Here is a 56,740-nt window from a genome sequence, read left to right as displayed (position 1 = left end):
TGCATATGCATAAAAAAGCCGTCCAGTTTTTTCGTAATATCTACTTCAAGCGCCATGATTTATCCTCTCTACCACTGTTTCTGATTTTTCTTTCTCCGGTTGCCGAGAAGGTTCATCGCCGTCATCGTAAGGAATCCGACGAGCAGTACGACAACAGACCAGAAACCCGCCGTTTTATAATCCCCGTCCTGAATCACCATTGCAATCTTCTGGGAAACGGTACCCGTCTTTCCCGGAATATTTCCGGCCAGCATCGACGTCGCGCCGTACTCACCGAGCGCCCTTGCAAATGCCAGCACCGTACCGGAGAGCACACCGGGACCTGCCGATGGGATGACCACTTTCCAGAAAATCTTCCACTCCGACATACCAAGCGTCCGCGCCGCATAGATCAGGTTCGTATCCACCTGCTCAAATGCCGCTCTCGAATTGCGGTACATCAGCGGAAACGCGATGATCGTTGCCGCCAGAATACAGCCAAGCCATGTCTGCACTGCCTTGATACCGAAATTCTCATACAGTGCAGCACCAAACGGACGACGGAGGCTGAAAATCAGAAGCAGGAAAAAGCCTGCAACGGTCGGCGGCAGAATCATCGGAAGAGTCAGAAAGCCGTCAATCACGGCACGCGCGCCGGGACGCAGCTTCATCACCGCACGCGCGGCAAACATACCAAAGAAAAAGGACAGAATCGTCGCCACAATACCGGTCTTGATCGAAATGACAAGCGGGCTCCAGTCCAGTGACTGTAAAAAATCCAGTATTTCCTGCATAACATTTCCTTTCTATCCACGGCAGCCCTGCATACCTGCATCACGCATCCTGCCCGGATTTTCTCTGATGCAAAACCACCGTCCGCAGAAACGAAATCTTTCTTTTTCGGACGGTGATTTCAAATCCCTGCTGTTTTTTGGGGGATCTTCTTTTTATTCTACCTCTGTATCAAAGTAATAATTCCGGAAGACGGCGGCTGCCTCGTCGGAAGTCAGAAACTCTACAAAATCCTTTGCTGCTGCCTGCTCGGTCTCATCTGCCTCTTTGTTGACAACCTGTGCTGCCGGGTAGATGACATTTCCGGTCAGATCGTACGGAACGACCTGCAGAACCTTCAGGCGGTCTTCCAGACCGTAGGTATCAGAATAGTAAACCGTACCAACCTCGTTGGATCCCTCTGCAACAGCGGAAGTAACGGCTCCTACGTTTGCACACTCGTTGATTTCCACGCCGCCGAGCGCTTCGGAAACCTGCTGGGTTGTGATGGCCGATACGTCGTCTGCTTTCTCCAGAATTCCTGCATTGACCAGTGCTTCTCTTGTGTATTTTCCAACCGGAACGGAACCGTCTGCCAGTGCGATGCTGGATGCCTTGTTCAGATCCTCCAGACCCGTAACTTCTGTATTGCTTCCCTCATAGGTTACAACGCAGACCTGATTGTTTACGATGTTGTGACGGGTTCCCTCAACCAGAAGATTCTCACCCTCAAGCTGATCCATCTGTTTTGCTGCTGCGGAGAAGAATACGTCGCAGGATGCACCCTCTTCGATCTGTGTCATCAGGGTTCCTGAGCTGTCATAGCTGCCGACCAGTTTGACATTCGGCTGCGTCTTATTGTACTCGCTGATCAGCGTCTCCATTACGGAGTTCAGGCTCTTTGCGGCAAATACCGTAACGGTGGTGTCGTCAAATACTTCGCCGTCTGCTGTGCTCTTGGCGCCGGATGTGCTCTCGGCTTCCGATGAAGCGCCGGATGCAGATGTGCTCTCTGCCTTGGAGCTGCTCTTGCTGGAAGAATCTGTGGAATTGGAAGATCCGCATGCGGCAAGAGAAAGTGCCATAGCTGCCATCAGAAAAATGGATACTGTTTTCTTTTTCATGATAATTGACTCCTCATTTTGTATATTTGCACCGGGCTTCACGTATGAAGCGCCGGATGTGCACCTTTTCGTTTTCCGGTTTTTGCAGACCGGATCTGAATGAGCTGTGCGGCGATGCTGATCGCAATCTCCGCCGGTGTCTCGCTTCCGATCTCAATTCCAATCGGGGCATGGACACTGTCAAGCTGTTCTTTGGTAAAGCCCTGTGCTTCCAGTTTGTCGCGCACATATTTTGTCTTTCTGCGGCTTCCCACCACACCGATATACGATGCGTCAGTACGAAGTGCAAACGCCTCGGCATCCGCATCACACCGGTGGCCGCGCGTCACAATCACAAGATAATCATTTTTCTGGATGGAAAGGACCTCATCCAGTTTCGCAAAATCCACCAGCATCGTCTGCCCGGCATCCGGGAACAGTGCTTTATCCACATATTCCTCCCGGTCATCGAGTACGATACAGCAGAAATCCAGATGATGCAGCACCGGAACTAGTTCCTGGGCCAGATGGCCGCCGCCGAACAGATAAACCTTTCCGTCGTAGCAGAATTTCTCGGCATAATACGTTTTTTTGTCCAGTTCCAGAATCCGGCAGTGGCCCGCTTTTTCCTGTGCCGCCGGAAGCAGTTCCCACGCTTCTTTTTCCAGCACGCGGATGCCGGTTCCGTCCAGCGCAAAGAAAATCCAGTAGCTGTGGTACTGCTCCTGCGCCGCAAGTGCCTGCGACAGACTTTCTGCTTCGCCGTGCGCTCCATTCATAAAATAGAAGCACACTTTCACTCTGCCGCCGCAGACCATACCAAGTCCCTTCCCCTCTCCGGTTCCGAGATCGTATTCTCTGTATTCACTTTTCTTCTCCTGCACCAGCTCCTGCGCATGCAGAACCGCCTGATATTCCAGGTTTCCGCCGCCGATAGTTCCGAAAATCCGTCCTTCCCGGCCGACCAGCATATAGGCGCCCGTCGTGCGCGGAATGGAGCCGTCCCCTTCGGTGATAAAGGCAAGAACCGTATCCTGTCCCTCTTCCAGCTGTGCAAGCAGTTTCCGGTAAAGTTCGTCCATGTTTCCTCTCCTTGTGTCTGATCTCTGGTCTACTTTTCCGTCACCAGTTCGATGGTGTCACCCTTTTGAATCGTTCCGCCGCGCAGCACCACCGCGAAAACGCCCTCCCGCGGCATGATGCATTCACCCATGCGTTTGAAAATCTCGCAGTGGCTGTGGCACTCCTTTCCGATCTGCGTCATCTCAAGCAGCGCATCCCCGCAGGAAAACCGCGTGCCGACCGGCAGATTCCGGAAATCATATCCTTCCACGATCAGGTTTTCCCCGAAGGCGCCGAGCGGAATATCCGCCCCCTTTGCACGGAAGGCTTCTATTTTTTCATACGACAAAAGGCTCACCTGGCGGTGCCAGTGCCCGGCGTGTGCATCGCCCTCGATGCCCCAGTCTTCCACCAGCTTCGCCGTTTCCACCTCGTGCTTTGCCGTTCCCCGTTTTTCACTGATACAGATTCCTATGATTTTTCCCATTTCTTTTGTTTCCTCTTCTTTTCGAACCGCCATCATTTCATCCGCCGATGCCGGACATCAGGTGGTGCTCCGTCATATCCTTCGGCCGCTCAAAGCAGTGTTCCATCGGCTTTTTTAAGATTGCCTGTGCCATCACATCCCGCAGATCCGCCGCTGTTCCGTTCTGCAGAACATCCCGCAGATCCACGCCGTTCTCATAGCAGAGGCAGAGCTTTAAAAAGCCGCGGCTTGTCAGCCGTACGCGGTTGCAGCTTCCGCAGAACTTTCCGTGGATCGCGCTGATAAAGCCGACGGGCATCGACAGCTTTTCGTACCGCACATAAGCCGCAGGACCGTTTCCTTCTTTTTCCTGGTCCGGCGTACATGCCCCATACCACTGTTCCAGCTCTGTTTTCAGCGCCTCATTCGACGGACCCACGTACGATTTTCCGGCGCCCACCGGCATCACCTCGATGAACCGCACCGGGACTTTTTCCTGCTCTGCAAATTCAATCAGTTCCTGTGCATGCAGTTCTTTTCGATGCACCGCATTCAGCTTCACTAAAAGACCCGCCTCTTTGGCCGCGCAGATGCCCTGCTTTACCTGCTCCAGCGCATCGCGTCCGGTAAGCGCCGCAAACTCTGCCGCATCCACTGTATCCAGGCTCACATTCACGCTGTCACAGCCGGCCGCCTTCAGATCCCTCGCACACGATGCCAGGCGCACGCCATTCGTCGTGATCCCAACGGATGCGGTGCCCGGCACTGCTTTTATTTTCTGCACCAGCTCCACGCACTCTTTTCTTACCAGCGGTTCCCCTCCGGTAATCCGGTAATGCGTGATGCCAAGCCCAGCCGCGGCGTGCACAATCTTCAGCATCTCTTCGACGGTAAGCGGCGGATTCTGTTCCGCCTGCTCCAGTGCACAGCCCGCCGCACTCTCCGGCATACAGTACCGGCATCTCAAATTGCACGCGTCCGTGATGGAAATCCGCAGGTAATCGATCGTTCTGCCATACTGATCCTTCATCGTTTATCTGCCTTTTCCAAAACCGCAGTTGGGGAAGGTGCATACCTTGCAGCTCAGGCAGAGACCGCCCTCGCCAAGACCTGCCAGCTCCTCCGCTGTCACCTCATCATCTGCAATGAGACGCGGCAGGACAAGATCGAAAATCGTCCGTTTCGAATACATGACGCATCCCGGCAGGCCGACGATCGGTGTTCCGTTTTCGGCATACGCCAGAAGGAACATGGCTCCCGGCAGCACCGGCGCGCCGTAGGAAACGATGCGTGCTCCGGTATTTTTGATCGCCAGCGGCGTCTTGTCGTCCGGATCCACACTCATTCCTCCGGTGCAGAAGACAAGATCGGCACCCGCTTCCATCGCGCGGCGGCATCCGTCTGTGATCTTCGATGCATCATCATCGTAAACCTCATGAAAGATCATCTCCGCGCCGAATTCTGCCAGCTTTTCCTGGATAACCGGTGTGAAGGTGTCCTCGATCCGATGGTAATACACTTCATTTCCCGTTGTCAGAACCGCAAATTTTTTCTTGTGGAACGGCTTTAAGTTCAGGATCGGCCCGTCGGAACAGACTGCCTGTGCCGTCTCCATCTTCTCTTTTTTGATGACGAGCGGAATAATTCTCGTTCCCGCCAGTTTGTCGCCTTTTTTCACGTATGTATCACCGTGGCGCGTCGCAATCATCATCTCGCCGATGCTGTTTACTTTTTTCAGCTTCTCGCGGTCTACCTTCAAGAGACCGTCGCAGTCTGCGATCAGCTCAATTTTTCCTTCTTTGACATCGGACGGATGCATATGATCGTTTTTACACATATCGTAGAGGATCTGTGCCGCCTCATTTTCATGCAGCATCGTGTCGTCCTTTTCCCAGATGTAAATGTTGTCCTTTCCGACACTTAACAGCACCGGAATATCTTCTTCTGTAATGATGTGGCCTTTGCGGAATACCGCATCTTTTGTCACACCTTTGATAATCTGTGTAATATCGTGGCAGAGCACCTGGCCTGCCGCGTCTTCTGTTTTCATCAGTTTCATCTGAAACGCCTCACTTTTTTTTCTTTGAATCTATTCCAGTTCTCCGCAGATCACTTCCAGCACGCTTCCGGCGATGCACCGCGCCTTATCGGAAATCGTGAAGCAGTTCTGCAGTTCTTCTTTCCGCGGATCGATGTCCGCAATCTTAAATCCCTTCGTCACCGGATAGCCGTCGCGGATCAGCCCGCGCAGCAGACCGGAGAGAGATGCTTCCACAGGTACCATCCCGTTTTCTGTCTCAATCTCTGCAATCACAGCCCCGGCTTCCACGATGTCACCGATCGAAGCCGCATTCCGCAGAATACCTTCCGCCTGTGCATGCATCACACGCTCTTTTCCGTACCCGCCGATGATGCCCGGAATGCCGGTGTTCGGAACCGCGCTTCCGCTTCGGATTACGCGTCCAAGATTATGACCGCGCTTCGTCTCAATTACAACATCCACATCTTCTCCTGCCGTAAAGCCCGGTCCGAGGGCAATCACAAGCGGTGCCATCTCTTTTGTCGTCCCGAGATTTTTCTTCGCCAGAATTGCATCGACCACGACGGCCGGGCGAAGTGCTGCAATGCTTAGTCCCGCCGGATCCACGAGCACCGGAACACCATCTTTCTTCCAGATCCGTTCCATTTCCTGTTCCAGAAGTTCTTTCCGGTTCTTTTTCTCTGCGAGCTCCACGTCCATGCGCACGGCTTCCACGTCCTCTACCCTGGCACTGCCGGCATATACCGCTTCGCTCAAAGCCACCTGCCGCCGGATCGCCGCCGGATGCTCTGCTTCCAGAACCAGCAGACGAAAGCCCGCTTTTTTCAGACGGTGGATCGTACCGGTTGCAAGATCTCCTGCTCCCCGTACCACGATCAGATCTTTCTTTTTCATCTTCGCTGTCTTCCTTCTTTCGTTTCAGCAGCCGCCGTTTTCTTCCGTCTTCCGCGGTCTGCTTCGTTATTTTCGCGTGAGAATAACGCTTTTTCCATTAATAAAAATACAGGAAAGGACACGTTTTGTCAACGTGTCCCCGTAAAAAATGTTATTTTTCTTCTGTTCCAAACCACTTCTGAAACGACGCATCGGCGCCTGCGCGGACTTCTTGTTCAAACTTCCGGTACCGCTTCAGGAATTCTTTTCCCTCCGGGGTCAGTACCGTCTGGCCGCCGTTGCTTCCGCCCCGGTTTCCCTGTACCAGCGGGATGCCGAGATCCTCCTCGGCGCGCTTTAAGATTTTCCAGCCTTTCGAGTATGCCATCTGCATACACCTGCAGCCCTTCGAAAGGGAACCGGTCGCCTCCACATGCTCCATCAGCTCCGCCACGCCGGGGCCGAAGGCGTGATCTGTCCGGCTGACGCGCAGCCGCATGTCATACCGCAGCTCCTGCCGTAATACTTCTTCTTTTTCTTCCATCTCCACCTCACACCTTTACAGCAGCACGCGGTATTCCGCCTCATAGGCAAGTCCCGCCGTCTGAAGTGCCGCAAGGATCTCTTTTCCCTCTTCCGGCGCTGCTTTCCACGAAAGGCCGCAGCCCGCCGTAATTTCCCGCGGAACGGGGATCATCCTGCCCGGCAGGCCGTGCGCTCTCGCATACTGTTCCATCTGCATCGCCTGCGTTGTTCCCGCAAACGTCAGAATCCAGGTTTCTTTTCGCTGTCTCATATCGTTTCTTCCTTTTTCCAGCTTCTTTTGTATCCCGGATGCCAGATGCCGCCTCTCTCACTGCCGCATTTCTTCTTCGGCAAACTCCCGCAGAGCCTGCGCGGCAATCCGGACTTCTTCTTCCGTCAGTACATGGGAAAAGCTGAACCGCACGGCTCCCTGCTCCCGTGTCCCGAGTGCTTCGTGCATCAGCGGCGCGCAGTGTGCCCCGCTTCGGACTGCAATACCATAGTTCTCATACAGCCAGTCGCTGACATATCCCGAATCACAGGAGCCGATGTTTAATGCCGCCGTTGGTACCCGCTGCTGCAGATCGTCCGTTCCATATAAAGTAAGTCCCGGGATTCCCTGAATTTCCTCCAGAAAGAGGTGCATCAGCTCCCTCTCTCTTTTGTAAATCATTTCAATCCCCGTCTTCTCCAGATATTCCAGCGCTCCCAGAAGTCCCGCAATTCCGTGGACATTTAAAGTTCCAGCTTCCAGGTGCTCCGGCATCGCCGCAGGCTGTTCTTTTTCATAGCTTCGGATTCCGCTTCCGCCCATTTTGAGCGGCCGGATCGAAAGTTCCGGACGGACGTAGATTCCGCCGGTTCCCTGCGGCCCTAATAGTCCCTTGTGGCCTGAAAAGCAGAGCACGTCGATCCCGTTTTTCTGTACATCAATCGGCAGAATCCCCGCCGTCTGCGCCGCATCGACGATCAGAAGCAGAGAATGGCGTTCTGCGATTCTGCGCACCCGCGCAAGATCCGTGATATTTCCGGTCAGGTTGGAGGCATGCGTAACGACAAACGCTTTCGTGTTTTTCCGCACTGCCGCTTCCATCTGATCGTAATCGATCCTTCCAGATACATCCGCCGGAATCACGGAAAGCTCCAGTCCCTGTTTTTCCAGTGCATACAGCGGGCGCAGAACGGAATTATGCTCGCAGACTGTCGTGATCACATGATCCCCCGGCCCGAAGAGTCCGAAAATTGCCGTGTTCAGTGCCTCCGTATCGTTGCACGTAAATGCAATCCGCTCCGGGCTCTCCGCGTGAAACAACTCTGCCAGCCGCATTCTCGTTTCAAAAACGATACGGCCTGCGTCCAGTGTCGCATCATGGGCACCGCGGCCTGCATTTCCACAGCCGTGCAGTGCCTGGATCATGCGCTCCTCCGCTTCTTTTGGATGCCACAGCGACGTTGCCGCCGAATCGAGGTAAATCATGGCTTAATCACGCGGTCTGCGCTGCTCATGCGCTCCACGATGTCATACATGTTGGTCACACTGCCGACCTGCAGCTTTTCGGTGATGCCATAGAAGTTCAGGCACGTTCCACAGGTCAGAATTTCAACGCCGCGCGCTGCCAGATCTTTCAGATCTTCCAGGGACTCGGAACCCTCGCAGGTCAGCTTTGCGCCGCCGTTGTAGCACAGAATCGTATCCGGCAGCTCATCCTGCTGGGTCAGTGCGTAAAGGAAGCTCTTCATCAGAATTTTGCCCAGCTCCTCAGCCCCCTCTCCCATATGATCACTGGAAAGGACAACAAGTTTTGTTTTCTTTGCTGCCGGTACAAGGCATACGGTTTCCTCTTCTGTTTCATCCTGTTCCTTTTCCGATACATTGAGCTCCACATGATACTCTTTTTCCTTCTCTTCTTTTACCAGAAAGCCATATCCTTTCTGCTGTGCCATTTTTTCCAGGTTCTGCACGGCGATTTCATTATCCACCAGAACCTCCACTTTTCCGCTTCCCGCAAGTTCTGCAATCGCATTTTTTGTCTTTACCAGCGGTACCGGGCACACATCTCCCATTGCGTTTACTGTTTTTTTCTCCATCTCTGCCATTTTTATCCTCCCTGTCTTACCATTTTCTGCTCTGTGTCACATAAATTTCGGTTCCTGCCGGCTCCGTGATTTTTCCAACGATTGCTGCCGGAATCCCCTGCTCCCGCAGTTCTCTCTGCAGTTTTTCTGCAGCCATGGCATCCACGGCCATCAGAAGCCCGCCCGATGTCTGCGGGTCAAACAGCACCTCCTGCATGCCGAACGGTATATCCTTAAAGGTCACATGCTGCTCCAGATGATTCCGGTTCCGTTGGCCTGCCGCAGTGATCATAAACTCCTCCGCCGCTTCCACAGCCCCCGGGAACACCGGAATCTGATCCGCCCAGATATGGCAGGACACGCCCGACTCCATCATCTCATGCAGATGTCCTAGGAAACTAAAGCCCGTTACATCGGTACAGGCATGAATGTTATACTTCCGTGCCGTCTCCGAGGCGTACTTATTCAGCGTCATCATCGATTCCACTGCCTTTTGAAATCCCCCCGGGGTTTCATCCCCGACGCGGTGCGCCGCACAGAGAATGCCGGTTCCGAGCGGTTTCGTCAGAATGAGCAGATCACCCACGCGGCCCATATTGTTCTGCCAGATCCGGTCCGGATGCACGGTTCCTGTGACAGAAAGGCCGTATTTTACACTGTCATCCGCAATCGAATGACCGCCGGAGAGCGATCCGCCCGCCTCCTGCACCTTTTCCGCGCCGCCGCGCATGATCTCTCCGAGGATATTCAGATCCATCTGCTCTGGAAAGCAGACGATATTGAGAGCTGTCCGCACCTCGCCGCCCATCGCATAGATGTCGCTTAAGGCATTCGCCGCCGCAATTTTTCCAAACGTGTACGGATCCTCCACAACCGGCGGAAAGAAATCCAGCGTCTGGACCATCGCAAGGTCGTCCGTCAGCCGGTAGACGGATGCATCGTCTTTGCTGTCATAGCCCACCAGCAGATTCGGATCCTTTTCCCCTTTCGGCAGCTTTTCCAGAATATGTTCAAGCACGCCTGCCCCGAGCTTTGCCGTACAGCCGCCGCTCTTACAGAAAATAATTTTTTCTTCTTCCATCGTTACCTGTTCCCTCTTTTTTCAGCTTCTTCCGCACTCTCCGTCCGTTCCGCGCAGGAGTCCCAGCGCATGCGGCAGGGTATCAAGTACAAATCCAAGACTCTCTTCCACCGCTTTCGGGCTTCCCGGCAGATTGATAATCAGCGTCCGATGACGGATTGCACTCACTGCCCGGCTCAGCATCGCCCGTTTTGTGATCGCCATGCTGCCCGCACGGATCGCCTCCGCGATGCCCGGTGCCACGCGGTCGGATACCGCCAGCGTTGCCTCCGGTGTCACATCCCGCATGGAAAAACCGGTGCCGCCTGTCGTAAGGACAAGATCGCATTTTTCCAGATCGGCAAGGCGGATCAGTTCCTCTTCGATCATCGCCTGCTCATCCGGCAGAAGGCGCATCGAAACGACCTCATACTGCTCCGCAGGAAGCATCTCTCTGATCTTCGGACCGCTCCTGTCCTCGCGCTCGCCCTGGTAGCCTTTGTCACTTAACGTTACAATTCCCACCCGGAAAACCGGGAAATCTTTCTTTTCTGCCATGCTTTATTTTTCCTCTTTCTGATAGATATAATGACCGCTCTTTCCGCCGTCCTTTTCCAGAATGTGGATATCACGAATCACCATGCCGCGGTCCATCGCCTTGCACATATCGTAGATCGTGAGCAGCGCGGTGGAAACCCCGGTCAGTGCCTCCATCTCCACACCGGTCTTTCCGACACACGATGTGGTACACACGGCCGTGATCGAATGTGTGTCCTCGTCCATGGTAAACGTCACTTCACAATTCGTCAACGGCACAATGTGGCACAGCGGAATCAGCTCCGCATTCTTCTTCGCCCCCATGATGCCTGCCAGCCGTGCAACGCCGAGCACATCGCCTTTTTTCGCCGTATGGTCCCGCACGGCTGCAAATACCTCCGGGCTTACCTGTATGGTTCCCGTCGCTGATGCTGCCCGGTACGTATCCGGTTTCTCATGGACATCGACCATGACGGCGCTGCCGTCTTTCTTAAAATGGGTAAATTCCGCCATCTGTCTCCTCCGTTCTATTTCCGTTTTATTCTCCGGGTTCCCACTCTTCTTCCGCTTCACGCACAGGAAGCTCTGCTCTCCCATACCAGGGATTCGTGTTCTCACCGCTTTGTCTTCTGTTTCCTGCCGCGCATGTAACCAGAACATGCTCGATCCCCTGTCTGCGCAGCAGCTCCACAAGTTTCTCCGCGGCCTCCCGGTATTCTTTTTCCTCATACTGGTGCAGCACGGCATAAAACGTTCTGCCCTTCAGATCCTTCTGCTGTCCCTGTTCCGATGCGATCAGCCGTGCCAGATCTTCTTCCGTGATATGGTGTTCCATCGTACAGCCAAGCAGTTCCGCCGCCCGTTCTGCCCGAAAGCAGCCCTTGTCAAGCGGCTGTCCCAGTGCCGAAAGACCTGTCACACCAATCACAAGAGCTGAACAGGAAAGCAGCGCCGGTTCATGTTCCGCCGGTGCCTTACACGGCAGGTGCCTCGCGCCGTCCGCCTCGATCAGCGTCAGATCGGCCTTTTCGCGTGCCGCTTCAAATAGTTCCGTTTCCGGCATGGAAAGCTTTTCCGGATCCCGGCAGGCACTCCCGATAATCGCTGCGCGCCCTGCGCGAAATTTTCTTTCGACCGCTTCCAGACTCTGGTCATGCCATTCCTTCGGCGGACGGTAAATGTGCGTCGAAGTTGTCACCAGTACCTTCTGATCGTTTTTTACGCAAAAGCCTGCCATCTCGTACAGCAGCGTCGTCTTCCCGCCGCCGCCGATAATAGAAACTACATGGTTCTTTTCCTTTAAAAAGGAAAACGCCGTTCCCATCTCTACTGGCTCCAGCTCCTGTTTTTCTGTTTTCTGCCAGATTCGAAGCATCGCTTTCAGCTCCCTTCTGCCGTCTTTCTTTCTCACTCTACCATACTCATTTGGGGCTGTCAAATCTTCGCGGCAGGCACCAGAGTCTCGTGCAGGCACGGACTTTGGCTCGTTGCCCGAAAAAAGAACTGCCCCGACGGGTCGTACCCATCAGAGCAGTTCTTTTTTTACTGAACGTGTACGGTAAGCACCGCTGCGTTTGATCTGTTTCCATCGCTGTCCGTCACATGATATGTCAGCGTGTAATCTCCCGGCACTGCGGTATCCACATCGCCGTCAATCTCAATCTCGTTAAAGAGTGTCTCCTGACTGTCCACATCATCGATCATCTCTTTGATGTAGCTGATTTTATCCATTTCGTTTCCGGCTTTCACCGTCACCTCATACGTGTTCAGATACAATCTTGGGCTTTCCGCCGACAGTTCTTCGATCTCCTTCTGCGCATCGGCCTCGTTTTTCGCACCTGCAGCATCATTCTGCTGCGGTTCCTCCGCTGCCGGTGTCGGCTCATCTGCTGCGTCACCGTTATCCGCTTCCGGGGCCGGTTCCTCCGACATCGCACTGTTATTCTCTTCCAGGACCGGTTCATTTTCCGCCAAAGTATCTTTCACTGTAGTTTTATAATCCACACGACGTGTTACTTTGGTTACATTGTTATGACTGTCCTTGGCCGCATAAATAACTGAAGCACTGGTATAATCATCATTTGGAAAAATATTCTCAATCACAAGTGAATCGGTCACATCTCCGTCTTTATCATCCGTTGCGGTGACGCCCTCCAGTAAAACAGCTGTATCGCCGCCTTCCTCATATATCACATCCGCACCAGACGGAATTTTAATTTCCGGACCTTTTCGGTCACTTGTTACCACAACAGCCACTGTACTGGCCCCAAGTGCCAGACACAGGACAACAAGGCCTGCAACAATCCCTTTTTTCATGGCTGTTACTCGTCCTCCTCTTCGCCGTACTCTCCATAGTATTTATACTGACCGTATTTTCCGTATTTACCATACGCCTGTTTCTGCATATCAACCTTGTTCAAAACAACACCGAGCAACGGACAGTTACTTTTCTCGAGCTGGCTCTTTACTTCCTGTGCAAAACGGTAGCTGATGACACCGGACTCGATGACCATGATGGAACCATCACAGATTTCTGCAACGATTGCACTGTCGATAACACTTCCCAGCGGCGGAGTATCTACAATAACATAATCATATACTTTACGAAGTGCATTTAAAAGACCGCGGAAATTCTTTCCTCCCAAAAGTTCTGCCGGGTTCGGCGGGAACGGTCCGGAATAGATCATATAAAAGTTTTTGACATTGGTAGAGCAGATCACATCCTCCAGACTTGCCTGTCCGGTAAGGAAGTGTGCCAGTCCGCGAACAGATTTTTCTGTTTTTGTTCTTCCAAGAAGAACGGATTTACGAAGATCGGCATCGATCAGAATTACTCTTTTTCCAATCTCAGCCAAAGAAATGCCAAGCTGCATGGATACGCTGCTCTTTCCTTCGTTTGGAGTACAGCTTGTAATTGCAATTATTTTTTTATCCTCTCCGCAAAACTGAAGGTTGGTACGGAGAGACTTGTAGGCTTCCACAATCTGATAACCTGATTTTTCCTGTTTTACTACTACCTGATTCACGTTCCGTATCCTCCCTTATTTCTTTCTTCCACGGCCGTTTTTGTTTTTCTTCTTACTCTTTTTCTGTCCTTCTCTGATCGGGATCGTTCCAAGTGTGCTTACCCCCAGATAACGTTCTACATCTTCGGAGGTCTGGATTGTATCATTTGTCAGATAAACCACAATGATAATAACAATTGCGATAAATGCACCTGCTACTGCGCCAATCATTCCATTTTTCATGACATTCGGACTTACAGGCTCATCTGGGATATTTGCCTCATCTACCACATTTACAGCTTCTGTATTCATAACATTCTGGATATGATCTGCTGCTGCCACACGGATTGCATCCGCTATCTGGCTTGCCACATATGGATCCTCATCCTTTACCGTAATTGAAAGAATACGAGTATCATTCTGCGTGGTAACTGTAATTTTTTTCAGAAACTCTTCATAAGTAAGCTCCAGATTTAACTGTGCAATAACTGTTTCTGCAACCTGACGGCTCTGAATCAGCTCTGCATAGTCTTTTGTTAACAGAGAACTCGCCTGCAGATCTCCACTTGTTACGGTATTGCTGCTGTCCTGTCTTGACAACACATACATCTTCGTTGTCGATTCATACTGCGGCTTCATAAGTACCTTGCTGACAAGTACCATCAGAAGGCCAAGTGCCAATGCAGCTAAAATCACATAGCCGATCTTGCTCCAGAGCACACGGAGCAGTTCCAGTAAATCGATTTCAATTTCATCCTGATTCTGTTGATTCGTTTCCATCTTCTTCTCCTGACTGTTTTTTAGATTTCTCCGGCATCCCTTAAGATTTCCATCGGATTGTCGTGGAAAATCCTTTCTGCATATGCCTCTCCCATTTTTTTTGAAACATAGGCAGCGCCTGCTCCTATGTTGGGAACACGTGTTTTTGTGTTGTGGGAATCGCTGCCGACAAAGCTCAGCAGATCTTCCTTCATCAGTTTTCTGCAGTAGCGTTTTGCACCCCAGGTATATTTTCCGAGAATGCTTTCTACATTGACCTGCAGTCTTGCGCCCATATCCACCAGATCGCTGGAAAATCCGACGCTCTTTACGGTTGCCTGATAGCGCTCCACATGCGCGATAATCGGTTCATAGCCGCAGGACAGTACATTGTAGACCCTCTCACGGATATGCTGCGCGGAATCTCCCTCGGAAAATTCCAGCAGAACATAGGACGAACCGGCCATGGTCACATATTTCCGTTTTTCCAGGATATCCTGAAGATCCATGTTCGAGTGAAGTTCGCACCCGAGATAAAGCGACATATCCGGATATTCCTTTTTTGCCGCTTCCTGCAGTTTCAGAAACTGCTCATGTACCTTTTTTGCCGGTGTTTCAAACATCCGCCGCCGATAATGCGGTGTGATGATAATCTTTCTGACCCCGTCCTGATGCTGCATTTTCAGCATCGCCAGCGACTCTTCCAGATCAGATGCACCGTCGTCTACCCCCGGGACCATATGGCAGTGTACATCAAATAATTCCTTCATACCTCATCCCTCTTTTGTGCTTCTTTCTTTAAGTCACGCATACTTAGACATTCTATTATAGTATACATCCTTTTGTGATAACTGGCAATATAAAAAACATACTCTGTATTTGTTTTTTAACATTTTTGTCAAACTTGCCGAAGATAAGTCAGAAAAAAGAGACCTCCATTTTCATGTCAGTCTCTCCTGTTACTTTCTGCAGATGAAAACCCCTGCCTCTTTTGTGATCTCGATTCCACCATGCTTCTGAATTTTCTTTTCCAGAAATTCTTTAAATTCCCGCTGTCTCGGATACAGATACTCATTCTGATTGCCATGGCAGGAAAGAATATAGTCAAGAAGCGGTTCCGGCCGGTCAACCCATAGGCTGTCCTCGTAGATTCGTTTCTCCACGCTGCCAAAATAAGGCTTTAACTGTTTTTCTCCGTGATCCAGTCCAAAAATGGTATACAGCGCCACCTCCGAAAGATTGATCTGCGGATCAAACTCCTGTACCAGATCGGTAATCTCTTTCATATGGCCTTTTCCATACGTACTGCAATAGAACACACCGTCATCCGAAAGCACGCGGCTGATTTCCTGCAGACCGCGGGACAGATTCTGGACATAGAACAAAACATGATTTGCAATAATCCGGTCGTATTCCGCATCCGGAAACGGAAGCTTCTGGCAGTCCAGTGTCCGGAAATCAAAACAGGAGGCCTTTTCTTCTCCCAGATTTTCCGCCGCATCGCGGATCATGCCGTCCGACAGATCAGACAGACAGATATACTTTCCTTTCAGCACGGATGGCTCCGCATTTTTCCAGAGCTGTCCGTTTCCGCAGCCGATCTCCAGAATCCGGCGCGCACCTTCGAAATCCATCTGTTCGAAAAGCCACGGGAACCATCCCTTTTTATTTTTCGAATACTGCTCATGAAGGGAAATACGGATATTCAGGTTTTCCCCGTTTTTGTACTGCTCTACCAGTGTCTTTTCCATATCGGTCAGATGAATCAGGTTCAGAATGCCGGTCCAGTCGATCTGGTTCGTCTCCTCCAGAATCTGTGTCGTATTCTGCAGCGCCTTTTCCATCTGCTCAAGATTTTCCATTTTCTTGTGTACGAGTCCGATCTGCATTTTCAATGACTTCAGAATATCCGCACTCGTATCGTGGATCGTCATGTTTCCGATCTCGTTCAGCGAAAATCCAAGATATTTCAGCGATAAAATTTTCTGCAGCTTCAGAAAATCCTCATCCGAATACATCCGATAACCGGATTCGTTGATAAAGCTCGGCTTCAGCAGCCCTTTTTTGTCGTAATAGCGAATTGTCCGAATGGTCACATGGGCCATCCGGGCAAATTCACCAGTGGTATAATATTGATCCATATCCACCACTCCTTCGCAAAAGCCGCTTTTTTTGCGGCCTCTGCATTTCATTTTTCTCTCTTACAGACGGTCTTTGTACATCTCAGCAAAGTAGTTCTGATACTCACCGCTGATGATGTGTTTCCACCAGTCTTCGTTATCCAGATACCACTGAATGGTCTGTGCAATTCCGGTATCGAAATTGTATTTCGGTTTCCATCCAAGTTCAGTCTCGATCTTGGTCGGGTCGATGGCATATCTTCTGTCATGGCCCGGGCGGTCTTTTACGTATTTGATCAGAGATTCCGGTTTGTCCAGAGCTTTCAGGATGGTCTGTACTACCTGAAGGTTCGTTCTCTCGTTGTGTCCGCCAATGTTGTAAACCTCGCCTACTTTACCTTTATGGATAATCAGGTCGATTGCTTCGCAATGGTCGGATACGTGCAGCCAGTCTCTGACATTCTCACCGTTTCCGTATACCGGAAGCTCTTCGTCTGCCAGTGCGCGGCTGATCATAAGCGGAATCAGCTTCTCCGGGAAGTGATACGGGCCGTAGTTGTTGGAGCATCTGGAAACGGTAACCGGGGTACCGAAGGTTCTGTGATAAGCCAGTACAAACAGGTCTGCGCTTGCTTTGGATGCAGAGTACGGGCTGGAGGTGTGGATCGGGGTATTCTCTGTGAAGAACAGGTCCGGGCGATCCAGCGGAAGGTCTCCGTAAACCTCATCGGTAGATACCTGATGATATCTCTTTACGCCGAATTTTCTGGAAGCATCCAGCAGTACACGGGTTCCCATTACGTTGGTCTGAACAAAGATGCCCGGATCCTCGATGGAACGGTCTACATGGCTCTCTGCTGCGAAATTGACAACAACGTCAAATTTCTCTTTTTCAAACAGATCCATGATGAAAGCTTCGTCTGCGATATCACCTTTTACAAATTTGTAGTTCGGTTTGTCCTCAACCGGTTTCAGAGTCTCCAGGTTTCCTGCATAGGTCAGCAGGTCCAGGTTTACGATCTGATAATCCGGGTATTTGTTTACCATGTGATGTACGAAGTTTCCACCGATAAATCCGGCTCCGCCTGTTACTAATACTTTCATGCTTTTTCTCCTTTTTGGTGTGTTTATCGTCTCAGTTTTATGTCAATTCAACTTGTTGTACCCTCACTATAATGGGTGACGTTGCGTCATGGTCAAGAGGAGAATGAAAAAAGTTTGTGAAAATTTTGTTTTTTCCCCTCCGAGAGTACATCTATCTTAAAATCTTTACGGCGATTCTCGTAATATACTGTTCCATTTCCTGACTGGTCAGTGCATCCACCATATATTCCTCAAAAAAACGGTCATCCAGCAAAAGCTCCTGTTCCGTGGCATACCAGAACAGCTTCCGGTACGCCGCTTCAATTCCCTGCCATGGTCCTTTATAATAATAGCAAAGATACTCTCCCTCCGGCCGAACCGTGTATCGCACTTTCGCCGGCACACGATCAAAAATCAGATAGAAATCACGGTAATCCAGAAAATTCCCCGTTTCCAGTGTTTCCCGTTTCTGAACAAACCCCACATTATACGAACTTCGATTTCCGTATTGCCCGCAGTAAGCATAAAGCTCTCCGATTTTCTGATTGACTGCCAGATTATCCGCTGACTCGCTGTGGTTTGTGACAAGATACTGCAATGGCAGGATATGGATCCCCACAGGACAGAAGGGATCTTTTTCAAATGCCTCACGACATTCCGCCGATGCCTGTGCCAGAAACCGCTTCTTTTCCCCTATCCAGTGCTGCATCCTGCGGAGCCGCTGGATTTTTTCGTGCACCACCTTCTCCTCCTGTTCCAGAAGCACTCCGAATTTTTCAGGACTTCGCTGTTCCAGATAATTTCGAATTTCTGCCAGCGGCATGCCCAGCTCCCGCAGCATTCCGATCACATCAAACGTTTCGATCTGATCCATCGCATAATACCGGTATCCGTTTGCCCCTCTTCTTTTTGGTACAAACAGACCAATCTCATCATAATGGAAGAGCGTTTCTTTTGTTGTGCCTACCAGCGCTGCAAATCGCCCCGCGCTTAAATACTCCTGTTTTCCCATTTCTGACTCCTTTTCCTGAATATGTACTCTCGGAATTTTTCCTGTTTTTCACCTTTTTTGCACTTGACTATAGGGTTACCCTATCCTTTATAATAGCAAACGATTCAAATTTTCACAAGAAATCTTTCCCATCTAAAGCGTATCTGAAAAAGGCTTTTCACATATAAAAAGGAGGTTTTTGATTATGAGTCAGTCACTCGCCAAAGATTTCAACTTCCGCTCTCTGCTGAAGTTTGCGTTTCCATCGATCATCATGATGATCTTTATGTCTCTCTACAGTATTGTGGATGGCTTTTTCATCGCGCAGTACGTGGACAGCATGGCACTTTCCGCTGCCAATATCGTCTATCCTGCCGTCAGCATCCTTCTTGCCGTCGGCATCATGTTCGGTACCGGTGGCAGCGCCGTTGTCGCTGCAAAGATCGGACAGGGAAAACAGGAGGAAGCCAACCGGAACTTTTCTGCCCTTACCCTTACCACACTGATCATCGGTGTTCTGGGCGCGGTGCTCGGCAACCTGTTTTGCCGCCAGATCTGCCGTCTGCTCGGTGCAACACCGGTGCTGATGGATTACGGTACCGCCTATCTGCGGACGATCCTTTCCTTTGCCCCGGTCTGTCTTCTCCAGGCGCTGTTCCAGTCCTTCTTCGTAACGGCAGGACGCCCGGGACTCGGACTTTCCCTTACGGTGTCTGCCGGCATTACCAACATGCTTCTGGACTATCTGTTTGTCGTTCCGCTCCGGCTTGGTGTTGCGGGAGCTGCCCTTGCCACCGGTCTTGGCCAGTGCATCCCGGCTGTTGCCGGCATTTTATACTTTACCTTTGCCCGCAAAGGCCTTCGCTTCACCCGGCCGGAATTTTCCAAAGGCCTGCTCTCCACAAGCTGCTTCAACGGTTCCTCCGAGATGGTCAGCAATCTTTCTGCAGCCGTTGTCACTTACCTTTTCAATATGCTGATGCTGAAATTTGAGGGCGAAATCGGTGTTGCCGCCATCACGGCGATTCTGTACGGACAGTTTCTCTTTGTTGCGCTGTACCTCGGCTACAGCATCGGCGTTGCACCTGTGTTCAGCTTCAACTACGGCAGCCGGAACAAACAACGGCTGATCCGGCTTTACCGCATCAGTATCCGCTTTGTTGTGGTAAGCTCTGTGATTATTGCACTTGTGGCCGCCTTCGGCTCTCCGGTCATTTCCGCCGTTTTCATGCAGAAAGGCACGTACGGCTTTGAACTGACCCGCCACGGCGGATATCTGTTCTCCATCGCTTACCTGTTCTGCGGTACGAATATCGTCGCCTCCGGCATTTTTACGGCACTGTCAGACGGAAAGACCTCTGCTTTGATTTCCTTTTTGCGCACCTTCGTCTTTATCGTTCTCTCCGCGCTGCTTCTGCCGCTCGCACTTGGCACCAACGGTGTGTGGCTGTCGATTCCGGTCGCCGAATTTCTGACACTGTTCATCTCCGTGCCGAAGCTGTCCCGCTATTTCAGGGATCCAAAAGTCGCACCGGAGACACAAACGAGTCCCAACTGATCTTACCGACTTCGCTGATTCTCAAAACCCCGCACAGGGATCCGTTGTTTTCACCGGATCCGCTGTGCGGGGTTTCTCTTTTACTACCACTTTTTCCCCGGGCAGTCCCGCAGTGCAATCGCTGCCCGCATCTCCACGTAGCAGCCGCACATGCGGCACATGCCGGACAGCAGCTTTTCACACTCCTTACAGATCGAAAGCCGCCGCTCGTATTCCTCCTCCGGCGCTTTATCGTCCGCCGGAATTCTTGCAATATACTCGTACATATTCTGAAAAAAGCCTGCCTCGTCCATCTCACGAAGCAGGCATTTTTTACAGATTCTGGTATTTCCGTCCATTTAAATCCTCCGTAACCGAATCTTTTTCATCCAAAATATCTTCTGGTTTTTATGGTTTCCCTATTTTACTGCGATATGAAGTACACTGCACGCAGGAATGGTAAAGGAAATCCCCTCTTTGGTTGCCTGCACACCGTCAAAGGCCTGGACGCCAACCGTCTCCGGTGCTTCAAAGGTGTTTTTATCCTGCATATGGCCGGTTACGATCTCGGCTTTGATCTCGCCGGCTTTTTTTCCAAGAAGTACTGCTTCTACCAGATATGCTTTCTCCAGATCCACGTTCGTCATCGTGATATGAAGTACGCCGTCTGTATCTGCCGAAACAGACTCCGTCAGATTCGGAACCATGTATTCGTCTTCCAGACCAACCTGCTCCGTTTCCAGAGAGCTTGCCACCAGATCATTTTCCTGATGTACCTGATACAGATCGAAAACATGATAGGTCGGAGTTTTGACCATCTTCTCACCCTCTGTCAGGATCATCGACTGCAGAACATTGACCATCTGTGCGATGTTTGCCATCTTGACGCGGTCGCTGTGTTTGTTGAAGAGATTCAGGTTGATACCTGCGACCAGTGCATCGCGCATGGTATTCTGCTGATACAGAAATTCCGGATTCGTTCCCGGCTCTACATCGTACCAGGTACCCCATTCATCCACGATCATGCCGACCTGTTTGTCCGGATCGTACTGATCCATAATGGCGCTGTGACGGCGGATCAGCTCTTCCATGTACATCGTCTTTTTCATGGTCTTATACCAGTCTTTTTCCGCAAATTCCGTTGCACTGCCCTTGTGATCCCAGGTTTCCGGAACCGTGTAGTAATGAAGCGACAGGCCATCCATCATGCCATGCTGCTGTGGGGAGGTTCTGCGGAAGCATGCTTTCATCACTTCCTGCGTCCACTCATAATCATCCGTGTTGGCACCACAGGCAATTTTCCGGATTTTCCTGCTTCCATCGTAATCACGCACAAAGGTCTGATATCTGCGGTACATATTTCCGTAGAATTCCGGATTCATATTTCCGCCGCAGCCCCAGTTCTCATTGCCGACGCCGAAGAAATCGACGGTCCACGGTTTTTCGTGGCCATTTTCCGCACGAAGGTCTGCCATCGGAGATACACCGTCAAATGTCATATATTCAACCCACTCCGACATCTCCTGTACGGTACCGCTTCCCATATTTCCGTTGATATAGGTCTCACATCCGATCTGACGGCAGAGCTCAAGAAACTCGTGGGTACCGAAGCTGTTGTCCTCGACAACGCCGCCCCAGTTGGTGTTGATCATTTTTTTGCGGCTTTCTTTCGGTCCGATACCGTCTTTCCAGTGATATTCATCTGCAAAACATCCGCCCGGCCAGCGCAGTACCGGAACTTTGATATTTTTCAGTGCTTCAACAACATCGGTACGCATTCCATTCACGTTCGGAATATCGGAATTTTCTCCTACATAGAGTCCTTCATAAATACATCTTCCCAGATGCTCCGAAAACTGTCCCTGGATTTCCTTATTGATTTTTGAAAGCTTTCTGTTCGCATCAATTACTAACTTAGCCATAACTTGTCCCCTTTCGAGATCTTAAACTTGGCTTTATTATAGGAGATGTATCTCACTTGTGTCAATGAGCGTACAAGTTGTTTCCCCATGATTTTTTCAAAAAGTGCGGCCGTCTGGCTGCTGACCAAAAGGCCGCTTGTTTTATTTTTCATTCTGCATACGAAAAAACCGCCCTGGTTTTCACCAGGACGGTTACCGTCCGTGCGTTAGAGGATTCGAACCCCCGACCTTTTGGTCCGTAGCCAAACGCTCTATCCAGCTGAGCTAAACGCACATTTCTTTGTCGCTTTGGAACTCTTTGTTTATCACTCGTTCCCGCTGACATCATGTATATTACACTATCCTAAGAGAAAAGTCAACACCTTTTTGAAAAAAAATTTAAAATTTTTTCGAATAACAGTTTTTCGTGAAAATAAGGGCTTTTTCCCCTATTTCACGGTCCGCACCAGATAGCCTTTCTTTCGCAGTTCCTCTTCAATCAGATCCAGTGTCTGCGCAGAGTCTGCCGATACGGTATGAAAATGTTCCCCTGATGTGATATTCTTCAGCGGCCGTGATTTTCCCTGCCGGATTTCTTCCATAAACAGTGCCACCTTATTTCGTGAACTGATATTCAGTTCCGCCCGCAGTTCTCCGTAAACCTCGTGACGCACAATCACATCCAGCACAACGCCGCCGAAATCCACAATTGTATTCAGCTCGTCCTGCATCTGCTCATCCGTGTGATTCACCTCGAAGACCCGCGTCTCTCTCTCCGGGCTGCTGCAGATGTAGCCGCGGTTTGTCGCAATCACATCGTATCCGGCAGCGCGGATCAGGGCAATATCCTGGACAATCACCTGGCGGCTGACTTCACAGATCTTCGCCAGCGTTGCACCGGAAACCGGCGTCTTACTGTTTGTTATTCTTCGAAGAATCTCTTCTCTTCGTTCCTTTCCACTCATCATAAAACAAAACCTCGCATTTCGTACACTTCCCTTATCTTATCACACTTTCCGCCGTTTCTACAATAGCAGGAAATCATTTTCCAAAAGCTTTGTCAAGGACTAAAACTTTATGAAATTTTCCGGGCTCTCGTATATTCGCCCCGCCAACTGCCAATCATGAACGTATAACAGTAACGAACGGTAACCATACGTTCCATGTTTCAGGAGGATGCATACCATGGCGATCAATAAAGTTGAACTGTGCGGAGTCAATACATCACGCCTTCCCGTACTGAATGCCGAAGAAAAGGAGACTCTGCTAAAAAAGGCCCGCGAAGGAGATGCTGATGCCCGCGAACGCTACATTCAGGGCAATCTGCGCCTTGTCCTAAGCGTGATCAAGCGCTTCTCCAACAGCAGTGAAAACGCCGACGATCTCTTTCAGATCGGCTGTATCGGCCTGATTAAGGCGATTGATAACTTCGACACGACCTTAAACGTCCGTTTCTCCACCTACGCCGTGCCGATGATCATCGGTGAAATCCGGCGGTATCTGCGTGACAACAATGCGATCCGCGTCAGCCGTTCCCTCAGGGATACTGCCTACCGCGCCATCTGCGCCCGCGAACTCTATCTCAAACAGAACCAGAAAGAGCCTTCGATCGAGGAAATCGCCGCTGAAATCGGCATCGGAAAAGAGGATATCGTCTATGCCCTCGACGCAATCCAAAACCCGATGAGTCTGTATGAGCCCGTCTACACGGAAGGCGGCGATACCCTGTATGTCATGGATCAGTTAAGTGATAAGAAAAATAAAGAAGAAAACTGGGTGCAGAACCTCGCCCTGCAGGACGCGGTCGCCCGTCTCAATGAGCGCGAACGCCAGATCATCCGCATGCGTTTCTATGAGGGGCAGACCCAGATGGAGGTTGCCCGGGAAATCGGCATCTCGCAGGCGCAGGTCAGCCGGCTGGAAAAGTCCGCCCTGCGCTCTATGCGGAATTATCTCTCCGACGAGCGGTAACGCCCGCCGTTCACCGAATTTCTGCAAACTGCAGCTGGTAATCCGACGGCGGCATCTTTGATACTTGGAAGTCTGTCAAAGATCTCGTGGCACAGCAGGAAAAACTGCATCCGTACAACGGCGGCGGCTGCTTCAACGATATGGACATGCTGATCGTCGGCATGCACGGAAAAGGAAATGTTGGACTGGCCGGCTGCAGCGATGTCCAGTATCAGACACACTATGCACTGTGGGCATTCCTTGGCTCCCCGCTGATGATCGGCTGCGACATCCGCGAGATGAGCGACGAAACCCGCCGCATTCTCATGAATGACGAAATGATCCGCATCAACCAGGATCCGCTCTGCCGTCAGCCGTATAAAGTGAAAAACCATGCATGGAATGACAACGTTCTGATTTATGTTAAAGCGCTCGCAAACGGAGATCTTGCTATCGGCATGTTCAATCTCAGTGATGAAAAATCGCGTGCAGCCATGAATCTGGATGAGATCGGTCTTCCGTTCTCCACTAGCCGTACTCTGGAACTTACTGAGGTCTGGACCGGCGAGAATCTGCGTGCAAACAATGCCTCCCTTGTCACAGAGCTCGAGCCGTTTGCATCAAAAGTATACCGTGCAAAGGTCGTAAAACTCTGATGGCACGCTGTATGCAGTGCGGCAAAGAACTCACGCATAACGAGATCGGCGCCCACCGCAAATTTATCAACCGCGGCGCGGAACAGTTTTTCTGCAAGCAGTGTCTTGCCGAGCATCTCGGTGTAACGCCGGAGCTCATTGACGAAAAAATCGAACAGTTCAAGCGGCAGGGATGTACCTTGTTTGTATAAGGCCGCTGTATGTAACGCACAGAGCCAGATTTCCATGTATCAGAAATCCGGCTCTGTGTTATTTTTATGTTTTATGAAGGGTTCCGTCCGGCATCAGCTCCACGCAGACAATCTCGGGAATATTGTTGAACCGCGGAACCAATTCCGTATTTCCAAGTCCGGACGACAGTACCAGATGCCGTTTTCCATCCTCCGAGTCAAAAATCCCCTTCAGCTGTCCCGGAAACCATCCCATGTCCGGCGCATAAACACCGCCGATGCCAGGCAGAATGACCTGGCCGCCGTGAAGATGGCCGGAAAATACGCAGTCAATGTCCCACTCTTCCAAAGCGTCATTTCTCAGCCAGGCGATTGGGAGATGGCTGAGCAGGATTTTGTAACGGTCGGTGTTCTCAAAATCCCATAAGAACTTACACTCTCCTGGATCCGCTTCGCCAGTTTCCAGATATTTGCCCGGGAGACAGTAACCGTAAATGCCGCCGATACGGAGGGGCTGGCTGTTGATGGTGATATCTTTATATTCATAGTTCAGGACGGTGGCACCGGCGGATTCGTAGAGAGCGGTAATGTCTGTACCGTAGTTCTGCTCGTATTCCAGTTCATGGTTGCCGAGGGAGACGTATGTTGGGGCGATAGCAGATAATTCTGACAGCAGTGATGCAGCAATGTTGTCAACCTGCTGATTGGCATTTAGAAGATCACCTGTAATCAATATAAGATCTGGTGACTTCATTGCTGCTTTAGAAATCAGATGTTTATTATCCGAACCAAAGATGCTGTTATGGAGATCCGTTATTTGTATCAGACAAATTTCTTCCGAAATTTTCTTCGACTGCAGTATATATGTTATGCTGCTTAGATTATATTTCGATTTTACAGCACTTTTTCCTGCTATGCACAGAAGTATAACAACCAATGTGCCCACTACCCTACGCAGCTTGTGCCCGTTTTTACATCGTTTTCTCATTCTATTTCTAACCATCTTATATTTTAGATCGAATCATTCTCAGCAGACTCTGCCATTGTCTTCTCACTCTAAAAAGGTTGACTTTTTCAGGATATGCTAACACATAAAAATCATAATTGTTTCTAAAACCTACAATTCCCTCTTTTTCTGCCTGTTCCAGTGTTTCTCTATACTGTTGTTGAAATTTTTCTCCCCGTTCTTTATCAAAATCTTCTTTCCGTTTTTGGCACTTTATCAAATCCCACTGCGCTGAATTCAGCAGTTTTAACAGTGCCGACTGATAAAGTTCTTTACACCTTTTTTTCTTAAAAAATTCTATTCTTTCTTCCTGTGCATCATATTCGTCAAATCTTTTATTGAGCGTTAAATTTTTTGTTATTCCACACGGATTTGTAAAATAGAAATAAAATACAATATCTGTTACTGCTATTCTCTCACATCTATAATACAATTGATACGTAATATATTCATCTTCAAACAATCTCCCTTGTGGAAAACGGATTCCATTAAATATTGTTTTCTTAAATAATTTTCCACAACAGGATACATATTTTTCCACGTTTTGACCACAAAAAAGTTTGCTTTCTATTTCCAGCCCCGACTGGATTTCCACACAATTCTTCATTTGTAACTCAGCGCATGTATCTACTTCTTCTATCTCAGCAAAACGTTTTAATCCGCAGATAAAGATATCCGCGTTTTCCTCTTTCAAAACTTTCAGCTCTGTTTCAAGCATTTTACTATGCACCACATCATCCGCATCAATAAACATTACGTATTCCCCTGATGCAATTTCTAAGCCCGCATTTCTAGCAGAAGAAAGCCCCCCGTTTTCTTTATGAATCACCGTTATTGTCTTCTGTTTTTCAGCATATTCATCACATATCTCGGCCGAACCGTCTGTTGAACCATCATCCACTAAAATAATTTCATATTCCTGACAACTCTGTGCCAGCACACTGTCGATACACCGTTTTAAATAGCTTTTCCCTTGATAAACCGGAATTATAATACTAACCGTTATCATATCTGATCCATCCTTTTATTTTCAAGTAGATTTTTTCTCCCAAAAGCTTTTTAATCATACGATTCGGAAGATATTTCCAATCATTTTTCTTTTCCTCTAACAATGCCTGACGATGTTTTTTATGATACTCTTTTTCTGCTCTTTCCATCCAGCTTGCATGAAACCAATGAACCGAAATTGTTTTTTTTGATTTTCTTCTATATCCTGTTTCAAAATCAATGGGGCACATACAAATGGATGGTAAAATCATAATATTTCCCTCTAAAATCTGCTGCTTATCCTTTTGTTCCAGTCCGTGTTTCAAAAAGATTTCTGTATTGATAACCGGGCATGTCTTCTTATTTTCTGATCCGTCCTCTAAAATAAACGGGATCGTTTGATACATCTCCATCATTTCGTACAACAAACCACATCCCCGTTCAGCGCCAAATCCAAGCCCCGTAGAAATATATTTTTTATTTTCAAATCCAAAAAAAGCACTGTATTTTAGCAGAAAATCAATCTTTTTCACTAATTCTACATCCGTATCAAAATATATCCCTCCATATTCATACACAACCCGGAGTCTTACATAATCTGTAACAAATGCCCACTTTTTCCTATGATATGCGTCAATTACATACTGCGGGCATTCTTTTATATTAAAATTTTTTTCATTCCATTCTACAATAAGATAGTCTGGACAGAACTTTTGCCAGCTTTGCATGCATCGCCTGACCGAATCTGGAATTGGCTTTCCCCCAAACCAGCAATAATGTATTTTTTTAGGAATCATTTCTTTCCCCCACGCATTTCAAATCGTCTAATCGGATTTTTCCCCAGGCATTTACGTTCCAGTTAATCTTTAAAGCATGTTTACTATCCTGAACTTCAAATGTAAATGCCGGAAATACTGCATCCAAGTCATCGTAAGTTCCCATTTCGTTTACATTATAAATCACCAGCAATACAAAATATTTTCCCGGTACAAGTCCACGCAGCAGCAATTCCATTTCCAATATTTTGCTTCTTCCTGCCGAAAAGGATGTAAATTCCTGCAAAATTCCCGCTGCAACAGATCCTCCATCTGCTGATCTTATTTCTGCCCTCACGGATAGATTTGAAATATTTGTTTTGGCCTCAACCGACAAATCAAATTTCAGCTTTTCCTCAAATTCATATACCGGTACCTGTTTGTCCAAAAGATGCACATGTGTCATTTTCGCCTTAATAACTGGCGGCAGATGTGCCATTCTCTTATTTCTCAGATCAATATCTACACTTCCGTTTTTAACAGCTGTATCCATATACAAATCAATTGCTCTTTCTACCCCGCCGTCAAATATCAGTTCGCCGTGATCCAGTACAAGGCAGCGGGTGCAAAGCTGACGAATGGTATTCATATTATGACTCACATAAAGAATCGTTTTTTCTTCTGAATTTGCCGCCTTTCCCATCCGTCCAAGACACTTCTGCTGGAATTTCATATCTCCGACAGCCAGAACCTCATCCATAATCATAATTTCACTATCCAGATGAGCTGCCACAGAAAATGCAAGTTTAACATACATCCCACTGGAATATCGTTTTACAGGCGTATCGATAAACTCTCCACATTCGGAAAATGCAATAATCTGATCCAGTTTTTCTCCGATTTCTGCACGGCTCATCCCCAATATTGCCCCATTCATATAAATGTTTTCACGTCCCGTTAATTCCGGATGAAATCCCGTTCCTACTTCAAGCATAGATGCCACACGGCCATTCATTCCAATGCTTCCTTTTGTTGGTGCCGTTACTCTTGACAGCAGCTTCAGCAATGTCGATTTTCCTGCTCCATTGTGTCCGATAATCCCTACTGCTTCTCCTTTTTCTACCTCAAATGAAATATCCTTCAGCGCCATAAAACGTTTTCCATACTCTGGCGTTTTCTGGCCTATTTTCAGTGTCGGATCTTCTTTTTTTCTTATTTTTGCATGGAATCGTTCCAGATCTTCCCGTAATGTTGTTCCCCCGATTGCACCCAGTCTATATTCTTTTGATACATGATCTATTTTGACCATAATCTGTTTTTCTGCCATCCTGTTCTCCTTAAATGGTATCCATAAATGTTCTTTCCACTTTATTGAATAACACAATTCCAAGTACAAATAAGATCATTGTGCTTCCCCACCCCATTCCATAGTATCCTGCATGAAAATATCCTGTTCCGAAAAAAATATAGCGGAATGAAGTGATGATCGGTGTCATTGGATTCAGCATATAAATCTTCATATATTTTTCAGGTACAAGCCGCAATCCATATGCAACTGGCGTTCCATACTGCCATAATTGTAATCCAAAACCTATCAGCATCGCCAAATCACGATATTTTGTTGTAAGCGCTGAAACAATAATTCCAACTCCCATCGCCAGCATCATCATCTGAATGATCAATATTGGAAATAGAAAGAGATACCCGGACAATCGAATTTCCATTTTCCCTTTCCATATAAAATACAGCAAAAAGATCAAAAACATGGCAAATTGAATACCGAAGGAAATCAAATTAGATATGGTTGACGCCGCCGGAGATACCAGCCTTGGAAAATATACCTTTCCCATAATAGAACTGTTTGTTATAAATGTGTTTGCCGTACTGCTGACCGTCGATGAAAAATAGCTCCAGCAGATCGTGCCTGCCATATAGAACAGAAATGCCGGAATTACGGTTTCTTCTGTTGCTTTCACATCCAGCGTAGTCAGGTTTGCCAGTGAACCAAAAATCACAGTGAACACTATGGTTGTTAACAGGGGCTGTATCACCGCCCACAAAGGCCCTAAAATTGTCTGTTTATATTTCGAAATAAAATCTCTTCTCACAAATAAAAAAATCAGGTCTCTATACTCATATGTTTCCTTTAAATGAAGATTGATCCATTTTGAATTTGCTGTAATAACTGTTTTAAATTGTTGTTCCATCTTTTTCTCTCTAACCTTAAACTTTGATTTTTCTTATAAATATTTTGATTCTTTTCGGTATCATGGAACGAAGTTTTCTCACAAACAGAATTCTGTTTCTTCGTTTCTGATACCATCGTTCCACACATGCATAGTTCTGTTTTTGCAGTTTCATTACTTTCTCCCGCTGCCGTTTCAGTGCAGACGGCTGTACCAGCTGTGCATTATATTTTGCTGCCCGCTGATAAGATGACGGATATTTTATAATGTTACTTCCATATTTCGCAAGCATAGTCCTTCCCTGCTCATTATTCACAATCAGACAGGAGACTCCTTTTTCTTTCTCTATTTCACCTCCATATTTTTTCAAATATTCCGAGTGCACCAGCTCTATCCCCCAATAATCTCCTATGGTAATATCACCCTGACGATATTCTGATGCAAACGGACAAAAATAGCAGCTTTTCCGGTATGTGTATCCATTTAAAAACATTTGATAATAGGAGCTTTCTTCCGGTTCAAAATATCTTTCTTTCTGACTTCCATCCCTGTTCTCCAATATCATTTTTCCGTATAACTTCCACCCGCTGCTTTTATCTCGAAAATAAAATCCTGCTATTTTTTTTCCTTCTTTCGATTCTATGTATCCTAAATAATTCTGGAATAATTTTGCGCTCGGTACACCATGACATATAATTTCTATTGTATATAAATTTGCATACGTTCTCTGAAGGTATCCTCTCAGTCCTGCTATCTGACAAGGCGTTCCGCTAAACAACACAGTCTCGTTATGTTCCAGATGCCGCTTAATTTCAACATATACATTTTCCAAATTGCTTTGTACATATTTTGAACCCTTTAATTTACAAAGTTCCTCTATCTTATCTATCCCGATATGTTTTATTACTAAGTTTTGGTTTTCATAAAGCATAGCACATCCATAGACAATTCCTTTTCTTTTTAACACTTCCTGCGCCAGCACGGTAAAGATTCCCCCCGAAGCACTTTCTTCCAGATCAGCGTCCTTTGCCTGTGCCGCATACGTTTCTTTTCGTGATTGCTCTTTTTTCTCAAAACTGCAGACTTTTAAACATTTTCCGCACTCCGTACACTTCGATTCATCTATTTTAGGATAATCAAAACCATTTTCATCCTCTTCCATGTAAATCGCATGTCTGGGGCAGCATTTGCTGCAGGCTCCACATCCACAGCAATTTGTCTCATTCTTTTCGGAAATTATATTTCTCATTTACCCTTTTCCCTATTCTAATGCTTCTTTTATTGCTTCAAGCTTTCGATACTGATATCTTGTGTCCGGTTCCAGAAAAGCACCTTCTCCCCATTCATTCCATGCATTAATAAATATTACCGGCTTTTCCTCTTTCCGTGCTCTTTGTACCAGTATTTTCATATATTCAGCAAACTTTTCTACGGAAAATCCACTGACCATAACTCCATGTTTATTTCTTGGCGTATTATCCCAATCCACAAAACACCCCGGCCAAAAATTTTTCTTCCATTTCGCATTTAAAATCAAATCCCATATCTCATCGTAAAAATACATTCCCAGACTCTGCTCTTTCTTCCAATCCATTCTTCCTTTCTTCTTTCGACATTTTCGATAAAACGACACCATTTCCTCTCCACAAAATTTTCTGATCAAAGAAATTTTTCTGCTTGTTCCAGGTAGCTCCTGGCTTTCGATATTTCGTGAATATACAGGCTCAAATTCAATTTGATAATCAAAAATATCGTTTCTGTAATACATATCTGAATAATACGCCGGAAATTGAAAGGCCAGACATAAATCCGGAAAACCTTCTTCTTTTGCTCTTCTTCTAAAATACGATGCCATCTTATAAATATCGATCATTTGTTCCGGCTTATAAACAACGAGCAATGGGCACCCATCTACTGTTATATATCGTTCATCTTGAAAAAAATTCAGCAGATACTGAAAGTGCCGTTCCCACTCTTCTTTTCCGCCATAATCCTGCTCCATGATGATTTCCTGATCTCCACCATCCCAGTTCTTACTCCAGTTTTCATTGGCCCAGCAAAAGCAAAATGGGATCTCTATTTTTTTGTTTTTCAGCATTTGTTCCGCCGGTTTTTCCAACAACTTCTCACCATGTTTAAACCAATAATGATAATAGCAAAATCCGAAAATCCCATATTTTTTTGCCAGATTACTCTGCCAGATCTTTACCTGATCATCCATTAAATCATAATAGTTAAGGTCCAGTGGGATTTTGGGCTGATCATGCCCGGAAAATAATGCTTGTGCTTTTCGTACATTTGTCCATTCGGTAAACCCCTCACCCCAGCATTGGTCATTTAATGGTATTGCATGAAACTGAGGCAGGTAAAATGCAATCAGCTTAACTCCTTTTCCATCTTTAATTTCTGCCATTTTTCTTCCCCTCACCTTCTGTTTTTTCCATGATTTTTTCAAAACATTCCAAAAGACATCTCAAACGAGTTTCAAACTGAAAGCTCACATCGCTTTTCTTCTGAATCTCAGCAATTTTTTTGAGTCTCTGATATCTTAATGCACGAAATTTATAAAATTGATATATGCCTTCTCTCCCATATCGTTTCCAGAAATACGTCATCGTTCCATTTATTCGAAGTTTAAATTGTTTTTCATTAAAATCATGCTGTTTATCTAAGGTTGCTCCCTCCAGGTGAATAATTTTTGCCTGTGGTATATTATAAATTTTTTTACCTCTTTTTTTAATTCTCCAGGACAGTTCTTCCTCCTCGGCATACATAAAAAAATCCTCATCAAATCCTTTTAATTGTTCAAAGAATTTTTTCTTCATCATCATGTCTGCCCCAAATATATAGGCAGCTTCTATCTTTTGATTGGTATCATTAAAATCTTTTCTTCGTATCTGCAATGCAGGATGTTTTCTGTATAATTTTTGTTTTGCTTTTGACAGCATCAAATACCGCCAGGATGCATATCTCTTTTCCGTACACAAATCATCAAACTTTAAGCAAAAAGACGGACACGGCATTCTCTCTGGTGTATACAAATTTCCGCCTATACATCCCATATCTGGATTGTTTTTCATCTCTTCCCATAAAATTTTTACTGCATTATTCATCAAAACTGTGTCCGGATTAAGAAAGAATACATAATCCCCCGCTGCGTATTTTGTTCCCAGATTGTTCGCTTTTCCAAATCCAAGATTTGTTTTTGCATCTATCATCTTAACTCTGTTTTCAAATTTCTCCTGTAATCTTTCTGCTTCTTTGTTCTTTGATGCATTATCCACGATAACAATTTCAAATTCTACATCCGCAGTTTGTTGAAATATTGAATTGACACAATCGATTGTTAAGTCTATGGAATTGTAATTAACAATAATAATTGAAACATCCATACGCTATCCTTTCCCTTTTATTTTTTCTTTTATGCTCTCATACCTCTCTTTTCCTAAAATACTTCTGCATATTCTGTTCGGCAGATGAATCATACAGTCCATATTTCTTAGATATTTTCTTTTTTTCTTTTCTTTTTCTGTAAGCCATGATGCTTCAAAATGATGAATCGAATATGTATTATCTGTCAATTCACACTTATGACTTTTCCAATTGATCGGGCAGAAATACTCTGCTGGATAAATATGAAACTTACAAATTTCCTGTTCCACATTTTCTTTCTTCATTCCCAGTTTTACCAGTGCCGCTGTGTTATAATAAGGACACGTTTTTAAATTTTCTTTTTCCTGCTCAACAAAATCAATCTCTTTATAAATGTCCAGCATTGCCTTCACGACCGGATGAAAAGCAGATGCACCAAACCCCTGTCCCGTATTCACATAAACTTCATCACCTTCTTCGTCCGCTTTCTTCTCAAATCCGATATAGCCATCTGTCTCTAACAAATCATCCAGTGATCGAATTAGTTCGACATCCGTATCCAGATAGATTCCTCCATACTGATAAATAATATCCAGTCTGGCATAATCGGATACAAATCCCCAGCGTTTTGCCTGATACGCCTGCTCCATATATTTATTTTTATGAACATCATAATTATTGCTGTTCCATTCCATAATTTCATAACCCGGACAATATTTCTGCCAGCTCTTGATACATTGGATCACCAGCAATGGTTTTTCGTTTTCCCCAAACCAACAATAATGAATTTTTTTCGGTATCATATAAACTCCTGGCAATAAATAGAATATTTTTTATAATCTTTATTTAAAATTGCTTTTGCAAGAAAATAATATCTGTCCTTTTTCTTCAGATACTCTTTAAAGTTGGTACAGACAAATTCACATTCCCCTGCAAATACAGCCTTTTTTATTTTTTCCGGCAGCATAACAATCCTCCGGCAGGTAAATACAATCTGTCTCATTACCCTTTGATAATTCTCGTAGTCAAAAGGAATCTCCATTTTCTTTTGAATCTCAGCCATTAACAGCATAATCCAATAAGAATCTACTCTTTTTGGATTTTCATCATGCTTCTGTGTAATACTCTCTCCATGAATTCGATATGCATACACTACATCAGACAAACAATCCACTTTATTCGCCATTGGAAAAATCACAGCTCCGATAATTGCATCCTCATACCAATAGCCCTCCGGAAATTTCAATCCTTCCCACAGTTTTGCTTTCATCACCTTTAAACAGGGGCCTCCCCAATATTGATTTCTTTCTTTTGGCAAATGTTCTTTTTTTATCATTCCAAGAAAACCATTTTTATCAAAGCGATAGCCATTTCCCTCTACAATATCCGCATCTTCCAGATACGCTTTTGACAGCAAACACTCTATTGCATTCGGTAATAAAACATCATCCGAATCAACAAACATAATGTATTTGCTTTTTACTCTTTCAAGTCCTGCATTTCTTGCACCCGAATACCCTTTATTCTCCTGCCGAATAACTTCTACACATGGATTTTTTATGTATTGATTTAAAATTTGCCCGCTTCGATCCGTCGATCCATCGTCAATTGCAATTATCTGAAAGGAATATTTTGTTTTTTGCAGGACGATCGACTCCATACATTCCTTCAGCCAGTTTTCCGAGTTATATACAGGCACTATAATCGTGAGATCATATCGAATCTCTCTGCTCCTGTTTTCAGAAAATACATCCGGCGACACGGGCGGTGCAACATCCATCAGTATTCTCTTCGCATCCTGTGAAGAAAGTGTAATCTTTTCTTCCCGTATTTCATAAGCAATCCATGCCGCTATTCTTTTAAAAAGCATTTTCAACCTCCCTTTAAATCAAGCTGAATATCCACCACCAGTTTTTCTTTATCATATACAACAATATTTTTTGTTTTTCGGGCACATCAAGTTCCTGTATTTTTAATGGACATTTTCTCACTACAGGATCATTCAGTAGTCTCCTACAATACACTTTTCTCTCACTCCTGTCTGTCATTTTACCTCTTTCCTTCAGTCCCACTAATATAACAAACCATGTCAGCCAGTTCAATTGCTGCTCAAAACAATACTCTTTTCTATTTTTGAATTCTATCTCTGCATGTTCTATTATTTTCTTACACGATTCCCATCTTCCCTCTCGAAATGATTTCGAAATAGAATCTGGATTATACCAGTAATGATAAATTCCGGCTTCTTCTTTATAGTAAAATTTTTGTGTACATAAAATCACTTTTGCACTGAAAAGGATGTCTTCACTAAACTTAATCTCTTCGAAAAAAAATATCTGATTTTTCTTCAAAAAATCCGTTCTATACAATGCTCCCCATGCCCCAACAACAGGTCCCAAAGTTAATTGACTCGTAGCCAGCAGTCTTGGATATATTTCTTGTAAAATTCTCTTTCTATCATAAATTCCTCCCTGCATTTCTCTTACTGTTTCCACTCGACATGGAACATTTCTTTCCATCCCTGGCCATTCTGTCCGAAATGCTCTATATCTGACGAAATCTACCTGATATTTCTGCGCCAGCTCATAGAGCTGCTGCAGTCCGTCTTTTTCCAGCCAGTCATCACTGTCCAAAAAGAAAATATATTTTCCAGTTGCCACTGTTATTCCCCTGTTTCTTGCAGACGCAAGTCCTCCATTTTTTTTATGAATCACTCGCACTCTTCTATCTTTTTCCGCATATTGATCGCATAAAACCGGACTCTGGTCCGGTGATCCATCATCAATCAATATGATTTCTATATTTTCTACCGTTTGATTCCGCACGCTGTTTACACAACGTTCTATGTAGGCTTCGACGTTATAAACGGGGATAACAACAGATATTACCGGCCTATTCATTTTTCTTTTCTCCTGTTATTTTCGCTAAATATTCTTCTGCTTCTTTCCTCTCTTTCTGCAGGATGGACTCGATCCTTTGCCAGTTTATCTTTTTTGCTGTCTGCAGTTTTTTCACATGATCCATCTTCCTGTCCTCCACTCCAAATACTTTCAATAAATCATTCATCCGCGTATTGATACGTTCTTTTCTTTCGATCACAAAAAATTCTTTATGGAAAATTAATGCAAACGCTGTTGCATGAAATGAATTAGAAACTACAGCTTCCGCATTTAAAATTAAATTTACAAATTCCAACGGCCCAATATCTGCATATACTTTGTCACAGATTTCTGTTTTAAAAACCGACCAGATCTCTGTTTTTGTTTTTTTAGAAATTTTTTCCGCAATTTCCTCAGCCACGCAGTTTTTATCAAAATCATAAAGCAGCACATACTTTTTATTCGTCTCTGTTTCCGGCAATATTTTTTTCCACTGACACTGTTTCAGCAAAAAAACAGGATCACAATTTCTTTGAGACTGAAGTCCCATTTGCTTCACCAATGCAGCTCCTGTCTGCTCTCTGACCGAAACAGCATCAAAGGATTTAAGCCATTCCTTCATACGCTGTCGGTCTTTTTCTTTTAACTCATCAACTGCAAAACTCGCCGCATACGATGCCTTTCTTCCCTTTTCCGTAAATTGCAGAAAGAATGCAGGATCTTTTCCATTTGGAAAGATTGGATTCCATATCTGATCGCTCCCTGCCAGATACAGGTCTGCTTCTTCTATATTTTTTAGTTCTTCACACGTTCTATATGTTGTATCTGTCAGTTCTAACACATTTTTCCGGAAAGCATCAAATCTATATTTTCTTTTACTGAATAATTTTTTTATTCTTCCTGGCATCTTCACCAGCAAATAAATCTCTCGAATTCCTGCCCTGTCATATTCTGGATTATTTACCGCTTTCAGACTATAATGCCTGCTTAGGTAGTCCGGCTTATAGTCAATAATTTTCACCTCATGACCGCAGTCTTTCAAATATTGCATTAATGCATATGCCTGTAAGCTTGCGCCTGCATTATATACATCATGGCAAGTGATAATTCGTATTGTCATTTCTATCCTCTGCAAATACACTCTATTTTGTTGATTTCCTGCCTGTTAGAATAATCCTTTTTCCTGCACTCCTGCACCAGCTTTTCAAGCCGTTTCGGTTCCCGTAATATTTCACTGATTTTTTCTCCACACGCTCTGTTTTCCAGCGGCACTATGATTCCATCTATTCCGTTTCTCAGCTGACTTTCTGCTGTTGGATATCCCGTAATAATCACCGGTTTTCCAAGCATTTGAGCTTCCCTTACAGCTACACAATTCCCCTCATATCTTGATGGCTGCACATAAACATCACACGCCCTGATATATGGATATGGATTCTCTTTTTTCCCCAGAATTTTTACATATTGTTTCATTCCCATCTCACATATTCTTTTACGGATTTGCTTTTCATTTTTTCCAAAACCAATTAAATACCAGGTTACTTCCAATCCATTCTGCCTGATTTGCCGACAGATATCCGGCACATTATCAAAATTTTTAGCATAGCAGAACCTGCCAATTGACAATATTTTTATCCCCGATGCATTCATTTCTTTTTCCACTGAAAAACTTTCTGCCTGTCTTTTGATGAGCTGTTCCGGCAAAATATTTTTTATCAATATAATTCTATTTTTTAATGTAGGAAATTTCTTCAAAAATTCTTTTGTAACTGCCTCTGAGATAGATGCGATATAATCATATGCCTTCCACATTTTTGTTTCGGATAAAATATCAATCTGCACCTGGGAATAGTCCGTATGGATCCATGCGATCTTTTTCTTAGCATTTACTTTCTTCGTCACAATATAATGTGGTGTCAGAAAACTTACCGCCAGATCATACTCCTTTTGGGGTTGTATTCGCGGCATAAAAGGACTGGTATATTTATGGCTATATTCTAAATTCACATCACTGTCTCGGTAATTATGCTTATGATCATAAATCGCTGCCGCTGTTTTTCCATATAGCCTTGCCATTGTTAATAAAACATGTCCCTCTTTTAAAGTTGCCTTCATTGGGTGCGCCAAAACTGTATACGCAGCTTTTTGCGGAAGCAGATGGACTTTATCCGGAATCGCATCCATTAATTCTCCTTCCTGACGAAGCAAAAAAAGATCTATTTCCCATTTGCTTTCATCCAGTGCTTCTAAAAATCCTATCAGACTTCTTTCCGCACCACCCAATTCCAACGCATGTGATACAAGTAACATTGTTCTCTTCATATTCGAAACCTCTTAAATACATCTACTCCCCAAATCCTATGAATCGGTCTTGTTATCTTCCCTCGCAATTTTTGTGTCCTGTTCATCCAGGATGCCGCATACCAGTGAATAGAAAACGTATCTGCTGTTTTTTCCAGCTTTCCCGTTGCACTGTCATATGGATTCAAAACATTCACCGGATATACTGCCGCTTCCCATATTTTTTGTTTCTGCCCATTCTGTTTTAAGCCTAATGCTGTCAATGCTTTTGTATTCAGTTCCGGACACATTTTTACTCCATTTTTTCCATCCAGCAGTGCATCATATTCTTTCAGCATCGCCTGAATTACTGTTCCATGCGCAATGGACCCAAAGCCCAGTCCCGTATTTACATACCGCTTATTTTCAAATCCGAAATATGCATCTTCCTGCAATAGCTTTTCCAGTGGCCGAATCACTTCCACGTCTGTATCCAAATAGATGCCTCCATATTTTTCCACCGCCCAAAGTCTGACATAATCGCTTAAATATGCATACTTTTTTTCTGCATAGCACATTCGTGTATATCCATTCATGTCTATATCAAAATTTTCTTCATTCCATTCGATCATTTCATAGTCCGGGCAATACTGATGCCAGCTTTCTATGCACTTTAAAGCTAATCGGGATTTCTTCCCTTTCCCAAACCAACAATAATGTATTTTCTTCGGTATCATGTATCCATCCCTTTCTATCGCATCTTTTATTCACTGGTTCTCATTCTTGCATTGCTTTCTAATTTTCTTTTATGAAAATAGTCATAGACTTTCTCTGGCAAAATTCCCACAAGAATTGGCCGCATCGCATATAGGTATCCGCTTATCGGCAGCCCCAGTTTTCGGACCGCTATTCCTTTTACGTAGGCCTCATTTATTCTGTATCGAAGCTTTCTTCTTTTATATGCTGCTCTGTCATCCCGCATGAGATAAAGCTGTTTTTGAATATTTTTACCTCTGTATCCCGCCTCATACATTTTTATCCATAAATGATAATCTTCTACCCGTAAAATACTTTTTTTCTCTGTGTATCCAGCCACTGCATCGTATGCTTCTTTTCTTACCATACATGGTGCATGGCAAAACGGAGATCCATACAGAAAATCCTTTTTCTTTGGATATTCCGGATGACTTATCTTTCCCCATATTCCTGTTTGATCAAAATATCCCATATCTGTGCTTACGATCGAAATTGTTTTCTCTGTTTCCAATGTTTCATATTCAGCCGCAAATCGTTCCGGCAGACAGATATCATCTCCATCCATTCTTGCAACGTACTTTCCTTTGACCGCTTTCAGACATCGGTTCAAGGTATAATTAAGTCCCCTGTTTTCTCTGTTTCTCAGTAAGATCATTTTTTCCGGATATCTTTTCATATAAAGCTCTGCCACTTCGTACGTTGCATCGGATGATCCATCATCGCACATAATCAACTCCCATTCTTCCATTGTCTGGTTTAAAATCGACTCAATTGCTTCTGACAGCGTATCCGCACAGTTATACATTCCCATAATTACACTGATCTCTGGATTTTTCATATAAGCCCCCATATAAAATGCATCTGATAATAAAAGAATCCAATATATCCCAAAACAGCAGCACTTTTTATAATTTTCGCCGAATTCTCTGTAAAAATATTTTCCATTTCCCAGGGAAGTAAAATGGACGCAGAATACATAGATCCATAGGAAATCAGCCGTCCTATGAATATACCGGAAGTTTTCATTGATACAACTGCAATTCCACTTGTCAGGATTGAGAAGTTTGTCATAATGTTAATTACCGGGTTATCCGCTTCTTTGATCTGCCTGCGTCCAACCACAGAAAAAATCATAGGAATAGAATAGACAAATACTCTGATTGGATTGGTTCCATTATCCTCCCACTCTTTCCAGTCCGTTACCATATTAGAATACTGTGTATTTGACAGCGCATCGTTCATCCCATCTGTAAACCTGTTTACAAATATCAGTATTAAAATGCATCCTAAAATACACAGCACACTCTTTTTATTCCATGCTTTCCCCTGCACAATAAAGATAATCGGTACCATAAGAAGCGCTGACGCATGGAACGTTGCCCCTAACAGGATAATTACTGTCAGTGGTACATATTTTCTTTTCAGAAGCAATGGAAATCCCGCCATAATAATTGCAATCGCCAAAAACTGGCGAATACCATTCTGACACCAGGACATGTAATCCGTTCCTGCAACAAAAATAAATATACTCATCCAATAGTTTTCACTATATTTCCGGTAGATAAATGCCATGCATAACATTTGTACTGCAGCTATGATCAGAAAAAAACAAACAGATGAATTTCCAATAAAGCTTTTTAAAACCACCATGAAAACGGAAAAACCTTTATCTTTTTTTATTCCCTGAAGATAGAATGGGAGCTCGGCTATCCTATTCGGTGCTTCGCTGAAAACTCTCCGGTATGCATAGGTGTCTCCAAAATTATCAGATCGTAATGCTGCTGCTATTATGTACGGAATCACCAGCAGCACCGCCGGTGCCATCTGCCATCTTTCTTCGATCCTTCCCATAACGATCTCCTGCTTTTTCGGCAGAAATCTTGTCAGAATTATCCCTGCTGTCAAAATCCAAATTAATTGAAACCAATAGTTCGTTATGGACATCTTTCACATCTCTCCTTTTGTTTTACTGAAATTCTCTTTTTTCATCCTCCCGCAGACTCTGCACTGTTTTCTCCACCACAACTTCTTTCCGAAACTCTCTCTCCATCTTCTCTCTCCCCGCCTGTCCCATCCTCTCCCGTTCTTCTCTGCTGCAATGCAGCATCTCTTTCATTGCCCGATACAGCATTTCTTTATTTTTCGCCTCAACCAGCAGACCGCTTTTCCCATTTTCTACGCTCTCCCTGCACCCCGGAATATTGCTTGTGATGACCGGGCGGCCTGTGGCGGCGGCTTCTAAAAGGACATTACTCATTCCCTCATGGTAACTGGGAAGCACTACGCAGTCTGCTTCTATGTAAAACGGACGTGGATCCGGCTGAAAGCCGTAGAAATGGGCGATGTCGCATTTTTCCAGTTCTTTTACCTGTTCTTTGTATTCATCCTCAAAAAATCCAACCAGGTCAAGGACAAAGTTTTCGTTTTCTTTTTTCAGACGCCGGACGGCATAAAACAATTCGTCGATTCCTTTTTCTTTCATGATTCGTCCAAGATACAGAAAATGGATTCGTGTGTGCTTCGGATAAGGCTGCATTTTGTATCTCTCTAAATTAATTCCCGCACCGGGCAGGACGATCTGGCGATCGGCGGATATGATTTTTCTTTTACAAAATTCACAGGCATTTTCTTTATTTTCGAAAAAGACGTATTTCACTTTTTGGAACGCTTTTTGATATAAAATTGTAACAATCCAGGCTAAGACTGGTTTTTGAAATGCCGTTCCCAACCCCTGTACATTGGCATAATACGGAATTTGCTTTTGACCGCTGAGCAGGCCTATGTAGATATTCGGTTTTATGGAATAGGTGAGTACAAGATCTGGCTTCACTTTTTTCAGCAGCCGATCATAATCCCATAGCAGCTTTGCTTCCGTGAATGGATTCACCCCACGGCGGTTCATGGATATTGGAATGCATCGGATTCCCATGTTCTGGAAATCTTCTTCATGCCCGACAAATGGCATCGCCAGAATCACTTCATATTCTTTCTGCAATGCTTCTGCCAGTTCTCTTCGAAACTGCCAGAACATATACGAATGGTTTGTTACAATCAGAAGTCGTTTTTTCATTGTTCTTTCCCGTTTCGTGTAATATCTTGCATTGTTTGATTACTTATTTCATTATTTCTTTTATAAATTATATCATCTTTCCATTAATATGCAATTACTTTTCTCATTATTTTCCAGTAATTTTCTTTCGTTTTCGACAGTATCCACTCTGCTTTTACTTTTTTCTTCTCTTTTCCCCATTTACCGCCGCCTGTTTTCCAACTACGAGAAACACACATTTGGTTCAGAGTTCGTAAACAAGGTCAGATCCTTTTCTATGCAAAAACAGGGCAGAACGTTTTGTTTTTTCCACACGTTCTGCCCTGTTTTTCCTTCCGGTTTTAATGATTTACTTTCGCTTTCTGCATCTGTTTTTCCATCATTCCCTCATGAATTCCATCCTGCCGCAGTACCGCGCCGGCTGTCTTCCAGAGGCATTCGAGATCCATTCCTAATGCAATGTGATGCACATAATATCCGTCCAGTTCCGCTTTCTCCCGGATCGGAAGTTCATCCCGCCCATGGATCTGTGCCCAGCCGGTGAGGCCCGGACGGACACTGTTTGCGCCGTACTGCTCCCGCTCAGAGATCAGATCCTCCTGATTCCAGAGCGCCGGACGCGGACCGACGAGCGCCATGTCGCCTTTTAAAATATTGAAGAGCTGCGGCAGCTCATCGAGGGATGTTTTCCTTAGAAAGCGTCCGACTCTTGTGATAAAGAGATCGGGATGGTTCAGCAGATGTGTCGGCATATCATGCGGCGTGTCGATGCGCATCGTGCGGAATTTGTATATGTAAAAATACTGCCCGTTCCGGCCCACTCTCTTCTGCCGGAACAGCACCGGTCCCGGAGAATCCAGGCGGACTGCAATGCCGACTCCCAGCAGCAGCCACGATAATGCTGCCGTTCCCACAAGCGCCAGCAGACGGTCCAACAGATTTTTCAGATACTTTTGATAAACTCCTTTTTTCTTCTCCCTCATGCTTTTCCTCCCTGCTCCCTTGCTGTCCGGTCACTGTTCCGACGTTCCTTCTCTTTCCCATAGCCGTACTTTCCGTAGCCGTAACCATATTTTCCATACCCGTAGCTGCCATAGCTGCTGTATCCGTAGCCCGTCGTGCCCTCCTGCACGCCGTTCAGCACATAGCCGCAGACCGGAATCTGCGAATCCTCGAAAAATTCCAGGGCACGCCGGACTTCCCGGTCCTTCGTTGTTCCCTGATGCACCACGAGAACTGCTCCGTCGGCAATTCCGCCGAACAGTGCCGCATCCGAAAGCACTCCGCACGGCGGCGTGTCGATGATCAGAAGATCGGCCTCTTCTTTCAGACTTTCGATCATGGTATTCATCCGTACCGAGCGCAGCAGCCTCGCAGGGTTCTGCGTACTTCCCGCTCCCGGCAGGATTTTCAGCATCAGATCCCGGCAGTCGGTAAGTGCCTCCTCCCAATCCATCTGTCCCTTCAGCACGGCAGCAATTCCACGCTCTTTCCGTCCGATCAGTCCCATACACTTCATCACCGAAGGATTCCGCAGATCTCCGTCCAGCAGTATTACGCGGTATTTCTTCTTTGCGAACGCCTCCGCCAGGTTCACGGCAACCGTCGTCTTTCCCTCCCCCGGCACGGCACTCGTCACAAGAAGAACCGGACAGTCACTTTTTCCAATTATTCTGTCCTCCGTCCTTGTCCGGATCAGCTGCACCGCCTCTTTGAAGGCATCCGGCACTTTTGGATTGCAGATGGTAATGGTCTGTTCCTTTACGCTGCTTCTTTTTTTGATCTTCGCCTGCGGCAGATTTCCAAGGAATGCCGCATTCGTCAGCTTTTTAATATCATCCGCCTGACGAATTGTCTTTCTTGTTCTCACGTAGAGGAACAACAGCAGGAAGGCCGCTGCAAGACCCGCTGCAGCACCATACGTGCCGGCCCGCACCGCATCCTGGCTGTTAACCGGCGCTGCCGGAACACCGCTTTCATCCACCACCGTCAGTGCCGTCGCACCGATGATATACTCTGCCACCTCCGGATAATTCGTGATAACGGATTTCATCACCCGATACGCCGTCTCCGGTGACGCGTCCCGCACACGGATAGTAAAAAGATTGGTATTTTCCATCACGCCCGCCTGAATTTCCGATGTCACCGCCCCAATTCCAAGATCCCGCGCCACAACATCCTTCAGTACGCCGCTTGTCACAAGATACGGAAAGGTCTTTCCAAGCTGCTGTGCCGTTACATTATCGTAATAAGAATAACCGACCGCACGGTTCGATCCGACCACGAACGAGGTATATGCCTCATAGACCGGCTGATACCGCAGCTTTGCCGTCAGAAAGGAGCCGCCTCCTGCAAGGATTACAAGCGCCAGCACACCAAAGAAGAATTTCCGGAGCGCCTGGAAATACTCCGCCAGAAAGGCGATCAGATCTATTTTCTCCGGTTCCGCTGCGGAATAGGTTTCATACGTTTCTCTGTTCATGCTCTTTTGCTCCCTCTCATCGTTCTGCCCTGCTGTAGGCGCCGTATCCGTAACCGTAACCATAGCTGCCTCCGATCCGCTCGCCGAATCCCGGATAAACATTGTCGAACACACAGCCGATGACCTTTTCTTCTTTCTGGTTCAGCGCGTCGATGGCATCGTTAATGTCCCGTGTCAGCACGCCGTCCTGCCGAACGGCAAGAACCGCACCATCAGCCAGCTCCACAAGCTCCTCCGCATCCGCGGCCGCGCCCATCGGCGGCGTATCCAGAATAATATAATCCATGTTTGTCCGGCACGTATCCAGAATCCGCCGGAAAATTTCACCGCCGACTGCTTCCGACGGTTCCTCCAGCCGTTCCCGGCAGATGCCCATGTAAACATTCGTATCCTTGTATTTTTCAAAAACGCCGGATGCCGACTCCTTTCCGACTGCTGCCTGTCCGAAATCTTTTCCGGCCTTTTGCGGAAGTTCAAAAATCTTATACAGCGCCGGCTGACGAAAATCACAGTCCAGCAGAAGGACACGGTTCTGTTCCTCCGAAAGGGCAAGCGCCAGATTGGCGGCAAGCGTCGACTTTCCTTCATTTTCCGCCACACTGGTCACCAGCAGCACTTTTCCCCCTCTCCGGTCGAGTCTTCCGCGCACACGGGAAGTAATGCGCTTCAGGGATTCCACATAGGGAAAGCTCCGTGCCGGATTCGTGATCAGCATGGAGCTGTTTTTCCTCTTTTTTTCATGGTACACGGTTCCCAGCAGATCCGCATCAATCTTGCGGCCAAATTCCGTTTCATTTTTGACGGTATCCCGTAGAAAGGAAAAGAAGCCCACCAGCGCCGCCGTACCAAGCGCGGCCGCCAGAAATGCCATTGCAGCGTACTTTTCCGTCGGAATCCGGTTCGACGGATTGCCGGAAACCTGCGGCTGCTGCAGTGTCTCCAATACTACATTGGGAATAATATAATCCGAAATGGTTGTGTAGTTCGTCAGCACCGACCGCAGTACCCGAAAGGCTGTTTCCGGCGAATCGGCTGTCACGGAAAGCTCCATTAAATTGGATTCCGGCACAATTGAAGCGCTCATACCCGCCGGAAAGGATGAGCATCCCAGCTCCTCCATCACTTTTTTCTTTAAAATATTGTTTTCCAGAATCGCCTGAAATTTCTGCGTCATCTCATACGTCGCAGAAAGGCTCGATGCTGCATTTGCATTCTCACCGCGCCCCATCACGGCAAACGTGGTTTTCACCGTGTACTGATCTCGATGGACTGCCGTCAGCACCGTGTAGGTTATCATCGCCGCCGAACAGGCAATCAGAAGGATGATCCACCAGTTTTTTGCCATATCACACAGAATGCTCCGAAGATCCCAGTCTGCTTCGCCGTTCTGTCCGTTTCCTGTTCTGTCGTATTCTCCCATCTGGAACCTCCTCATTCATTGACGCAGACAATCAGGCGGATGGAGCCTGTCTTTCCCTCCTCTGATGTCACGGTATACGTTACTTCATAGACACCTTCCTTTCCGGTGTCAACCGGATTCTCTATGGAAAGTTTTTCTTCCCCAAGGATCTCGTCTTCCGCGGAAACCGCGTGAAGTTCATCGTCCTCTCCTTTTTCATACGTCATCAGATCCACATTCACCTGTTCCAGATAATCCTTCGGATCAAACGCCTGCTGCAGTTCCAGATGGATCAGATATTCGCTTAAAGTAATCTGCGGCTTTCCGCTCTCCTCGGCCGGATCGTAGAGTTCCACCGTCACCGGAAGACTCGTCACATCCCCGGCACGGTTGGCAGCAGAATACGTTACCTGATACAGCCCGGGCGTGCTGCTGATCTCATCCTGATACGAGAGCCGGATGCGGTCCGTAATCGTTCCGTCCAGACAGTCCTCTGCGGAAAGTCCTTCCGTCAGGTCATCTGCATTCACACTGAACCGGAGCGGCCCATCCAGGGAAAAGACCGGCGATGTATAGTCGTTATAGACCATTTCCCGTTCCGCGTGGGTGACATTGTTGTCCGAATCAAAGGCAACGATGCTGATTTTCCGCCGCCCTTTTTCGATAAAGTTGGAAATATGTTCTACTGCAAGCGAATCCGTCACATCGCCGTCCTTCGCATCGTACGCCGTCACGCCGGACAGAAGCTCCGCCTCATCCGCGTGGATACTGACCGAAATTTCACTGTTATCCATCGAAATCTCTGGCCCTTTCCCGTCTTTTCCGGTTCGCTGCCGCATCAGGCACCCGCCAAACGCGAGCGATGAGGCAAGAAATAAAATCAGAACAGCCGCTCTCATTTTGTGCATATCCTTTTGATGTCTCCTTTCGTTTTTCAGACAAACCAGCGTCTTTTCCGCCTTCGTTCCGGAGACGGCTCATACAGAACCGGCCGGTTCTCCAGAATTCTCCTCGGATTTACCTTCAGCAGAAGCTCCGCATACGATTCACCGTACCACTCCGACAGAAATTCCCGGATCGGTCTCATGTCCGGCGTCCGGTAATCAGCGCGGTGGGCATCGCTTGCCGCACAGCCTGCCAGACGGTTTTCCAGCAGATAATGCGCTGTCCGCTCTGCTTCTTTTCCAAATCTTCCAAATACGCTTCCTTTGTTCATCTGCAGAACTGCACCCATTTCCCGGAACTCATACAGAAGCTCCGGCGAATCCTGCACGCAGAAATACCGCTCCGGATGTGCCAGCACCGGGATCTTTCCCATGGCCGGAAATTCCATCAGCCGCCTTCTGATCCCGTCCGGTGCCATGTCAAACGGCACCTCGATCAGATAATAGCGGCTTTCATGAAGCGGTATCAGCTTTCTCTCTCTGATTTTTTCGTTCAGCGGCCCGATGCTCATAATTTCCATGCCGCGCACCAGGCTGATGGGGATGTGTTCCTTCCGGATTTCCTGTTCCAGACGGTAAAACAGCTCCAAAAGCTGCTCCGAATCGTAATTGACATACCCATCCTCCACGCCCTCGATTCCCGTCTGGTTTGCATGCGGTGTCACAGCAAGGATACGCACTCCGCTCTTTGCCGCAATTTCCGCCATCTCAAGGGATGTGGACAGATTCGGGGAACCGTCGTCAACCCCCGGCAGAATATGTATATGAAGGTCCGTCATGCTTCTTTTCTCCTTCGTACTGATATTCCGGCACCATTCTCTTTACCCTCTCGCAGATGTCCGGACATTCGTTTTCCGCCGCCCGCTCGAGTTCTTTCATCTGTTTTCGGAATACCGTCTCATCAAATGCAATCTGCCGGCCGATAAAAATGCGGCTGTTTTCTGTCGTCTGCATCCCCTCCTCATTCATCAGCAGCTCCTCATACAGCTTTTCGCCCGGCCGCAGGCCAATGTACTTGATCTCGATTTCCACTCCCGGCTCATACCCGGAAAGGCGGATCATGTTTTTCGCAAGGTCCGCAATCCGGACAGGATCTCCCATGTTCAGGACAAAAATCTGGCCATTTTTCGCATACGCGCCCGCCTCGAGCACCAGACTGACCGCCTCCGGAATCGTCATAAAATAACGGATGATGTCCGGATGCGTGACCGTCACCGGCCCGCCGTGCTCAATCTGACGACGGAACAGCGGAATGACGCTGCCGTTGCTGCCGAGCACATTGCCAAACCGCACCGCCGCAAACTCCGTGGTGCTGTGTTTTCCAATCATCTGGATCACCATCTCGCAGAGCCGCTTGCTCGCTCCCATAATGTTTGTCGGATTGACTGCCTTGTCCGTCGAAATCAGAATAAATTTTTTTACGTGATACCGGCTTGCCGTGCGCGCCGTCTTCAAGGTTCCGATCACGTTATTTTTGATCGCCTCGTTCGGACTGTCCTCCATCAGGGGGACGTGCTTGTGCGCCGCCGCATGAAAGACGATATCCGGCCGGTACCTGGAAAACATTGACTGCAGCCGCCGTTCATCGCGCACGGAACCGATCCGTACCGTCATGTTGAGATCCGGGAACTCCCATTCCAGCGCTTTCTGGATCTGGTATGCATTGTTTTCATAAATATCAAAAATGATCAGATGACCGACACCGTGGCCTGCCAGCTGGCGGCAGATCTCGCTGCCGATCGAGCCTCCCCCTCCCGTCACAAGAACGGTTTTCCCTTTGACATAATCGAGAATCGCATCGAGATCGACCCGGACGGGATCTCTCGGCAGCAGATCCTCAATTTTAATTTTTTTTCTGATCTTTTTTTCTTCCTTCATAGCTCCCACTCTCATTCTATTCGACGTCTTCCCCGTTCTCAGTCATCCTGTTTTTCCTGCTCCTGCAGACAGTCTTCGAGCAGATACAACAGTTCCAGCGCCGAACGGAAACCTGCTTTCTGTTTTCCGCAGATCAGAAATCCCTGCAGACTGCAATGCTGACGGAACTGAATCTGAATGCTGACCATCCGCTCCGTTCCGGCTGGAAGTGTGGTATCCTGCCGGTTTATCATTCCCTCCGTAAATTCCCATTCGTCTTTTTCTTCTTCCCGCAGGCTTCTCATACGGCTTCCCGCCTCCGGCATACCGAGCAAATCATAAATCCGGTTCATCCGAAGCAGCATTTCCCCGTATCCATCAAACGGAACATCGTAATGCAGAAGCGGCAGGCGGATCACGCCTTTGGAATGGCTTCCGTCCAGCTCCTGAAAACATAAGAATAATGCTACATCTGCTGTTGTATGTACCTTTTCTCTGATTTCTTCCATTTCTCTTCTCATAACCTTCTCCACCCCGCTCTTTCTTCTTGTTTTTATAGTAATGTTATATGTAATATTTATTTTTGGAATATTATACCAAATCTATCTCGCATCGTCAATCTGCTTATGCCTCCTTTTCTTTCGATTTTCACTTTCTTTTCTGTGTTTTTTCTACATGGAGTTTGCTTTTTTGATCTTTTTCGAGTTCTGGTGTCGCGGTGCGTCACTGTTCGTCGAACGATTTTATCAGAAGTGAGGCCTTTCGGCTTGAATGAAATCCTGTGGATGTGCTAAACTACAGTTTGTAATTGTATGATCGTTCCTGTAATGATTTCATAGTTACAGTATCATGTTTTCCTGCACCAGACAACCGCTTCGACGTGAACGGCTGCACATCGACGCAAACGGTAAGTAATTCAGGAGGTGGTAATTTTGTACTCAGAGTTGATTTTTCCATTGAATTCCAACAATCCGGTTCTTCTCGAAATTCCGGTCATCATCACACAGGGCGCCTCGGAACGAATCCGGTTTCCGCTGGATGATCTCATCTATGTGGAGGCCTGTCAGCACCGGCTGATTCTGCATACCGTTCAGGGTGACTTTTCAACCCGGTGCACATTTACCGGCCTGACGGTATGTCTTGCCCCAACCGGCCGTTTTTTCCGCAACGGAAAGGGTCTGCTGATCAATTTCTCCCACGTTGCACTCGTGCAGGCAACCGGCGAGGTTCTGCTGAAAAACGGACAGACCGTCTTCTGCAGCCGCAGACGGAAGCGTGAAACCCGCGAAGCCTTCCTCGCTTATGCCAGAACACTGTCCCGCCGCTTATAATATGATTTTAATTTTCTATGTCCTGCAGCCTTTGATCCACCGATGCAAAGGACAGCAGCCGCTGGTTCTGTTTTCAAACCAACGGCTGCTGTCCTGTTTCTGTTTATTTTTCAGTTTTTCCCTGCCGCTTCCATCCGCGCTGCAAACTGCACATAGAAATCGGTCTCTGTGTCATACGGAAGCAGATAAAACAGCTTCAGAATCCCCATGCTGATCTGTTGCCGCAGTGCGTCATCCTCAGTCCGGCGCGCCTCGTTCTGTTTTTCTCTCAAATAGTAATGCCATTCGTTCGTAAACGCTTCATACTTTCCGAGCTCCGGCGTGTCGAGCCAGCGGCGGACTTTGACTTTTGTCTTATTCTCCTTCGGACATTCGCTGACCTGAAGAAAATAGGAAAACGTTCCGTTCTCATACAGCCGTCCCAGCGGAAACATCCTGCAGAAGCCCGGCCGCGCATCGTGAATGCTGCACCGGCCCTCATCATTTAAGAAACTGCACTGGTCTGACTGCTCCGTCATCTTCAGATGCGGCAGAATCACGCCGTCCACTACGCGGAGCGAAATGTATCCCGCCGTCAGAATCTCCTCCATCGTTTTGCCGAGCTTCCTCTCCAGCCGGTACAGGTCCATCGGATCGAGCACAATCGAGTCGCCCATCCCATGGCAGCAGGCGGAGCATCCGCGGCAGTCGTCGCAGCCCACTTTTACCATATCATTCGCTCCATATCGTTTTCCGTCTGAAATCTTGTCTATATCTACGTTACGTTCCATACTTTCTTCCTGTCTGTTCTTTATTTTTTATACTCAAAATCCGGAATCTGATGCCATCTCTCCCGGAAATAATGTGCCGCCAGTTTCGGCTTGCGGTCGCGGGTGAAGATTCCCTTCTTGTTGCCCTGTACACGCAGGAGGCTCTGGCTCGTCGCAAAGTCTGCGAAGTTTTTCCCCCGGCTGCAGTTTTTTGGTCAGCTCCGCTGCCAGCGGCTTTTCATACCATTTTTCTTGTATGTCCCCCTGTTTTTCCTGCCGGTTTACGTTCCGGCGCGCTCTGCCCCCACGACATGCAGCACCTGGTCCTTTACCTGGAATTTGATTTCCATTCCCGCAAAGGAAAGCCCGTAAACGCGCTCTTCACTGTTCTGATACGACGGGCGCGGATCCTGCTCCAGCACTTTTTTCAGTGCCTCCCGGCGGTCCGCCGGAATTTTTTCCAGCAGCTCGTCCGGAATTTCAACGGAAATGAAGTATTCCTTCGTTTTTTCCGTAAAGCTGCCAAGTGCCTCCGCATGGCTGTCCACATGCGGCAGATACGGTTTGATGTCCAGAATCGGCGTACCGTCCATCAGATCTGCGCCCGACAGATGAAGCACCGGACCGAGTGTCGGATGCTGCTCCACGCCCTCCAGCTTTACCGAAGAAAGCCCGATCGGATTGGGCCGGAACGGGGAGCGCGTTGCAAATACACCGACCCGCTTATTTCCGCCAAGCCGCGGCGGCCGCACCATCGGCGACCAGGTGTCGCGCACAGCCTCGGAAAACTCCCAGATCAGCCAGAGATGGGAATATTCCTCGATGCCGCGCAGCGCATTCGCATCGCGGAACTCCGGTTCAAAGACGATCGTACTCTTTAATTCTTCAATCAGCCCGCTCTGCCGCGGAATCCCGAACTTTTCCGGGAAATCCGTGTGGATCCGGGCAATCACTTTCACTGCAATTTCTTCTGCCAAAACGGTTTTCTCCTTTATCCTTACCAGACTCTGAATAGGTTTATTCTAACATTTTGCCGGAAAAAAGTCCACCTGCCAGCCGGCAGTTGGCGGAAAAGTGTCAGAAAAGAACGGATTTCTCATAATTTGCAAATCCGTTTTTCTATCCTATGACCGAAAAAAAGAACAGGAACCGTTTTGCTGTTCCGATTCCTGTTCTCTCCTCTTTATGCTCCAAGTTCCCGCATGCCTTTCAGCAGGCCTTCGATCTGTTCTGCTATTTCTTTTACTTTCGCTTCCATTCCCAGCAGTTCCTGGCGGTACATCTGATTTTTCTTTTCCGTATCCAGTACATGTACCGTCTGGACCAGAAACGCTCCGGCCTTCGGCTGAAGCTCCTCCGGCAGATGCGTTTCCTTTAAGCGGTTCCGAAAGCTTTCCAGGTCATTCCCTGCAGCCCTCAGATACTGATTCATGTGGATCCCTGTGTGGCGCATCATCGCTCTGCCCTCGCCGCGTACCTTTGCGTACGTTCTCTGGCTTTTGGCTGCATACAATGTCATCTGTACATACATCAGACTGGTCAGCGCCTTTTCTCCGGTCATTGCTGTTTCATATAATTCTTTTTTCACTCTCTCGCTGCTCATACATTCCTCTTTCCGCCACTTTTGTTCCGCTGGCAACGGTTTGGATTGCTCCGGCAGTTCATGTTGTCTTTGGTATTCAGGAGTATAAAAAAAGACTCCTATCATGACGACTGCCACAATAAAAGTCTTGCGTTCTCATTTGATACGGACGTCTCTCGACATCGGCTGACGATTTCAAACCCACCCGGGATGCGTTTTTGTTTCCCGCGGCGTTTCGCTACTCCCTTTTACTTGTTGATGTGTATATTAGCACACTTCCTGTCGAATTGCAAGTATATTTTTTGCATTTTGTCCCTCATTTCATGCAACTTACGTTTTTTCATTTGTGTTTCTTCCTATATAAATGCACCGCCGGAAAGCATACCGCTCCGACTGCCAGCACAAGAAAAACGATATCTGCATACATCTTCACATATCCAGCCGCCTGCTCCCACGCCGCACCGACCGCAGCACCGATTCCGACGAGAAGAATGTTCCACACCGTGCTTCCGATGATTGTAAACAGCAGAAATTTCGGCATCTCCATCCGTGCCATCCCGGCGGGGACGGAAATGAGGCTTCGGATGATGGGAATGCACCGGCCGAACAGAACGGCCCGCTGGCCTTTCTTCTGAAACCATGTAATCGTTTTCCAGGCATCCTCCGCGTGAAATCCGAGAAGCTTCATCGGGCGGCTGTCGAGCAGTTCACTAAGGCTCTCCGGGCTGACAAGCGTTCCCGCTCCATAGAGAACCAGCGCCCCGAGAAGCGATCCTGCCGTGGATGACAGCACAACGCCCGCCGGATGCAGACGGGTGCATGTCGTCAGAAAACCGCCGAACGTCAGAATCACCTCAGAGGGGATCGGCGGAAAGACATTTTCCACTGCAATCAGAATCAGGACGCCGACATATCCAAAGCGGTTGACCATATCCAGGATTACGTTCTGCAAGCTTTCTCCGTTCCAGCAGCTCCGCACCGTTTTGAGACCTGCGGCGTTTTCCCGTCTCTGCTCTGCGTCACGGAATCGCTGCTTTTTCCTTCTTCCCCTGCATTCTATGCACCGCCGCCCCTCTGCATGACCCTTTTTTCCGCCAAAACTTTCCTCTGTTTACGATTCCGTCAGATTTTCTTTGTTTTGTTTTCATCTTCTCTTCAGAAAAGCTTTATCTCATGTACACATTCTGGTCACAATTTTTCCGTATACTAATCTCATCAACAACGAAGGAAACAAACACAAACCTCCATCGTTTTTCTATAAATTTTAACCAGGAGACAGCAAAGCACCCTTGGAAGCATGTCTCCCATGCCAACCTTTCTAATAGATAGATTTCTTTTTCATACCGCCGGGACCCTGACAAGTCCCGGCCTCTCTCCTTTTTAGGAGATTTTTTTATTTTCAGCTCTTTTTTTCCTTAATTTTCTAAAGTTCCCACGATAATTTTTTCTTGCACGTGACTTTTCCGTATAGTAAAATAAAAATAGTTGTTTTTTAACAGACACCATGGATAAAAAAGGGAGAAAAATACCATGAAGATTGGATTTGACAATGAGAAGTACCTGAAAATGCAGTCTGAGCATATCCGCGACCGCATCAACCAGTTTGACAACAAGCTGTATCTGGAATTCGGCGGAAAGCTGTTCGACGATTTCCACGCATCCCGCGTTCTTCCGGGCTTTGCACCGGACGCCAAACTGCGCATGCTGATGCAGCTCTCCGACCAGGCAGAGATTGTAATGGCAATTTCCGCAGCCGATATTGAGAAAAACAAAATCCGCGGCGACCTCGGCATCACCTATGACAGCGACGTGCTCCGTCTGATCGACGAGTTCCGCGGACGCGGCCTCTATGTCGGCAGTGTTGTCATCACGCAGTATTCCGGACAGCACAGTGCAGACGCGTTCAAGAAGAGACTGCAGAAGCTCGGCATCCCGGTTTACATTCACTACACGATTCCGGGCTATCCGCACAATGTGCCGCTGATCGTGAGCGATGAGGGATACGGAAAGAACGAGTATATCGAGACAACCCGCCCGCTCGTTGTCGTTACCGCACCGGGACCGGGAAGCGGAAAGATGGCAACCTGCCTTTCCCAGCTTTACCATGAGCACAAACGCGGTGTAAACGCCGGCTATGCAAAATATGAGACCTTCCCGATCTGGAATCTGCCGCTGAAGCACCCGGTCAACCTGGCTTACGAGGCTGCTACCGCCGATCTGAACGATGTCAACATGATCGACCCGTTCCACCTCGAGGCATACGGCATGACAACCGTCAACTACAACCGTGATGTCGAGATTTTCCCGGTTCTGCGTGCGATCTTCCAGCAGATCTTCGGCGAGAGCCCGTACAAATCCCCGACCGACATGGGTGTCAATATGGCCGGAAACTGTATCATTGATGATGAGGCATGCCGCGAGGCTTCCCGTCAGGAGATCATCCGCCGCTACTACACCGCTGTCGACGGCATCGCAGACGGTTCCCGTTCCGAGACCGAGGCTTACAAGATTGAGCTGCTGATGAAACAGGAAAACATCGTTGCCGCAGACCGCACCACCGTTTCCCCGGCTCTCGTCCGTGCCGAGGCAACCAGCGCACCGGCTGCTGCCATGGAGCTTCCGGACGGACGCGTCATCACCGGAAAGACCGGCGATCTGCTTGGATCGAGTGCAGCGCTTCTGCTGAATGTGTTAAAAGAGCTCTCCGGCATCGACCATGACGTACATGTTCTCTCACCGGAATCCATCGCTCCGATCCAGACCCTGAAAACCAAGTACCTCGGAAGCAAGAACCCGCGTCTTCATACCGACGAGGTTCTGATTGCGCTGTCTGCTACTGCTGCACAGAGCGAGGATGCACAGAAAGCACTCTCCTGCCTGCCGCAGTTAAAGGGCTGCCAGGTGCACTCCAGCGTTATGCTCTCCGATGTGGACCGCAAAATGTTCCAGCGTCTGGGATGCGATCTGACCTGTGAGCCGAAATTTCAGTAAATTATTTTTATATCTTGGACATAAAAAATCCAGGGCATACGGTACTTTCCGTACCTGCCCTGGATTTTTTTCTGTCCGGCTTCTGTTTATAAATTTTCTTTTCCGAATCCCATCGGCAGCAGCTCCTCGAGTGTCATTTCTTTCCAGGAACCGTCGCCCTTGCAGAGAAGGACGAGAAATTCGTTCGGATCAACGAATTCCCGCAGAACCTGACGGCAGACACCGCACGGTGTGCAGAAATCCTCCGGCTCTGCCTCTCCCGGGCCGCCGCAGACGGCGATCGCGTCAAATTCCGTTATGCCCTCGGATACGGCTTTGAAGACCGCGGTGCGCTCCGCGCAGTTTGTCGGTGTATACGCCGCATTTTCAATGTTGCATCCGGTATAAATCGTTCCATTCTTTGCCAGAACCGCCGCACCTACGCGGAATTTCGAATACGGCACATACGCAAATTTCCGCGCCGCCAGAGCCTGTTTTACCAGCTCCTGTTTTATTTCTGTGCTGATTTCCTGTTTCATATCCAGCATCCCCTTTCCAGTATCCCCTTATTTTTTCTTTCTTATTTCTGATCTTCCAGGATCAGAATCCGCAGCGCCTCGATGGCTACCTGGATCGCACCTTCCGTATCGTGCGTAATGTGGTTCTCCATGCCGCGTTTCACTCTCTCCTGATTTCCCATCACAAGAAAATCCGATCCGGCACGGACGCCGCGGGCACTTGCCACGATAAAGAGCGCCGCCGATTCCATCTCTGACGCTTTGCATCCAAGCTTCATCCATGCATCCCATTTTTTCAGCAGCTCATCACCGACCGGCATCTGCTCCGGGTCGTGCTGGCCGTAGAAGGAATCTTTGCACTGTACCACGCCCGCATGCCATTTTTTCCCAAGATTCTTTGCCGCCTGCACCAGCGCATTCGTCACGGTAAGGTCTGCTACCGCCGGGAACTCGATCGGTGCGTATTCCTTTGACGTTCCCTCCGCACGGATCGCTCCCGTTGCCACCACGATATCGCCGCCCTCTACATCGAGTGCCATACCGCCGCATGTTCCGACACGGATAAATGTATCGGCGCCGCACTGGATCAGCTCTTCCATCGCGATGGAAGCCGACGGACCGCCGATGCCGGTAGATGTAACGGAAACCTTTACACCGTCCAAAGTACCCGTATAAGTCACAAATTCCCGGCTGTCTGCGACGAGCACCGGGTTCTCAAAGTAAGCTGCAATTTTTTTACACCGTTTGGGATCTCCCGGCAGAATCACGTACCGTCCCACATCGCCTTTTCGGATCTGCAGATGGTACTGCAGCCCTTCTTCTCCTGAATAATTCTGCATATGCAAAAACCTCCTCATATAATCAAGTGTTTTTTATTGAAAATTCAAGGTTTTTCAACCTTTCATATCTCAGTGAATAAGCCACAGCTATGAGCATTTCGATGTATCAGGTACTGAAATAGCGGTTGAATGGT

At 47.3% G+C, this 56,740-nt stretch carries 61 protein-coding genes, 1 tRNA gene and 2 pseudogenes (1 of these 64 cut by a window edge); 6 read left to right on the top strand and 58 right to left on the bottom strand.

Going from position 1 to position 56,740, the window contains the following annotated elements:
* The 23 genes from ACY2VW_RS00320 to ACY2VW_RS00210 form a co-directional block, all read right to left on the bottom strand.
* Positions 1-56, bottom strand: the 5' end (the start) of a protein-coding gene (locus tag ACY2VW_RS00320) for a sulfate/molybdate ABC transporter ATP-binding protein (protein WP_461876605.1). Its footprint begins 988 nt before the window's first position; only the first 56 of its 1,044 coding nucleotides appear in the window; its start codon is at positions 54-56; its stop codon lies off the left edge, out of view.
* Positions 57-68: 12 nt separating this feature from the next.
* Positions 69-773 carry a molybdate ABC transporter permease subunit gene (gene modB, locus ACY2VW_RS00315; protein ID WP_461876604.1) on the bottom strand — a complete coding sequence of 235 codons (705 nt, stop codon included), beginning with the start codon at positions 771-773 and terminating at the stop codon, positions 69-71.
* A gap of 153 nt (positions 774-926) precedes the next feature.
* Positions 927-1,874 (bottom strand): molybdate ABC transporter substrate-binding protein, encoded by a 948-nt coding sequence (gene modA / locus ACY2VW_RS00310; protein ID WP_461876603.1) that lies wholly within the window; start codon positions 1,872-1,874, stop codon positions 927-929.
* Positions 1,875-1,912: 38 nt separating this feature from the next.
* Entirely contained in the window at positions 1,913-2,935 is a 1,023-nt protein-coding gene (locus tag ACY2VW_RS00305; protein ID WP_461876602.1) for an XdhC family protein, read from the bottom strand.
* Between the two features lie 29 nt (positions 2,936-2,964).
* On the bottom strand, positions 2,965-3,402 hold the full coding sequence (locus ACY2VW_RS00300; RefSeq protein ID WP_022462461.1) for an MOSC domain-containing protein: 438 nt from the start codon (positions 3,400-3,402) through the stop codon (positions 2,965-2,967).
* A gap of 37 nt (positions 3,403-3,439) precedes the next feature.
* On the bottom strand, positions 3,440-4,411 hold the full coding sequence (gene moaA / locus ACY2VW_RS00295; RefSeq protein ID WP_461873426.1) for a GTP 3',8-cyclase MoaA: 972 nt from the start codon (positions 4,409-4,411) through the stop codon (positions 3,440-3,442).
* 3 nt (positions 4,412-4,414) lie between these two features.
* Positions 4,415-5,440 (bottom strand): molybdopterin-binding protein, encoded by a 1,026-nt coding sequence (locus ACY2VW_RS00290; RefSeq protein ID WP_461876601.1) that lies wholly within the window; start codon positions 5,438-5,440, stop codon positions 4,415-4,417.
* Positions 5,441-5,470: 30 nt separating this feature from the next.
* On the bottom strand, positions 5,471-6,316 hold the full coding sequence (gene yqeB / locus ACY2VW_RS00285; protein WP_461876600.1) for a selenium-dependent molybdenum cofactor biosynthesis protein YqeB: 846 nt from the start codon (positions 6,314-6,316) through the stop codon (positions 5,471-5,473).
* Between the two features lie 151 nt (positions 6,317-6,467).
* Positions 6,468-6,839 (bottom strand): winged helix-turn-helix domain-containing protein, encoded by a 372-nt coding sequence (locus ACY2VW_RS00280; RefSeq protein WP_461876599.1) that lies wholly within the window; start codon positions 6,837-6,839, stop codon positions 6,468-6,470.
* A gap of 15 nt (positions 6,840-6,854) precedes the next feature.
* Positions 6,855-7,091 (bottom strand): DUF3343 domain-containing protein, encoded by a 237-nt coding sequence (locus ACY2VW_RS00275; protein WP_022462466.1) that lies wholly within the window; start codon positions 7,089-7,091, stop codon positions 6,855-6,857.
* 57 nt (positions 7,092-7,148) lie between these two features.
* The gene (locus ACY2VW_RS00270) at positions 7,149-8,297 is read right to left on the bottom strand and encodes an aminotransferase class V-fold PLP-dependent enzyme (protein ID WP_461876598.1); all 1,149 of its coding nucleotides are present in this window, start codon (positions 8,295-8,297) and stop codon (positions 7,149-7,151) included.
* Positions 8,294-8,917 (bottom strand): sulfurtransferase-like selenium metabolism protein YedF, encoded by a 624-nt coding sequence (gene yedF / locus ACY2VW_RS00265; RefSeq protein ID WP_461876597.1) that lies wholly within the window; start codon positions 8,915-8,917, stop codon positions 8,294-8,296. Before yedF ends, ACY2VW_RS00270 begins: the two co-directional genes overlap by 4 nt.
* Positions 8,918-8,933: 16 nt before the next feature.
* A complete protein-coding gene (gene selD, locus ACY2VW_RS00260) occupies positions 8,934-9,977 on the bottom strand; it encodes a selenide, water dikinase SelD (RefSeq protein WP_461876596.1) in 1,044 nt (347 codons plus the stop codon).
* Between the two features lie 21 nt (positions 9,978-9,998).
* Positions 9,999-10,514, bottom strand: a complete 516-nt coding sequence (locus ACY2VW_RS00255) for a MogA/MoaB family molybdenum cofactor biosynthesis protein (protein ID WP_461876595.1) — start codon at positions 10,512-10,514, stop codon at positions 9,999-10,001.
* A 3-nt stretch (positions 10,515-10,517) separates the two neighbouring features.
* A complete protein-coding gene (moaC, locus tag ACY2VW_RS00250; RefSeq protein ID WP_461873416.1) occupies positions 10,518-11,006 on the bottom strand; it encodes a cyclic pyranopterin monophosphate synthase MoaC in 489 nt (162 codons plus the stop codon).
* A 25-nt stretch (positions 11,007-11,031) separates the two neighbouring features.
* Positions 11,032-11,904 carry a selenium cofactor biosynthesis protein YqeC gene (gene yqeC, locus ACY2VW_RS00245; protein ID WP_461876594.1) on the bottom strand — a complete coding sequence of 291 codons (873 nt, stop codon included), beginning with the start codon at positions 11,902-11,904 and terminating at the stop codon, positions 11,032-11,034.
* Positions 11,905-12,035: 131 nt separating this feature from the next.
* The gene (locus tag ACY2VW_RS00240; protein ID WP_461876593.1) at positions 12,036-12,809 is read right to left on the bottom strand and encodes an immunoglobulin-like domain-containing protein; all 774 of its coding nucleotides are present in this window, start codon (positions 12,807-12,809) and stop codon (positions 12,036-12,038) included.
* Positions 12,810-12,814: 5 nt separating this feature from the next.
* On the bottom strand, positions 12,815-13,519 hold the full coding sequence (locus tag ACY2VW_RS00235) for a polysaccharide biosynthesis tyrosine autokinase (RefSeq protein ID WP_461876592.1): 705 nt from the start codon (positions 13,517-13,519) through the stop codon (positions 12,815-12,817).
* A 15-nt stretch (positions 13,520-13,534) separates the two neighbouring features.
* The gene (locus ACY2VW_RS00230; protein ID WP_461876591.1) at positions 13,535-14,278 is read right to left on the bottom strand and encodes a YveK family protein; all 744 of its coding nucleotides are present in this window, start codon (positions 14,276-14,278) and stop codon (positions 13,535-13,537) included.
* 20 nt (positions 14,279-14,298) lie between these two features.
* Positions 14,299-15,027 carry a CpsB/CapC family capsule biosynthesis tyrosine phosphatase gene (locus ACY2VW_RS00225; protein WP_461876590.1) on the bottom strand — a complete coding sequence of 243 codons (729 nt, stop codon included), beginning with the start codon at positions 15,025-15,027 and terminating at the stop codon, positions 14,299-14,301.
* 189 nt (positions 15,028-15,216) lie between these two features.
* Positions 15,217-16,398: a MerR family transcriptional regulator gene (locus ACY2VW_RS00220; RefSeq protein WP_461876589.1), complete on the bottom strand. Its 1,182-nt coding sequence runs from the start codon at positions 16,396-16,398 to the stop codon at positions 15,217-15,219.
* A gap of 60 nt (positions 16,399-16,458) precedes the next feature.
* On the bottom strand, positions 16,459-17,481 hold the full coding sequence (rfbB, locus tag ACY2VW_RS00215) for a dTDP-glucose 4,6-dehydratase (RefSeq protein ID WP_022461570.1): 1,023 nt from the start codon (positions 17,479-17,481) through the stop codon (positions 16,459-16,461).
* 151 nt (positions 17,482-17,632) lie between these two features.
* Positions 17,633-18,472: a MerR family transcriptional regulator gene (locus tag ACY2VW_RS00210; protein WP_461876588.1), complete on the bottom strand. Its 840-nt coding sequence runs from the start codon at positions 18,470-18,472 to the stop codon at positions 17,633-17,635.
* 184 nt (positions 18,473-18,656) lie between these two features.
* Between ACY2VW_RS00210 and ACY2VW_RS00205 the strand changes: the two genes are divergently transcribed.
* The gene (locus tag ACY2VW_RS00205) at positions 18,657-20,009 is read left to right on the top strand and encodes an MATE family efflux transporter (protein WP_461876587.1); all 1,353 of its coding nucleotides are present in this window, start codon (positions 18,657-18,659) and stop codon (positions 20,007-20,009) included.
* An 83-nt stretch (positions 20,010-20,092) separates the two neighbouring features.
* Here ACY2VW_RS00205 and ACY2VW_RS00200 read toward each other — a convergent pair whose 3' ends face one another.
* From ACY2VW_RS00200 to ACY2VW_RS00185, 4 genes are all read right to left on the bottom strand, one after another.
* Positions 20,093-20,347: a DUF6171 family protein gene (locus tag ACY2VW_RS00200; protein WP_461876586.1), complete on the bottom strand. Its 255-nt coding sequence runs from the start codon at positions 20,345-20,347 to the stop codon at positions 20,093-20,095.
* A gap of 60 nt (positions 20,348-20,407) precedes the next feature.
* Entirely contained in the window at positions 20,408-21,910 is a 1,503-nt protein-coding gene (locus ACY2VW_RS00195) for an alpha-N-arabinofuranosidase (protein ID WP_461876585.1), read from the bottom strand.
* 200 nt (positions 21,911-22,110) lie between these two features.
* Positions 22,111-22,184, bottom strand: a tRNA-Arg gene (locus tag ACY2VW_RS00190).
* Positions 22,185-22,338: 154 nt separating this feature from the next.
* Positions 22,339-22,854: a 3H domain-containing protein gene (locus ACY2VW_RS00185; protein WP_461876666.1), complete on the bottom strand. Its 516-nt coding sequence runs from the start codon at positions 22,852-22,854 to the stop codon at positions 22,339-22,341.
* 220 nt (positions 22,855-23,074) lie between these two features.
* Here ACY2VW_RS00185 and sigG point away from each other — a divergent pair, with 220 nt between their 5' ends.
* Genes sigG through ACY2VW_RS00170 form a run of 3 tightly spaced genes read left to right on the top strand, consistent with a single transcriptional unit; the run spans position 23,075 to position 24,686 of the window.
* Positions 23,075-23,860 carry an RNA polymerase sporulation sigma factor SigG gene (gene sigG, locus ACY2VW_RS00180; protein ID WP_461876584.1) on the top strand — a complete coding sequence of 262 codons (786 nt, stop codon included), beginning with the start codon at positions 23,075-23,077 and terminating at the stop codon, positions 23,858-23,860.
* A 53-nt stretch (positions 23,861-23,913) separates the two neighbouring features.
* Complete coding sequence (locus tag ACY2VW_RS00175; RefSeq protein ID WP_461876665.1) at positions 23,914-24,495, top strand: hypothetical protein; 582 nt, start codon at positions 23,914-23,916, stop codon at positions 24,493-24,495.
* On the top strand, positions 24,495-24,686 hold the full coding sequence (locus ACY2VW_RS00170; protein WP_022461561.1) for a hypothetical protein: 192 nt from the start codon (positions 24,495-24,497) through the stop codon (positions 24,684-24,686). The genes ACY2VW_RS00175 and ACY2VW_RS00170 overlap by 1 nt, the downstream gene beginning before the upstream one ends.
* Before the next feature lie 64 nt (positions 24,687-24,750).
* Here the strand turns inward: ACY2VW_RS00170 and ACY2VW_RS00165 are convergent, their stop codons facing one another.
* The 24 genes and pseudogenes from ACY2VW_RS00165 to ACY2VW_RS00050 all read right to left on the bottom strand — a co-directional run bounded on the left by ACY2VW_RS00165 (position 24,751) and on the right by ACY2VW_RS00050 (position 49,138).
* Entirely contained in the window at positions 24,751-25,653 is a 903-nt protein-coding gene (locus tag ACY2VW_RS00165) for a metallophosphoesterase (protein ID WP_461876583.1), read from the bottom strand.
* 16 nt (positions 25,654-25,669) lie between these two features.
* Positions 25,670-26,680 carry a glycosyltransferase family 2 protein gene (locus ACY2VW_RS00160; protein WP_461876582.1) on the bottom strand — a complete coding sequence of 337 codons (1,011 nt, stop codon included), beginning with the start codon at positions 26,678-26,680 and terminating at the stop codon, positions 25,670-25,672.
* Complete coding sequence (locus ACY2VW_RS00155; RefSeq protein ID WP_070103219.1) at positions 26,667-27,455, bottom strand: glycosyltransferase family 32 protein; 789 nt, start codon at positions 27,453-27,455, stop codon at positions 26,667-26,669. The genes ACY2VW_RS00160 and ACY2VW_RS00155 overlap by 14 nt, the downstream gene beginning before the upstream one ends.
* Positions 27,445-28,740, bottom strand: a complete 1,296-nt coding sequence (locus ACY2VW_RS00150) for an ABC transporter ATP-binding protein (RefSeq protein ID WP_461876581.1) — start codon at positions 28,738-28,740, stop codon at positions 27,445-27,447. Before ACY2VW_RS00150 ends, ACY2VW_RS00155 begins: the two co-directional genes overlap by 11 nt.
* 10 nt (positions 28,741-28,750) lie before the next feature.
* A complete protein-coding gene (locus ACY2VW_RS00145; RefSeq protein WP_118741599.1) occupies positions 28,751-29,620 on the bottom strand; it encodes an ABC transporter permease in 870 nt (289 codons plus the stop codon).
* Positions 29,621-29,636: 16 nt separating this feature from the next.
* Complete coding sequence (locus tag ACY2VW_RS00140; protein ID WP_461876580.1) at positions 29,637-30,848, bottom strand: Coenzyme F420 hydrogenase/dehydrogenase, beta subunit C-terminal domain; 1,212 nt, start codon at positions 30,846-30,848, stop codon at positions 29,637-29,639.
* A gap of 12 nt (positions 30,849-30,860) precedes the next feature.
* The gene (locus ACY2VW_RS00135) at positions 30,861-32,012 is read right to left on the bottom strand and encodes a glycosyltransferase WbsX family protein (protein ID WP_461876579.1); all 1,152 of its coding nucleotides are present in this window, start codon (positions 32,010-32,012) and stop codon (positions 30,861-30,863) included.
* A complete protein-coding gene (locus ACY2VW_RS00130) occupies positions 31,999-32,991 on the bottom strand; it encodes a glycosyltransferase family 2 protein (protein ID WP_461876578.1) in 993 nt (330 codons plus the stop codon). The genes ACY2VW_RS00135 and ACY2VW_RS00130 overlap by 14 nt, the downstream gene beginning before the upstream one ends.
* 3 nt (positions 32,992-32,994) lie before the next feature.
* Positions 32,995-33,774, bottom strand: coding sequence for a glycosyltransferase family 32 protein (locus ACY2VW_RS00125; protein ID WP_461876577.1), 780 nt, complete (start codon positions 33,772-33,774; stop codon positions 32,995-32,997).
* Positions 33,771-34,841 carry a glycosyltransferase family 2 protein gene (locus ACY2VW_RS00120; protein ID WP_055227928.1) on the bottom strand — a complete coding sequence of 357 codons (1,071 nt, stop codon included), beginning with the start codon at positions 34,839-34,841 and terminating at the stop codon, positions 33,771-33,773. Before ACY2VW_RS00120 ends, ACY2VW_RS00125 begins: the two co-directional genes overlap by 4 nt.
* A 13-nt stretch (positions 34,842-34,854) precedes the next feature.
* Entirely contained in the window at positions 34,855-35,871 is a 1,017-nt protein-coding gene (locus ACY2VW_RS00115; protein ID WP_461876576.1) for a glycosyltransferase family 2 protein, read from the bottom strand.
* On the bottom strand, positions 35,864-36,970 hold the full coding sequence (locus ACY2VW_RS00110) for a polysaccharide pyruvyl transferase family protein (RefSeq protein WP_461876575.1): 1,107 nt from the start codon (positions 36,968-36,970) through the stop codon (positions 35,864-35,866). Before ACY2VW_RS00110 ends, ACY2VW_RS00115 begins: the two co-directional genes overlap by 8 nt.
* Before the next feature lie 2 nt (positions 36,971-36,972).
* Positions 36,973-38,172, bottom strand: a complete 1,200-nt coding sequence (locus tag ACY2VW_RS00105; protein ID WP_461876574.1) for a glycosyltransferase — start codon at positions 38,170-38,172, stop codon at positions 36,973-36,975.
* Positions 38,169-38,867 (bottom strand): glycosyltransferase family 32 protein, encoded by a 699-nt coding sequence (locus ACY2VW_RS00100; protein ID WP_461876573.1) that lies wholly within the window; start codon positions 38,865-38,867, stop codon positions 38,169-38,171. The genes ACY2VW_RS00105 and ACY2VW_RS00100 overlap by 4 nt, the downstream gene beginning before the upstream one ends.
* 26 nt (positions 38,868-38,893) lie before the next feature.
* On the bottom strand, positions 38,894-39,724 hold the full coding sequence (locus ACY2VW_RS00095; RefSeq protein WP_461876572.1) for a glycosyltransferase: 831 nt from the start codon (positions 39,722-39,724) through the stop codon (positions 38,894-38,896).
* Positions 39,721-40,737: an EpsG family protein gene (locus ACY2VW_RS00090; RefSeq protein WP_461876571.1), complete on the bottom strand. Its 1,017-nt coding sequence runs from the start codon at positions 40,735-40,737 to the stop codon at positions 39,721-39,723. Before ACY2VW_RS00090 ends, ACY2VW_RS00095 begins: the two co-directional genes overlap by 4 nt.
* Before the next feature lie 115 nt (positions 40,738-40,852).
* On the bottom strand, positions 40,853-41,956 hold the full coding sequence (locus ACY2VW_RS00085; RefSeq protein ID WP_461876570.1) for a glycosyltransferase family 4 protein: 1,104 nt from the start codon (positions 41,954-41,956) through the stop codon (positions 40,853-40,855).
* A 320-nt stretch (positions 41,957-42,276) separates the two neighbouring features.
* Positions 42,277-42,918 (bottom strand): sugar transferase, encoded by a 642-nt coding sequence (locus ACY2VW_RS00080; protein ID WP_461876569.1) that lies wholly within the window; start codon positions 42,916-42,918, stop codon positions 42,277-42,279.
* Positions 42,915-44,531, bottom strand: a complete 1,617-nt coding sequence (locus tag ACY2VW_RS00075; protein ID WP_461876568.1) for a polysaccharide biosynthesis tyrosine autokinase — start codon at positions 44,529-44,531, stop codon at positions 42,915-42,917. The genes ACY2VW_RS00080 and ACY2VW_RS00075 overlap by 4 nt, the downstream gene beginning before the upstream one ends.
* Positions 44,434-45,837 (bottom strand): polysaccharide biosynthesis tyrosine autokinase, encoded by a 1,404-nt coding sequence (locus ACY2VW_RS00070; protein ID WP_461876567.1) that lies wholly within the window; start codon positions 45,835-45,837, stop codon positions 44,434-44,436. Before ACY2VW_RS00070 ends, ACY2VW_RS00075 begins: the two co-directional genes overlap by 98 nt.
* An 11-nt stretch (positions 45,838-45,848) precedes the next feature.
* Complete coding sequence (locus tag ACY2VW_RS00065) at positions 45,849-46,724, bottom strand: hypothetical protein (RefSeq protein WP_461876566.1); 876 nt, start codon at positions 46,722-46,724, stop codon at positions 45,849-45,851.
* 26 nt (positions 46,725-46,750) lie between these two features.
* The gene (locus tag ACY2VW_RS00060) at positions 46,751-47,539 is read right to left on the bottom strand and encodes a tyrosine-protein phosphatase (RefSeq protein WP_461876565.1); all 789 of its coding nucleotides are present in this window, start codon (positions 47,537-47,539) and stop codon (positions 46,751-46,753) included.
* Positions 47,502-48,614 (bottom strand): annotated as a pseudogene (locus ACY2VW_RS00055) (UDP-N-acetylglucosamine 4,6-dehydratase family protein); the annotation flags it as partial. The gene ACY2VW_RS00060 and the pseudogene ACY2VW_RS00055, both read right to left, overlap by 38 nt.
* Positions 48,615-48,676: 62 nt before the next feature.
* Complete coding sequence (locus tag ACY2VW_RS00050) at positions 48,677-49,138, bottom strand: hypothetical protein (RefSeq protein WP_461876564.1); 462 nt, start codon at positions 49,136-49,138, stop codon at positions 48,677-48,679.
* Between the two features lie 411 nt (positions 49,139-49,549).
* On the opposite strand from ACY2VW_RS00050, the gene ACY2VW_RS00045 reads away from it, so the two are divergent.
* Complete coding sequence (locus ACY2VW_RS00045) at positions 49,550-49,948, top strand: LytTR family DNA-binding domain-containing protein (RefSeq protein ID WP_461876563.1); 399 nt, start codon at positions 49,550-49,552, stop codon at positions 49,946-49,948.
* Between the two features lie 110 nt (positions 49,949-50,058).
* Here the strand turns inward: ACY2VW_RS00045 and ACY2VW_RS00040 are convergent, their stop codons facing one another.
* The 5 genes and pseudogenes from ACY2VW_RS00040 to ACY2VW_RS00020 all read right to left on the bottom strand — a co-directional run bounded on the left by ACY2VW_RS00040 (position 50,059) and on the right by ACY2VW_RS00020 (position 53,231).
* Positions 50,059-50,718 (bottom strand): YkgJ family cysteine cluster protein, encoded by a 660-nt coding sequence (locus tag ACY2VW_RS00040; RefSeq protein ID WP_461876562.1) that lies wholly within the window; start codon positions 50,716-50,718, stop codon positions 50,059-50,061.
* A gap of 20 nt (positions 50,719-50,738) precedes the next feature.
* Positions 50,739-50,888: pseudogene (locus tag ACY2VW_RS00035) on the bottom strand (glycoside hydrolase family 2 TIM barrel-domain containing protein); the annotation flags it as partial.
* Between the two features lie 90 nt (positions 50,889-50,978).
* Positions 50,979-51,674: a tRNA (N6-threonylcarbamoyladenosine(37)-N6)-methyltransferase TrmO gene (gene tsaA, locus ACY2VW_RS00030; protein ID WP_461876561.1), complete on the bottom strand. Its 696-nt coding sequence runs from the start codon at positions 51,672-51,674 to the stop codon at positions 50,979-50,981.
* Between the two features lie 206 nt (positions 51,675-51,880).
* Complete coding sequence (locus tag ACY2VW_RS00025) at positions 51,881-52,300, bottom strand: hypothetical protein (RefSeq protein WP_461876560.1); 420 nt, start codon at positions 52,298-52,300, stop codon at positions 51,881-51,883.
* Between the two features lie 319 nt (positions 52,301-52,619).
* Positions 52,620-53,231 carry a DedA family protein gene (locus ACY2VW_RS00020; protein ID WP_461876559.1) on the bottom strand — a complete coding sequence of 204 codons (612 nt, stop codon included), beginning with the start codon at positions 53,229-53,231 and terminating at the stop codon, positions 52,620-52,622.
* Positions 53,232-53,809: 578 nt separating this feature from the next.
* Between ACY2VW_RS00020 and ACY2VW_RS00015 the strand changes: the two genes are divergently transcribed.
* Positions 53,810-55,270 carry a DUF1846 domain-containing protein gene (locus tag ACY2VW_RS00015; protein ID WP_461876558.1) on the top strand — a complete coding sequence of 487 codons (1,461 nt, stop codon included), beginning with the start codon at positions 53,810-53,812 and terminating at the stop codon, positions 55,268-55,270.
* Between the two features lie 86 nt (positions 55,271-55,356).
* On the opposite strand, the gene ACY2VW_RS00010 is transcribed toward ACY2VW_RS00015, so the two are convergent.
* Both ACY2VW_RS00010 and udp read right to left on the bottom strand, forming a co-directional pair.
* Positions 55,357-55,788, bottom strand: a complete 432-nt coding sequence (locus ACY2VW_RS00010) for a cytidine deaminase (protein ID WP_461873361.1) — start codon at positions 55,786-55,788, stop codon at positions 55,357-55,359.
* A gap of 41 nt (positions 55,789-55,829) precedes the next feature.
* Complete coding sequence (udp, locus tag ACY2VW_RS00005) at positions 55,830-56,606, bottom strand: uridine phosphorylase (protein WP_461876557.1); 777 nt, start codon at positions 56,604-56,606, stop codon at positions 55,830-55,832.
* Between the last annotated feature and the right edge of the window lie 134 nt (positions 56,607-56,740).

The sequence above is a fragment of the Fusicatenibacter sp. genome (assembly GCF_977045365.1).
This window is presented reverse-complemented; position numbering and strand designations above follow the sequence as displayed.

Bases quoted from the DNA above. Each gene is read 5' to 3' on its own strand.
- modB (WP_461876604.1), bottom strand. From the start codon at position 773: ATGCAGGAAATACTGGATTTTTTACAGTCACTGGACTGGAGCCCGCTT.
- modA (WP_461876603.1), bottom strand. From the start codon at position 1,874: ATGAAAAAGAAAACAGTATCCATTTTTCTGATGGCAGCTATGGCACTT.
- ACY2VW_RS00305 (WP_461876602.1), bottom strand. From the start codon at position 2,935: ATGGACGAACTTTACCGGAAACTGCTTGCACAGCTGGAAGAGGGACAG.
- ACY2VW_RS00300 (WP_022462461.1), bottom strand. From the start codon at position 3,402: ATGGGAAAAATCATAGGAATCTGTATCAGTGAAAAACGGGGAACGGCA.
- moaA (WP_461873426.1), bottom strand. From the start codon at position 4,411: ATGAAGGATCAGTATGGCAGAACGATCGATTACCTGCGGATTTCCATC.
- ACY2VW_RS00290 (WP_461876601.1), bottom strand. From the start codon at position 5,440: ATGAAACTGATGAAAACAGAAGACGCGGCAGGCCAGGTGCTCTGCCAC.
- yqeB (WP_461876600.1), bottom strand. From the start codon at position 6,316: ATGAAAAAGAAAGATCTGATCGTGGTACGGGGAGCAGGAGATCTTGCA.
- ACY2VW_RS00280 (WP_461876599.1), bottom strand. From the start codon at position 6,839: ATGGAAGAAAAAGAAGAAGTATTACGGCAGGAGCTGCGGTATGACATG.
- ACY2VW_RS00275 (WP_022462466.1), bottom strand. From the start codon at position 7,091: ATGAGACAGCGAAAAGAAACCTGGATTCTGACGTTTGCGGGAACAACG.
- ACY2VW_RS00270 (WP_461876598.1), bottom strand. From the start codon at position 8,297: ATGATTTACCTCGATTCGGCGGCAACGTCGCTGTGGCATCCAAAAGAA.
- yedF (WP_461876597.1), bottom strand. From the start codon at position 8,917: ATGGCAGAGATGGAGAAAAAAACAGTAAACGCAATGGGAGATGTGTGC.
- selD (WP_461876596.1), bottom strand. From the start codon at position 9,977: ATGGAAGAAGAAAAAATTATTTTCTGTAAGAGCGGCGGCTGTACGGCA.
- ACY2VW_RS00255 (WP_461876595.1), bottom strand. From the start codon at position 10,514: ATGGCAGAAAAGAAAGATTTCCCGGTTTTCCGGGTGGGAATTGTAACG.
- moaC (WP_461873416.1), bottom strand. From the start codon at position 11,006: ATGGCGGAATTTACCCATTTTAAGAAAGACGGCAGCGCCGTCATGGTC.
- ACY2VW_RS00240 (WP_461876593.1), bottom strand. From the start codon at position 12,809: ATGAAAAAAGGGATTGTTGCAGGCCTTGTTGTCCTGTGTCTGGCACTT.
- ACY2VW_RS00230 (WP_461876591.1), bottom strand. From the start codon at position 14,278: ATGGAAACGAATCAACAGAATCAGGATGAAATTGAAATCGATTTACTG.
- ACY2VW_RS00225 (WP_461876590.1), bottom strand. From the start codon at position 15,027: ATGAAGGAATTATTTGATGTACACTGCCATATGGTCCCGGGGGTAGAC.
- ACY2VW_RS00220 (WP_461876589.1), bottom strand. From the start codon at position 16,398: ATGGATCAATATTATACCACTGGTGAATTTGCCCGGATGGCCCATGTG.
- rfbB (WP_022461570.1), bottom strand. From the start codon at position 17,481: ATGAAAGTATTAGTAACAGGCGGAGCCGGATTTATCGGTGGAAACTTC.
- ACY2VW_RS00210 (WP_461876588.1), bottom strand. From the start codon at position 18,472: ATGGGAAAACAGGAGTATTTAAGCGCGGGGCGATTTGCAGCGCTGGTA.
- ACY2VW_RS00205 (WP_461876587.1), top strand. From the start codon at position 18,657: ATGAGTCAGTCACTCGCCAAAGATTTCAACTTCCGCTCTCTGCTGAAG.
- ACY2VW_RS00200 (WP_461876586.1), bottom strand. From the start codon at position 20,347: ATGGACGGAAATACCAGAATCTGTAAAAAATGCCTGCTTCGTGAGATG.
- ACY2VW_RS00195 (WP_461876585.1), bottom strand. From the start codon at position 21,910: ATGGCTAAGTTAGTAATTGATGCGAACAGAAAGCTTTCAAAAATCAAT.
- ACY2VW_RS00185 (WP_461876666.1), bottom strand. From the start codon at position 22,854: ATGAGTGGAAAGGAACGAAGAGAAGAGATTCTTCGAAGAATAACAAAC.
- sigG (WP_461876584.1), top strand. From the start codon at position 23,075: ATGGCGATCAATAAAGTTGAACTGTGCGGAGTCAATACATCACGCCTT.
- ACY2VW_RS00170 (WP_022461561.1), top strand. From the start codon at position 24,495: ATGGCACGCTGTATGCAGTGCGGCAAAGAACTCACGCATAACGAGATC.
- ACY2VW_RS00165 (WP_461876583.1), bottom strand. From the start codon at position 25,653: ATGAGAAAACGATGTAAAAACGGGCACAAGCTGCGTAGGGTAGTGGGC.
- ACY2VW_RS00160 (WP_461876582.1), bottom strand. From the start codon at position 26,680: ATGATAACGGTTAGTATTATAATTCCGGTTTATCAAGGGAAAAGCTAT.
- ACY2VW_RS00155 (WP_070103219.1), bottom strand. From the start codon at position 27,455: ATGATTCCTAAAAAAATACATTATTGCTGGTTTGGGGGAAAGCCAATT.
- ACY2VW_RS00150 (WP_461876581.1), bottom strand. From the start codon at position 28,740: ATGGCAGAAAAACAGATTATGGTCAAAATAGATCATGTATCAAAAGAA.
- ACY2VW_RS00145 (WP_118741599.1), bottom strand. From the start codon at position 29,620: ATGGAACAACAATTTAAAACAGTTATTACAGCAAATTCAAAATGGATC.
- ACY2VW_RS00140 (WP_461876580.1), bottom strand. From the start codon at position 30,848: ATGAGAAATATAATTTCCGAAAAGAATGAGACAAATTGCTGTGGATGT.
- ACY2VW_RS00135 (WP_461876579.1), bottom strand. From the start codon at position 32,012: ATGGCAGAAATTAAAGATGGAAAAGGAGTTAAGCTGATTGCATTTTAC.
- ACY2VW_RS00130 (WP_461876578.1), bottom strand. From the start codon at position 32,991: ATGGATGTTTCAATTATTATTGTTAATTACAATTCCATAGACTTAACA.
- ACY2VW_RS00125 (WP_461876577.1), bottom strand. From the start codon at position 33,774: ATGATACCGAAAAAAATTCATTATTGTTGGTTTGGGGAAAACGAAAAA.
- ACY2VW_RS00120 (WP_055227928.1), bottom strand. From the start codon at position 34,841: ATGCTTTTTAAAAGAATAGCGGCATGGATTGCTTATGAAATACGGGAA.
- ACY2VW_RS00115 (WP_461876576.1), bottom strand. From the start codon at position 35,871: ATGAATAGGCCGGTAATATCTGTTGTTATCCCCGTTTATAACGTCGAA.
- ACY2VW_RS00110 (WP_461876575.1), bottom strand. From the start codon at position 36,970: ATGACAATACGAATTATCACTTGCCATGATGTATATAATGCAGGCGCA.
- ACY2VW_RS00105 (WP_461876574.1), bottom strand. From the start codon at position 38,172: ATGAAGAGAACAATGTTACTTGTATCACATGCGTTGGAATTGGGTGGT.
- ACY2VW_RS00100 (WP_461876573.1), bottom strand. From the start codon at position 38,867: ATGATACCGAAGAAAATACATTATTGTTGGTTTGGGAAAGGGAAGAAA.
- ACY2VW_RS00095 (WP_461876572.1), bottom strand. From the start codon at position 39,724: ATGAAAAATCCAGAGATCAGTGTAATTATGGGAATGTATAACTGTGCG.
- ACY2VW_RS00090 (WP_461876571.1), bottom strand. From the start codon at position 40,737: ATGGGAAGGATCGAAGAAAGATGGCAGATGGCACCGGCGGTGCTGCTG.
- ACY2VW_RS00085 (WP_461876570.1), bottom strand. From the start codon at position 41,956: ATGAAAAAACGACTTCTGATTGTAACAAACCATTCGTATATGTTCTGG.
- ACY2VW_RS00080 (WP_461876569.1), bottom strand. From the start codon at position 42,918: ATGAGGGAGAAGAAAAAAGGAGTTTATCAAAAGTATCTGAAAAATCTG.
- ACY2VW_RS00070 (WP_461876567.1), bottom strand. From the start codon at position 45,837: ATGGGAGAATACGACAGAACAGGAAACGGACAGAACGGCGAAGCAGAC.
- ACY2VW_RS00065 (WP_461876566.1), bottom strand. From the start codon at position 46,724: ATGCACAAAATGAGAGCGGCTGTTCTGATTTTATTTCTTGCCTCATCG.
- ACY2VW_RS00060 (WP_461876565.1), bottom strand. From the start codon at position 47,539: ATGACGGACCTTCATATACATATTCTGCCGGGGGTTGACGACGGTTCC.
- ACY2VW_RS00050 (WP_461876564.1), bottom strand. From the start codon at position 49,138: ATGAGAAGAGAAATGGAAGAAATCAGAGAAAAGGTACATACAACAGCA.
- ACY2VW_RS00040 (WP_461876562.1), bottom strand. From the start codon at position 50,718: ATGGAACGTAACGTAGATATAGACAAGATTTCAGACGGAAAACGATAT.
- ACY2VW_RS00025 (WP_461876560.1), bottom strand. From the start codon at position 52,300: ATGAGCAGCGAGAGAGTGAAAAAAGAATTATATGAAACAGCAATGACC.
- ACY2VW_RS00015 (WP_461876558.1), top strand. From the start codon at position 53,810: ATGAAGATTGGATTTGACAATGAGAAGTACCTGAAAATGCAGTCTGAG.
- ACY2VW_RS00010 (WP_461873361.1), bottom strand. From the start codon at position 55,788: ATGAAACAGGAAATCAGCACAGAAATAAAACAGGAGCTGGTAAAACAG.
- udp (WP_461876557.1), bottom strand. From the start codon at position 56,606: ATGCAGAATTATTCAGGAGAAGAAGGGCTGCAGTACCATCTGCAGATC.